The organism is Paenibacillus sp. SORGH_AS_0306 (assembly GCF_030819345.1).
GTDB classification, from domain to species: domain Bacteria; phylum Bacillota; class Bacilli; order Paenibacillales; family Paenibacillaceae; genus Saccharibacillus; species Saccharibacillus kyungheensis.
The window spans coordinates 3,455,515-3,513,185 of the sequence record NZ_JAUTBP010000001.1 but is presented as its reverse complement, the minus strand read 5'-3'; the positions used below and the strand labels follow the sequence as shown (position 1 = coordinate 3,513,185).

55 protein-coding genes, 1 pseudogene, 1 riboswitch and 1 other annotated feature (2 of these 58 only partly in view) are annotated in these 57,671 nt (G+C 38.7%); of the genes and pseudogenes, 36 read left to right on the top strand and 20 right to left on the bottom strand.

Annotated elements, in window-relative coordinates:
- Together QE450_RS15305 and QE450_RS15300 are read left to right on the top strand one after the other, a co-directional pair.
- Positions 1–955: the 3' portion of a M3 family oligoendopeptidase gene (locus QE450_RS15305; protein WP_307300348.1), read on the top strand. It extends 851 nt beyond the left edge of the window; 955 of the gene's 1,806 nt are visible here — the last part of the coding sequence; the start codon falls outside the window, past its left edge; its stop codon occupies positions 953–955.
- A 315-nt stretch (positions 956–1,270) separates the two neighbouring features.
- Positions 1,271–1,678 (top strand): O-methyltransferase, encoded by a 408-nt coding sequence (locus QE450_RS15300; RefSeq protein ID WP_204826851.1) that lies wholly within the window; start codon positions 1,271–1,273, stop codon positions 1,676–1,678.
- Positions 1,679–1,988: 310 nt separating this feature from the next.
- Here QE450_RS15300 and QE450_RS15295 read toward each other — a convergent pair whose 3' ends face one another.
- Positions 1,989–2,969, bottom strand: coding sequence for an aldose 1-epimerase (locus QE450_RS15295; RefSeq protein ID WP_307300345.1), 981 nt, complete (start codon positions 2,967–2,969; stop codon positions 1,989–1,991).
- 103 nt (positions 2,970–3,072) lie between these two features.
- Positions 3,073–3,347, top strand: a binding site (T-box leader).
- Between the two features lie 45 nt (positions 3,348–3,392).
- Between QE450_RS15295 and trpS the strand changes: the two are divergent.
- Positions 3,393–4,383: pseudogene (gene trpS, locus QE450_RS15290) on the top strand (tryptophan--tRNA ligase).
- A 23-nt stretch (positions 4,384–4,406) separates the two neighbouring features.
- Here trpS and QE450_RS15285 read toward each other — a convergent pair.
- A complete protein-coding gene (locus QE450_RS15285) occupies positions 4,407–4,592 on the bottom strand; it encodes a hypothetical protein (protein ID WP_204826848.1) in 186 nt (61 codons plus the stop codon).
- 300 nt (positions 4,593–4,892) lie between these two features.
- Between QE450_RS15285 and QE450_RS15280 the strand changes: the two genes are divergently transcribed.
- From QE450_RS15280 to QE450_RS15270, 3 genes are all read left to right on the top strand, one after another.
- Entirely contained in the window at positions 4,893–5,897 is a 1,005-nt protein-coding gene (locus QE450_RS15280) for a FecCD family ABC transporter permease (protein ID WP_307300343.1), read from the top strand.
- A gap of 2 nt (positions 5,898–5,899) precedes the next feature.
- Positions 5,900–6,925, top strand: a complete 1,026-nt coding sequence (locus tag QE450_RS15275; protein ID WP_307300340.1) for a FecCD family ABC transporter permease — start codon at positions 5,900–5,902, stop codon at positions 6,923–6,925.
- A 63-nt stretch (positions 6,926–6,988) separates the two neighbouring features.
- On the top strand, positions 6,989–7,939 hold the full coding sequence (locus QE450_RS15270; protein ID WP_373462047.1) for an ABC transporter substrate-binding protein: 951 nt from the start codon (positions 6,989–6,991) through the stop codon (positions 7,937–7,939).
- A gap of 128 nt (positions 7,940–8,067) precedes the next feature.
- Here the strand turns inward: QE450_RS15270 and QE450_RS15265 are convergent, their stop codons facing one another.
- The gene (locus tag QE450_RS15265) at positions 8,068–9,063 is read right to left on the bottom strand and encodes a metal-dependent hydrolase (protein ID WP_274171916.1); all 996 of its coding nucleotides are present in this window, start codon (positions 9,061–9,063) and stop codon (positions 8,068–8,070) included.
- A 484-nt stretch (positions 9,064–9,547) separates the two neighbouring features.
- Here QE450_RS15265 and cyoE point away from each other — a divergent pair, with 484 nt between their 5' ends.
- Positions 9,548–10,489 (top strand): heme o synthase, encoded by a 942-nt coding sequence (cyoE, locus tag QE450_RS15260; protein WP_273613527.1) that lies wholly within the window; start codon positions 9,548–9,550, stop codon positions 10,487–10,489.
- Between the two features lie 64 nt (positions 10,490–10,553).
- Here the strand turns inward: cyoE and QE450_RS15255 are convergent, their stop codons facing one another.
- Positions 10,554–10,889, bottom strand: a complete 336-nt coding sequence (locus QE450_RS15255) for a toprim domain-containing protein (protein ID WP_273613526.1) — start codon at positions 10,887–10,889, stop codon at positions 10,554–10,556.
- A gap of 181 nt (positions 10,890–11,070) precedes the next feature.
- On the opposite strand from QE450_RS15255, the gene QE450_RS15250 reads away from it, so the two are divergent.
- The 19 genes from QE450_RS15250 (at position 11,071) to QE450_RS15165 (ending at position 32,662) form a co-directional block, all read left to right on the top strand.
- Positions 11,071–11,529 (top strand): ATPase, encoded by a 459-nt coding sequence (locus QE450_RS15250; RefSeq protein ID WP_273613525.1) that lies wholly within the window; start codon positions 11,071–11,073, stop codon positions 11,527–11,529.
- Between the two features lie 30 nt (positions 11,530–11,559).
- Positions 11,560–12,714, top strand: a complete 1,155-nt coding sequence (locus QE450_RS15245) for a transglutaminase domain-containing protein (protein WP_301263379.1) — start codon at positions 11,560–11,562, stop codon at positions 12,712–12,714.
- Between the two features lie 132 nt (positions 12,715–12,846).
- A complete protein-coding gene (locus QE450_RS15240; protein ID WP_307300330.1) occupies positions 12,847–14,868 on the top strand; it encodes a peptidoglycan D,D-transpeptidase FtsI family protein in 2,022 nt (673 codons plus the stop codon).
- 167 nt (positions 14,869–15,035) lie between these two features.
- Positions 15,036–17,042 (top strand): peptidoglycan D,D-transpeptidase FtsI family protein, encoded by a 2,007-nt coding sequence (locus QE450_RS15235; protein WP_307300328.1) that lies wholly within the window; start codon positions 15,036–15,038, stop codon positions 17,040–17,042.
- 33 nt (positions 17,043–17,075) lie between these two features.
- Complete coding sequence (locus tag QE450_RS15230; protein ID WP_307300325.1) at positions 17,076–19,121, top strand: peptidoglycan D,D-transpeptidase FtsI family protein; 2,046 nt, start codon at positions 17,076–17,078, stop codon at positions 19,119–19,121.
- Between the two features lie 209 nt (positions 19,122–19,330).
- The gene (locus QE450_RS15225) at positions 19,331–20,362 is read left to right on the top strand and encodes a metal ABC transporter solute-binding protein, Zn/Mn family (RefSeq protein ID WP_307300322.1); all 1,032 of its coding nucleotides are present in this window, start codon (positions 19,331–19,333) and stop codon (positions 20,360–20,362) included.
- A 50-nt stretch (positions 20,363–20,412) separates the two neighbouring features.
- On the top strand, positions 20,413–21,216 hold the full coding sequence (locus QE450_RS15220) for a metal ABC transporter ATP-binding protein (RefSeq protein WP_307300318.1): 804 nt from the start codon (positions 20,413–20,415) through the stop codon (positions 21,214–21,216).
- A gap of 121 nt (positions 21,217–21,337) precedes the next feature.
- Positions 21,338–22,255, top strand: coding sequence for a metal ABC transporter permease (locus QE450_RS15215; protein ID WP_307300315.1), 918 nt, complete (start codon positions 21,338–21,340; stop codon positions 22,253–22,255).
- Entirely contained in the window at positions 22,248–23,138 is an 891-nt protein-coding gene (locus QE450_RS15210; protein WP_301263373.1) for a metal ABC transporter permease, read from the top strand. The genes QE450_RS15215 and QE450_RS15210 overlap by 8 nt, the downstream gene beginning before the upstream one ends.
- A gap of 287 nt (positions 23,139–23,425) precedes the next feature.
- The gene (locus QE450_RS15205) at positions 23,426–24,178 is read left to right on the top strand and encodes a Cof-type HAD-IIB family hydrolase (protein ID WP_273613516.1); all 753 of its coding nucleotides are present in this window, start codon (positions 23,426–23,428) and stop codon (positions 24,176–24,178) included.
- 76 nt (positions 24,179–24,254) lie between these two features.
- Positions 24,255–24,740 (top strand): DUF456 domain-containing protein, encoded by a 486-nt coding sequence (locus QE450_RS15200; RefSeq protein ID WP_273613515.1) that lies wholly within the window; start codon positions 24,255–24,257, stop codon positions 24,738–24,740.
- Between the two features lie 136 nt (positions 24,741–24,876).
- Positions 24,877–26,496 carry a putative polysaccharide biosynthesis protein gene (locus QE450_RS15195; protein WP_307300309.1) on the top strand — a complete coding sequence of 540 codons (1,620 nt, stop codon included), beginning with the start codon at positions 24,877–24,879 and terminating at the stop codon, positions 26,494–26,496.
- Between the two features lie 13 nt (positions 26,497–26,509).
- A complete protein-coding gene (locus tag QE450_RS15190) occupies positions 26,510–26,866 on the top strand; it encodes a thioredoxin family protein (protein WP_273613513.1) in 357 nt (118 codons plus the stop codon).
- 402 nt (positions 26,867–27,268) lie between these two features.
- Positions 27,269–27,943, top strand: coding sequence for a hypothetical protein (locus QE450_RS15185; protein ID WP_307300306.1), 675 nt, complete (start codon positions 27,269–27,271; stop codon positions 27,941–27,943).
- Between the two features lie 56 nt (positions 27,944–27,999).
- Positions 28,000–28,260, top strand: a complete 261-nt coding sequence (locus QE450_RS23575) for a DUF3139 domain-containing protein (protein ID WP_373461986.1) — start codon at positions 28,000–28,002, stop codon at positions 28,258–28,260.
- A 273-nt stretch (positions 28,261–28,533) separates the two neighbouring features.
- Positions 28,534–29,499 (top strand): COX15/CtaA family protein, encoded by a 966-nt coding sequence (locus QE450_RS15180; protein WP_307300304.1) that lies wholly within the window; start codon positions 28,534–28,536, stop codon positions 29,497–29,499.
- A 179-nt stretch (positions 29,500–29,678) separates the two neighbouring features.
- Positions 29,679–29,827: riboswitch (SAM riboswitch) on the top strand.
- Between the two features lie 183 nt (positions 29,828–30,010).
- Positions 30,011–31,027: a methionine ABC transporter ATP-binding protein gene (locus QE450_RS15175; RefSeq protein WP_301263370.1), complete on the top strand. Its 1,017-nt coding sequence runs from the start codon at positions 30,011–30,013 to the stop codon at positions 31,025–31,027.
- Positions 31,027–31,695, top strand: coding sequence for a methionine ABC transporter permease (locus QE450_RS15170; RefSeq protein WP_204826828.1), 669 nt, complete (start codon positions 31,027–31,029; stop codon positions 31,693–31,695). The genes QE450_RS15175 and QE450_RS15170 overlap by 1 nt, the downstream gene beginning before the upstream one ends.
- Before the next feature lie 133 nt (positions 31,696–31,828).
- Positions 31,829–32,662, top strand: coding sequence for a MetQ/NlpA family ABC transporter substrate-binding protein (locus tag QE450_RS15165; RefSeq protein WP_273613509.1), 834 nt, complete (start codon positions 31,829–31,831; stop codon positions 32,660–32,662).
- Between the two features lie 128 nt (positions 32,663–32,790).
- On the opposite strand, the gene QE450_RS15160 is transcribed toward QE450_RS15165, so the two are convergent.
- Both QE450_RS15160 and ybaK read right to left on the bottom strand, forming a co-directional pair.
- Positions 32,791–33,297, bottom strand: coding sequence for a hypothetical protein (locus tag QE450_RS15160; protein WP_307300295.1), 507 nt, complete (start codon positions 33,295–33,297; stop codon positions 32,791–32,793).
- Between the two features lie 159 nt (positions 33,298–33,456).
- Complete coding sequence (gene ybaK / locus QE450_RS15155; RefSeq protein WP_274171928.1) at positions 33,457–33,933, bottom strand: Cys-tRNA(Pro) deacylase; 477 nt, start codon at positions 33,931–33,933, stop codon at positions 33,457–33,459.
- Positions 33,934–34,167: 234 nt separating this feature from the next.
- On the opposite strand from ybaK, the gene QE450_RS15150 reads away from it, so the two are divergent.
- Complete coding sequence (locus tag QE450_RS15150; protein WP_274171929.1) at positions 34,168–34,938, top strand: SDR family oxidoreductase; 771 nt, start codon at positions 34,168–34,170, stop codon at positions 34,936–34,938.
- 120 nt (positions 34,939–35,058) lie between these two features.
- Here the strand turns inward: QE450_RS15150 and QE450_RS15145 are convergent, their stop codons facing one another.
- Complete coding sequence (locus QE450_RS15145) at positions 35,059–35,304, bottom strand: NifU family protein (RefSeq protein ID WP_273613505.1); 246 nt, start codon at positions 35,302–35,304, stop codon at positions 35,059–35,061.
- A gap of 176 nt (positions 35,305–35,480) precedes the next feature.
- Between QE450_RS15145 and QE450_RS15140 the strand changes: the two genes are divergently transcribed.
- On the top strand, positions 35,481–35,735 hold the full coding sequence (locus QE450_RS15140; RefSeq protein ID WP_273613504.1) for a YuzB family protein: 255 nt from the start codon (positions 35,481–35,483) through the stop codon (positions 35,733–35,735).
- A gap of 79 nt (positions 35,736–35,814) precedes the next feature.
- Here QE450_RS15140 and QE450_RS15135 read toward each other — a convergent pair whose 3' ends face one another.
- Both QE450_RS15135 and mqnE read right to left on the bottom strand, forming a co-directional pair.
- Positions 35,815–36,891 (bottom strand): NAD(P)/FAD-dependent oxidoreductase, encoded by a 1,077-nt coding sequence (locus QE450_RS15135; RefSeq protein WP_273613503.1) that lies wholly within the window; start codon positions 36,889–36,891, stop codon positions 35,815–35,817.
- 322 nt (positions 36,892–37,213) lie between these two features.
- On the bottom strand, positions 37,214–38,320 hold the full coding sequence (mqnE, locus tag QE450_RS15130) for an aminofutalosine synthase MqnE (RefSeq protein WP_273613502.1): 1,107 nt from the start codon (positions 38,318–38,320) through the stop codon (positions 37,214–37,216).
- Between the two features lie 456 nt (positions 38,321–38,776).
- On the opposite strand from mqnE, the gene QE450_RS15125 reads away from it, so the two are divergent.
- Positions 38,777–39,139, top strand: coding sequence for a HesB/IscA family protein (locus tag QE450_RS15125; RefSeq protein WP_204826821.1), 363 nt, complete (start codon positions 38,777–38,779; stop codon positions 39,137–39,139).
- 564 nt (positions 39,140–39,703) lie between these two features.
- On the opposite strand, the gene QE450_RS15120 is transcribed toward QE450_RS15125, so the two are convergent.
- Both QE450_RS15120 and QE450_RS15115 read right to left on the bottom strand, forming a co-directional pair.
- Entirely contained in the window at positions 39,704–40,081 is a 378-nt protein-coding gene (locus QE450_RS15120; protein ID WP_307300284.1) for a cupin domain-containing protein, read from the bottom strand.
- 75 nt (positions 40,082–40,156) lie between these two features.
- Positions 40,157–40,717: a TetR/AcrR family transcriptional regulator gene (locus QE450_RS15115; RefSeq protein ID WP_373461985.1), complete on the bottom strand. Its 561-nt coding sequence runs from the start codon at positions 40,715–40,717 to the stop codon at positions 40,157–40,159.
- A gap of 134 nt (positions 40,718–40,851) precedes the next feature.
- On the opposite strand from QE450_RS15115, the gene QE450_RS15110 reads away from it, so the two are divergent.
- The 3 genes from QE450_RS15110 (at position 40,852) to QE450_RS15100 (ending at position 43,573) form a co-directional block, all read left to right on the top strand.
- Entirely contained in the window at positions 40,852–42,099 is a 1,248-nt protein-coding gene (locus QE450_RS15110) for an acyl-CoA dehydrogenase family protein (RefSeq protein ID WP_307300282.1), read from the top strand.
- 22 nt (positions 42,100–42,121) lie between these two features.
- The gene (gene ssuE, locus QE450_RS15105; protein ID WP_307300279.1) at positions 42,122–42,673 is read left to right on the top strand and encodes an NADPH-dependent FMN reductase; all 552 of its coding nucleotides are present in this window, start codon (positions 42,122–42,124) and stop codon (positions 42,671–42,673) included.
- 126 nt (positions 42,674–42,799) lie between these two features.
- The gene (locus tag QE450_RS15100; protein ID WP_307300276.1) at positions 42,800–43,573 is read left to right on the top strand and encodes a hypothetical protein; all 774 of its coding nucleotides are present in this window, start codon (positions 42,800–42,802) and stop codon (positions 43,571–43,573) included.
- Between the two features lie 100 nt (positions 43,574–43,673).
- Here the strand turns inward: QE450_RS15100 and QE450_RS15095 are convergent, their stop codons facing one another.
- From QE450_RS15095 to QE450_RS15070, 6 genes are all read right to left on the bottom strand, one after another.
- Positions 43,674–44,462: a hypothetical protein gene (locus tag QE450_RS15095; RefSeq protein ID WP_307300273.1), complete on the bottom strand. Its 789-nt coding sequence runs from the start codon at positions 44,460–44,462 to the stop codon at positions 43,674–43,676.
- Positions 44,463–44,753: 291 nt separating this feature from the next.
- The gene (locus QE450_RS15090) at positions 44,754–45,350 is read right to left on the bottom strand and encodes a hypothetical protein (RefSeq protein ID WP_307300270.1); all 597 of its coding nucleotides are present in this window, start codon (positions 45,348–45,350) and stop codon (positions 44,754–44,756) included.
- A 199-nt stretch (positions 45,351–45,549) separates the two neighbouring features.
- Positions 45,550–45,777: a hypothetical protein gene (locus QE450_RS15085; protein WP_204826813.1), complete on the bottom strand. Its 228-nt coding sequence runs from the start codon at positions 45,775–45,777 to the stop codon at positions 45,550–45,552.
- 149 nt (positions 45,778–45,926) lie between these two features.
- Positions 45,927–46,565 (bottom strand): TraX family protein, encoded by a 639-nt coding sequence (locus QE450_RS15080; protein ID WP_301263355.1) that lies wholly within the window; start codon positions 46,563–46,565, stop codon positions 45,927–45,929.
- A 12-nt stretch (positions 46,566–46,577) separates the two neighbouring features.
- Positions 46,578–46,775, bottom strand: coding sequence for a hypothetical protein (locus QE450_RS15075; RefSeq protein WP_069326228.1), 198 nt, complete (start codon positions 46,773–46,775; stop codon positions 46,578–46,580).
- A gap of 163 nt (positions 46,776–46,938) precedes the next feature.
- Positions 46,939–47,937 (bottom strand): NAD(P)/FAD-dependent oxidoreductase, encoded by a 999-nt coding sequence (locus QE450_RS15070; RefSeq protein ID WP_069326229.1) that lies wholly within the window; start codon positions 47,935–47,937, stop codon positions 46,939–46,941.
- 564 nt (positions 47,938–48,501) lie between these two features.
- Between QE450_RS15070 and QE450_RS15065 the strand changes: the two genes are divergently transcribed.
- Both QE450_RS15065 and QE450_RS15060 read left to right on the top strand, forming a co-directional pair.
- Positions 48,502–49,695: an NAD(P)/FAD-dependent oxidoreductase gene (locus tag QE450_RS15065; RefSeq protein ID WP_273613492.1), complete on the top strand. Its 1,194-nt coding sequence runs from the start codon at positions 48,502–48,504 to the stop codon at positions 49,693–49,695.
- Position 49,696: 1 nt separating this feature from the next.
- Entirely contained in the window at positions 49,697–49,954 is a 258-nt protein-coding gene (locus QE450_RS15060) for a hypothetical protein (protein ID WP_274171940.1), read from the top strand.
- Between the two features lie 67 nt (positions 49,955–50,021).
- Here QE450_RS15060 and QE450_RS15055 read toward each other — a convergent pair whose 3' ends face one another.
- The 3 genes from QE450_RS15055 to hemQ form a co-directional block, all read right to left on the bottom strand.
- On the bottom strand, positions 50,022–52,043 hold the full coding sequence (locus tag QE450_RS15055) for a methyl-accepting chemotaxis protein (RefSeq protein WP_307300260.1): 2,022 nt from the start codon (positions 52,041–52,043) through the stop codon (positions 50,022–50,024).
- 288 nt (positions 52,044–52,331) lie between these two features.
- Positions 52,332–54,353, bottom strand: a complete 2,022-nt coding sequence (locus QE450_RS15050) for a methyl-accepting chemotaxis protein (protein WP_274171942.1) — start codon at positions 54,351–54,353, stop codon at positions 52,332–52,334.
- Positions 54,354–54,670: 317 nt separating this feature from the next.
- A complete protein-coding gene (gene hemQ / locus QE450_RS15045; protein WP_273613488.1) occupies positions 54,671–55,420 on the bottom strand; it encodes a hydrogen peroxide-dependent heme synthase in 750 nt (249 codons plus the stop codon).
- A gap of 320 nt (positions 55,421–55,740) precedes the next feature.
- On the opposite strand from hemQ, the gene QE450_RS15040 reads away from it, so the two are divergent.
- Both QE450_RS15040 and dnaI read left to right on the top strand, forming a co-directional pair.
- On the top strand, positions 55,741–57,303 hold the full coding sequence (locus QE450_RS15040; protein ID WP_307300253.1) for a replication initiation and membrane attachment family protein: 1,563 nt from the start codon (positions 55,741–55,743) through the stop codon (positions 57,301–57,303).
- Between the two features lie 29 nt (positions 57,304–57,332).
- Positions 57,333–57,671, top strand: the 5' end (the start) of a protein-coding gene (gene dnaI / locus QE450_RS15035) for a primosomal protein DnaI (RefSeq protein ID WP_273613486.1). The gene runs 624 nt beyond the window's last position; only the first 339 of its 963 coding nucleotides appear in the window; its start codon is at positions 57,333–57,335; the stop codon falls past the right edge of the window.

Here is a 57,671-nt window from a genome sequence, read left to right as displayed (position 1 = left end):
TCTAAAACGCAAAGCGCAAATTCTAGGCGTTGATCAATTGAGCTGGAATGATGTAGATGCACCAATCAGTACGGTAGATAGTCATGTCGATTATGATGATGCTGCCAAAATTATTGTTGATCAATTCCGCAAATTCAATCCTGAAATGGCTGATTTTGCAGAACATGCTTTTAATCAACGCTGGATCGAGGCTGAAGATCGTGCTGGCAAGCGTCCAGGCGGGTTCTGCACGTCTTTACCATTAAGTAAAGAAACACGTATCTTTATGACTTACAGTGGCACAGCATCCAATGTGTCGACGTTAGCGCATGAGCTAGGACATGGATATCATCAACATGTGATGAACGATCTGCCTGCATTTAGCCAGGGGTATGCAATGAATGTTGCCGAGACAGCTTCTACATTTGCTGAAATGATCGTAGCTGATTCTCTAGTGAAACAAGCTCAAAATGAAGAGGAAAAAGTGTCTTTGTTAGAAGATAAAATTCAACGTAGTATCGCATTCTTTATGAATATTCATTCACGTTTCTTATTTGAGACACGTTTTTACGAGCAACGTCGTAGTGGTACAGTAAGTACAGATGAACTTAATCGCTTGATGGAAGAAGCACAACGTGAAGCCTATTGTGATACATTGTCTTCATATCATCCACATTTCTGGGCATCCAAGCTTCATTTTTATATTACAGGGGTACCTTTCTACAATTATCCGTATACATTTGGATATATGTTCAGTACAGGCATCTATGCACTAGCTCAGCAAGAAGGAGCAAGCTTTGCTGCGAAATATGATGCACTATTGCAAGATACAGGGCGTATGAGCGTAGAAGAGTTAGCACAAAAACATTTAGGTGTAGATCTGACTCAACCGGACTTCTGGCAAAATGCGATGAATGTAAGTATTGCTGATGTCGAATTATTTATGAATATGACCGCTGAACAGGTCAACAAGTAATCTGCTAGACTAGCATAGATAATCAATAATAAGCATAAAATAAATAAAAAAAGATATTCACGTTGTGTTCTTGATCGAAAAGAATGCAGTGAATATCTTTTTTTATTTAAATCATATCAACCTAGTAAAATCCAATTATTCCGTTAAATAGTGAATAAAATCGTAGGTAAATATAGGAATAATAATCGATTTTTGTCGAATAGTAGTAAAAAGTACCTAATTGTTAAAAATAGTATTGATCAGACTTTAAATTGGCACTATAATGAGTCAGAAGTCCTACATTAACAAGTGTTTTAGAGAGAGGAAGGGGAAAAAATGCCTAAGAACGATCTAGTTTCTCTAGCGAGACAACTCGACATCGTGTTCAAGGAGCTTGAAAATGAATTGACCAATTTGGATTCGGGTACTGTATTTATTCAGATCCGTAACAACACTGTTGGTAAATTCGGTATTAAACACAACCCGATCGCAGGAAGAAATGGGGAGTGGAACGGGCCAGAAGAAGGATTAAGCAGTATTCAGATCAAATCGTTTCGACAAATGGCAATTGAATCGCTAAAATTCAAAAATCATTGGACGCATGGGGAAATCAGTTACGAATTTGCTATTCGTAAAGGAATGATTGCGGTCGATACTACGATTGAATCTAACTACAATATGGCTAACCACATGATTCGCTATCCAAGAGCTACATACAGCGAAGTACAATCAGAGTTGTCCTAATATCGACGAAGCAAGCTTACAGCAAGATATTCCGAGCTTTATTTAGATCATCATGTTTACTGCACTCATACCTTATATATGTTATAGAACTCTACAGAAGTACGACGTGAATCTGCACGTCACTATATATTCGATGAATCTTTATAAGAAGGAATAGCAATATAATAGCAACACGAAAAAAGATGACTCCGATAAGAGTCACCTAGGCGTGTAGATACTTATCTAGCGATAAGTAATCTGCACGTTTTTTCGTTATGTTCGTTATGATAGAGATTTTTAAAATTATTTATCTCATCACGGTAGCTTACTTTTATTTCAGTTGAGTGTACTTTTCAATCACATCAATCTGGAGACTAAATTCAACAGGCTGTTCAGGAGCAACATCAATCAAGCCTGTGAAGTCTTGCGAATGTGTAGAGTTGGCTGCATCTGGCAATGTAGTATAAGGCTCAATACATAGATACTGATCACTTTCGCCTTTGGTATACAGTACCCAATATTTGAAATAATCAGGATCAGCAGAATAACGAATACCATAACCATCATCACGAGTTAATTCTGCACTGACCGGTCGCTTATCACCGATTCGAAGTAAATTATCCCAGTTCCGATTTGCCATATTCATACCTGTATTTAATTCTTCCCATTCATCCAAAGGCACTACTTCGCCCGTAGGAATCTGTTCGGCATCTTGCAACAACTGGTCGCTAACCGGAATCTTTAATGTCCAACGCTGTGGTTCACCATCTAATAAGAACCACGTATGTAGACCGAATCCAAATGGAGCAGATGTATCACCCAAATTGGTTATTTTCATACGTTGCATGAGTGAAGTACCTTGCAATTGTAATGTCATCTCTAAACGAAGTGGAATCGGATATTGACGCATCCAGTTCGGATCGTCTGCTGTTAATAATTCAGTTGTAATCGTGCAACCTTCATCATTCTCATCAATATCGGATACACGCCATGCCTGGGTACGGTGCAACCCATGAATATGATTGTCGTTGGCTGTATTTTGATCAAATTGATACGTTGTTCCACTATATTCGAAATGTCCACGACGGATTCGTCCAGGTGGCATTAGCATAGGCATGCCAAAGTGATACGGTTTTTGCAAATAAAAATCAAGATCACTTTCTTCCGGGCGGCGCAAAATCTCACGATTTTCTTGCAAGTCGCGAATGCCGATTACATTGTTACCGAGTCTTGGCAGCAATGTAACTTCTAACTGCTGACTTTTCAAAATATACGTGTCATAACCGTTCCATGTTCCTTTGGTTACTTTCATGGCGCTGCTCCCTCTTTCTGCATCGAAATATACATCCATGATAACAGATTTTGAGCGAAATTGGGATTTGACAATGTCACATTTGCCAATTATGATGAGATCTAAGAATACGATGACAGAGAGTAGTACGCAAAAAGAGCTTCTTCAGAAAGCTGATGGATGATGCGAATCAGCGGAGAACTTTTGCCGAATGGACTCTGGAGTGCTGTGCTGAACCGGACATCTGAGATAACATGAGGATGGGTCTGTAGTAGGTAGGTCGGTGGTTCGCCGTTATCTGAACACATTCAAGATTAAAATAATGCTTATAGAGTATATCCATATACGACTATATTATTTTGATGAATAAGGGTGGCACCACGGTCACACGTCCCTTGCAGGATGTGGGCTTTTTTTGTTTTCTAAAATAAGGAGGAACAATACATGAAAACGGTATTATCAGGTATTCAACCAAGTGGTTTGTTAACTATTGGTAACTATATCGGTGCAATGAAAAACTTTGTCGCACTACAAGAAGACTATAATAGTTACTTTATGGTAGTGGATCTGCACGCAATTACAGTCGCTCAAGAACCAGCAGCATTACGCGAAGCTTCAGAATCAGTAGCAGCATTATACTTAGCAGCAGGGCTTGATCCGGTAAAAGCAAATATTTTCTTACAATCACATGTTCCTCAACACGCAGAACTGGGATGGATTATGACGACACTTGCAGCGATGGGCGAATTGGAACGGATGACTCAGTTCAAAGATAAATCCGAAGGTAAAGATTCGGTAGGTGCAGGATTATTTGTATACCCGGCATTAATGGCGGCAGATATTTTGTTATACAATGCCGATCTGGTTCCTGTAGGTGACGATCAGAAACAACATTTGGAATTAACACGCGATCTAGCAGGACGATTTAATCATCGTTTTGGAGACTATTTTACAGTGCCAGAACCGTTTATTCCAAAAGTAGGCGCACGTATTATGTCACTGGATGATGGTACGAAAAAAATGAGTAAAAGTAATCCGAATGTAGGTAGCTTTATCGCATTACTTGATCCACCTGATGTGATTCGCAAAAAGTTAAGTCGCGCTACTACAGATTCAGGACGAGAAGTGATGTATGATCCGCAAAACAAGCCGGAGATCAGTAATTTGATGAGTATTTATTCTCAATTTTCAGGGCTTAGTTTGGGATGAAATAACAGCTAAATATGAAGGACAAATGTACGGTGGATTTAAAAAAGAACTAGCAGAGGTTGTCGTTGCAGGTCTAGAACCGTTGCAACAACGTTATCGCGATATTCGTGAATCTGGAGAAATTCATCAAGTTCTCCGCCAGGGTGCTGAAAATGCACAAGCCGTAGCGGAGAAAACATTGATAGCTGTAAAAGAACGGATGGGCTTTTTACCTGCTCAACGTTAATTTACAATAAAGATAGCTATATGCTAGACAGTAGGTGTTCCTGCTTGACGTTGACGTTTGGCTTTGGTGACAAATCCCCAACCGATATTACCGATAGCCACGACACCTAGCAATATGGCTAACCATGCAGAATAAGAGATAGCGATTGCACAAAACATTAACAATACAATAGAAGAGACGGCAAACCACAGCGAAAGACCTTTACTCATGATGGATAGCCTCCTGAATGATATGGTCCGATCATGCGGACACATGCTTGAATAATAACTACTTTCTATTGTGCCTGAGCAGACTATAAGGGTCAAGTCTCATTCTGAAATGAAATTCAATATATTTGAATAGACAGATAAAGTAATACCTGTAAAAGCCTGTACTTTCGGTAGAAATATCGATATGCAGGCTTTTTTAAATTCTAATTGATTATTATTCTCAATTGTGTTGAAATAAGAAAGTGTTACCGCCTGAATAGAGATGATGGACAGGTATAGGAGGTTTTTACAGATACAACTATGAATAGAATAAAAAGTATACAAGTGAGTGGCTTGTTTCTAGTTGCACTGATTATTTTGGTGCTATCGATATTTATGGCTGTTTCTTATGGAGCCAAATCATTACCGATCGCGACTGTCTGGGATGCTGTATTTCATTACGATTCTACGGTGACGGCACATCAAATTGTATATGATATTCGATTACCACGTGTGTTGGGGGCTGTTTTTACAGGTATGGCATTTGCTGTTGCCGGTGCTTTGATGCAAGGGGTAACCCGTAATCCTATGGCAGACACAGGGATACTTGGTGTGAATGCTGGAGCGGCTTTTGTCGTAGCATTATGTTTTGCCTTTTTACCTCAATTAGCTTATTCGTATCTGATGTTGTTATCGTTTGTAGGCGCAGCACTCACTACCTTACTCATTGTAGTGTTAGCATCATTTACTCCAGGTGGTCTAAATTCTTTGAAATTAACGGTTGCCGGGGCTGTGATTGCAGCGATGTTGCATTCATTAAGTACAGGGATTGCACTTTATTTTGGCTTGAGTCAAGATCTGGCTTTCTGGTATGCAGGTGGTGTATCAGGTGTGACATGGGAACATCTTCATCTATTGATTCCTATTGTGGTCGTGATTATCATCTGGACTATTACTATGGGGCGTTCGATCAGTTTTCTAGCGCTAGGTGATGAGACAGCTGTGAATCTAGGCATTCGTACAAAATCGGTAAAAGTATTGGCAATGATAGCAGCGGTAATATTAGCTGGTGCTTCTGTAGCAGTTGCAGGTTCAATCAGTTTTGTAGGATTGGTCATTCCTCATATTGCCAGACGCTGGATCGGTGTTGATTACCGGGTAGTCATTCCGTTCTCTGCATTGTTAGGCGCTATTTTATTAGTATGGGCTGACTTTGCTTCACGAATGGTTAGTCCACCGCAAGAATTTGCGATTGGTGCTATGGTTGCGCTAGTTGGGGTGCCATTCTTTCTTTATTTAGCACGTAAAGAAGGAAGGGGATTATAACGATGGATATTCAACAGTTGCAGGATCGCAAACAACGCCGGGCACTCTGGATGATGATCATTATGGTCGTTGCAGCTATGATGATCGTATTGATCAGTCTTAATACAGGCTCGATCCGATTATCGCCACTACGTGTGATGTGGACATGGTTAGGGCAAGGTTCTAAGATTGAAAATCTTATTATGTTTCAGTATCGACTACCTCGCATAGTAATCACTATGTTAGCAGGAATAGGTCTGGGGATTGCCGGAGCTGTTCTACAAGGGATATCCCGTAATTCACTTGCTGATCCGGGTATATTAGGAATTAATGCTGGAGCAGGATTTGGATTGATCATTTTTGTTTCCTTTTTTCGAACGATGGAAGGTTCTATCGCTTTGCTGATTCCTTTATTTACCTTTGGCGGCGGTGTATTGATTGCTTTTATCATCTTTATGTTATCGTATGACAGACAGCGGGGATTGCTTCCTATTCGCTTGATTCTTGTAGGGATCGCTGTGGCAGCAGGGATCAGTGCGATTACTTTGTTGCTGTCTTTGAAATTAGATCCAGATACATATGCTTTTGCAGCAACATGGTTAGCTGGAAGTGTATGGGGGCGAGATTGGATTCATGTATGGTCTTTACTTCCATGGATCATCATTTTGGTTCCCTGGGTATATCTACGTTCCAGAACGCTAGATATGTTTGTACTGGGAGATGAGATTACGACAAGTCTAGGTAACTCCACCACGAAAAGCCGGTTGGTGTTGCTATTATTAGCTGTCGGATTAGCTTGTGCCAGTGTGTCTATGGTGGGTTCAATTGGATTTATCGGCTTAATTGCTCCGCATATTGCAAGACAATTAGTAGGCGCTCGCCATCAATATATGATACCTGTAGCCGCGATGATTGGAATGATTATTATGCTAAGTGCTGATACGATCGGACGCTCCATTTTCCAACCGAATTTTGTACCGGCAGGCGTAGTTGTAGCATTAATTGGTGGCCCTTATTTTATTTATATTTTATTTAAGAAAACAGTCTAATGAAAAAAATGATTTTAACCATTAATGACTGAATATACATCTTGGAGGAAATACCGTATGAATATCAAAAATAGTTTAGTAACCAGTGTCTTTATAGCCATTATGATCTTGTTATCAGCGTGTGGACAACCAGCGGCTTCAACAACGTCTTCATCTACTTCCGGATCTTCTTCCAGTATGGTCAAAGAAGAAAATGGGGTTATCGTACATGATGCCAAAGCCAAAATTGCTTCTATGTCGATCCATATTACAAATAATTTGCTGGCATTGGGTATCCAACCGGCTGGTTCTGTTATCGGTGGCGATGTTAAAGACTTTTTACCACATGTAGCAGATCGTCTCAAAGGAACAACCAAATTAGGAGTTGTGACTGATCCTGATATGGAAGCATTGCTTGCTCTGCAACCAGATGTTATCTATATCGATAAAGAATACTCCGGTAAAGATATTGCCAAATTTGAGCAAATTGCACCTACGATTGTGATCGATATGGATAAAGGAACATGGCAAGATCAGCTTAAAGAAATATCAACACATGTAGGGCTTGAAAAAGAAGCCGATACATTTATTGCACAATACGATACCAAAGCAGCGCAAGTCAGCACATTGATTCATACCAAATTAGGAGCAGACGCTAAGGTGATGGCGATTCGAATGACACCTAAAGAATTACGTGTGATGAGTACAGCGCGTCCGCTAGGGCCGATTATGTTTGAAGATTTGAAGCTGAAGATGGCAAATGGATTAGATCAACTTTCAAAAGACGAGCCATATGAAGTCATTTCCAAAGAAGTGTTGCCTGATTTTGATGCAGATGCGATCTTCGTGATTATTAGCAAAGGAAATGATGCACAAACGAATTTTGATGAATTGGAAAAAAATCCGTTATGGCTGAACCTTAAAGCTGTTAAAAATAAACACGTATATGTATTGGATGGACAAAAGTGGCTTGATTATTCTTCTTTAGGACAACAAATGGCTTTGGAAGATGCAGAGCAATTATTTAGTAAATAAATTGAAGCTATAATGAATAAACAATAAACAAAGAACCTCTAATCAGAGTCTAGTCATATTCAGCATTACTGCTGTATATCTAGATAGATTAGAGGTTCTTTTGCATTTGTATCATTTAGTTATAGAAGTTAGCCTACATGTAGACCTAAGCGATCATTCATTTTGTCAGGGCTTAACCAACCTACATAAGAATCAATCGCATTGTAATTGTGATCCATCACTACTACACCTACGAAAGGATATTGACGACGATGGCGATAACGAACATCTGCCCAACGAACAATATAACCGGTAGATGTCTCTTCTACTTCTGAGACCGTGTACGATGAAAAATAAAGCAATGCACGAATATCGCGATGTTTGCGAGAAGCTTCAATCGCAGGATGATCCATAGATTCAATATAGTCTGCCCAGATTAACCGATCTGGACTGTACCATCCCATTCGATAACTGCCATCTTTTTTAGCATGAACGACATGCCAGCGACGTAGTGAAATCGTTGGAATCAATACATAATGTCCATCAGGTTCAGGAGAACGACCGTTTTCGATATCCAGTTCTTCTACTTTTTTCGTCAGAACAAAATGAGTTACAGTACGCCATACATAATAGAGTGCAATCACTACATAAAGGGTAATAAATAATGGAGCAGGTGCGACTAGACCTGTAATCCACAATAATAAAGCAAGAATATGAGTACTGAAGATAAACGGATCAAAAATGTTAATAATATTCCATGATATCCACTTATCGCTAAACGGTCTGACCGCTTGTGTCCCATACGTATTAAATAAATCGGTAAACACATGCACCATCACAGCAATAGCTGTCCATAACAGCACATGCCATATGCCGGCTGGATGAATCAACAGCGATGTACCTACACCAATCAACAATATCCATAACGCCATAAAAGGAAGAGAGTGTGACATTCCTCTGTGATTGCGTATATAGGTTGCATTATCTTTAAATCTCAAAATCGTATCAAAATCCGGTGCTTGTGAACCTACAATCGTAGCTACCATTACAGCAATAGCCAATCTTGGATCAGAAGCGACCACAGGATCCACATAAGCAAGTCCAGCAAGTCCAAATCCCATAGCAAAATGGGTGGCAGTATCCATTACAATTTCTCTCCTTTAGCGCTTGGCAATAAAAGCGCGACATCTTCTGATGTAATAAAAAATGATTTTTGTGTAACAAAATATCTTACGATAAGCGCTTGGCAGTAAAAGCGCGACATCTTCTGATGTAATAAAAAAGCTCTATACTTTATTGATATCGGCAACATTAGCAAATGGATTATAGCTATTTTACATGATATACGTAATAATTGCCTGTTCAGATTATGATAAACCAATTGCAAAAAGATGAATCTTTTAACCATGACACAGTCTGTCAATAAATTGTCATAAACGGCGATATGACAACGATGAATCCAAAAGACTTTTTATAATAGGTATGATAAAGTGAATAGTACCTATGGTGTATTCGGCAGGGCATGTGACCCTATTTTAAAGAAAGATTGTATGCTTTGCAAAAATGATGTTAAAGGTACTACAAGATATTGCGCTTATAGAGTTAAGCGCTAGGGAGGAACTTATCAGCGTGGATAAACAAATCAGTTATCAGACTTCTTCGGATTCCACAACATCCTCTACCGAACCTTCGCCTTCAGATCAACCGGTGACTTGGAGAGATTTTGTGACGCTTGCCAAGCCAGGGATTTTGAGATCGAATCTGATTGCGACCTTCGGTGGATTTTGGCTCGCTTCTGGTTGGAATGTAGATTACATCCATTTGTTATGGACATTGCTAGGTACGATGTTGGTGATGGCCTCTTCATGTGTGTTTAACAATTATTTTGATCGTGAGCTGGATACCAAAATGATACGCACACAAGATCGTGTATTAGCAACACGTCGTATCTCACCTTATATTGTGCTCTGGTATGCGATCATATTAGGTATACTCGGATTGACGGTACTGACATTATTTTCAGGTCTGCTTGCAGCGGCATTTGGTGTGCTTGGGATGTTTGTTTATGTGATCATCTATACACTGTGGTTAAAACGCTCATCTACATGGAGTACATCACTTGGCGGGATATCAGGAGCAATGCCACCAGTTATTGGATATGTAGCAGTTACCAATCATGTGGATCTAGGCGCGTGGTTATTATTTGCTATGTTATTCTTATGGCAACCACCACACTTCTGGGCACTCGGTATTCGCCGTGTAGAAGAATATCGAGCAGCAGGTTATCCTCTTTTGCCAGTCGTTAAAGGAATCCAACGCACAAAGTATCAAATGCTTCCGTATATTGCTTTGTTAATTCCTATTCCTATTTTGATGTATATGTACAACTATACAGGTATTATTTTTATGATCGTATCACTGGTGTTATCTGTATTATGGTTCGGGATGGCAGTAGCCGGATTTAGAAAACAAGACAATGACAAGTGGGCGAAAACGGCGTTTATTTTTTCGATTAACTATTTGACGATTAGTTTTATTATGATGATTATCGATACCGTTCATAAAGGATAAGCTTCTACCTCTAGAATGATAAAAAAAGAACACCACAGGAGAGACAACTCTATGTGGTGTTCTTTTAATATATGATGGGGTAAATAATATACTCTTCCAAGCCTGCTTTTTCTAATTGAGCGACAAGATATTCATCAGGGGTGCCTTCAACACCAGCATAACCACGTCTTGTGTACATATGAATAGCATCGGGAAACGTATCACGCAATACACCACGAATTTTTTTGCCAGCAGGATCATTGTCCATAAATAAATATACTTCATCATGTCCGATTTGTTTGCGTAGCTTTTCTAATTTTAAGGCATTGAGTGTTCCAAATGTACATTCTATGTGTACTTCTTCTTTTAATAAGCGGCGTAAGCGACTGCGATCATTTTTGCCTTCGACAATAATATGCATCGTATCACATCCTTCCAATTATTGTAATATATCAAAAGATAGCTTACGAAATGAAGCGATCTAGAGCGTTTGCTGACATATCATCTATACATCTTGTATAATGAACAAAGGTTATAGAGTAGGGTATGTATTATTACACAAATGCATTCATCATGAAAAATGAAAGTTGGAGGTTGAAGCTATGGATTGGCAAGTGTGGAGCGAGTTTTTCAAACAAAATTGGCTAATCATTCTGGTTGCCTTAATTATACTATTTCTAGTAATTAATCTGGTCAAAACGGTAATCAAATGGTTGATCGTGATTATTATTGCTGTCGCCTTGTTCATATACAGTGGGATTTCTATGGATCAAATTAAAGATACGGTATCCGGTGTAACCGAGCAGACCCTTTCAGCCTTACAGCAAGAAGCAACAGAAGTGATGAAAAAAGAAGCCGCTGATGCCAAATTTGAAAAAAATCAAGATGGTACGTATACGATTCGCACCACCAATCTTGAAGTATTAGGAACACCTGGTAAAAACACAGTAAGTGTTACTTTCCGCGGGGTGTCTTTGGGTGAATGGGATGTGAAGGGAACGATGAAATCTTTTATAGAAGAAGCTAAATCGAACGCTGGCACATCAGGTAACCCTTCTTAAATAGCATGATCAAAATGTAGGGGGACCTGTATGACGATGAATGAATTGTCCACGTTTTTCGATAGCAGTCCAGTATCGGTTTTAATATATGTCATTATAGTATTCTCTATTATTCAAGGAATACGTCATGGTGCAGTACGTTCAGCAGGGCGATTGCTCTCATGGGCTGGACGTACATTGTTAACCGTGTTAGCACTTGTATTAGCTGCTCCTTTTGCGTTGTGGGCTTCTCCTTATGTGCAGTCCTGGGCGCAAAGCGTATCTTCTGTGACACCGGAAGGTCAATTGGAATGGTGGCGTGAAATGTATTACTCAGCGATTTATTTGATCTCTGAATTTTCGTTGTTACGTTTTATTGTGTTATTTGTTTTGAGTTATGTAGTAGCCAGTATCGCTTTTTCATTGCTAACCGTCTTGCTTTTACCGGAAAAATGGAGCCGTGGCTCTATGGGGGGAGAACCTAAGCGTTCTTCATGGCTGAATCGTTTAGCAGGTGGAGGTATAGGACTGCTTAACGGAGCAGTTCGGTCTATTATGGTTATTTTGATTTTATTTATCGTGGTCAGTCTTTATCCAAGTACAACTGTAACTTCATATGTAGAAGGTTCTGCGTTGTATCGGCAAAGTGTATCCACTGTGATTAAGCCGTTAACCGGTTCTTTTGTAGCTGATACATTACCTGTGTTCACCAGTGCAGTGGAGAAAGAGTTAACCGGTATTTTTCAACGCAAATATGATGTCGTTGATCGTAGCATTCCGTCTGATATTGAAGATGCGGCAGCAGCGATTGTAGCCAAAGGAACAAGCACAGAAAGCAAAGCTCGTTTGTTATATGAATGGGTAGGCTCACGGGTCACTTATGATTATAGTAAAGTCGAAAATTATGAGCAACGCGGAATCTGGCATGAACAAAATCCTGAAGAAACATTTGCTACTCGTAAAGGGGTATGTATCGATTATGCTCGGTTGTATGCTGTAATGGCACGTTCTCAGGGAATTGATGTAAGAGTGGTTACAGGTCTTGGTTATAATGGACAAGGTGGTTATGGTCCTCATGCGTGGAATCAAGTGTATTTACCGGATTCAGCACAATGGGTTCCTCTTGATCCAACATGGGCTTCCGCAGGCGATTGGTTTAATCCGCCCAAATTCGCAGAGACTCATATTGAGCAAAGTGTGTTGTAAAAGAGCGAAAATATTCAACAGCAGGTTGTCTATGGTATGATAAAAAAAGTTCAAATGTCGCCTCGTTTTATAGTTGATGTACAGAATGACAGGCATCATGTAGTGCCGTAAGAGAAAGGGAAATGTTACAACATGAATAAATCGGGTATGGACGATCCGTCAAAGCGCGAGTTGAAAAACCAACGTCAGTTTTCGATTCGGCTGAATGTGTTTTTCTTTGCGACTTTTATCATTTTTAGTGTCTTAATTGTTCGTCTGGCGGTATTGCAGTTCGTAGAAGGTCCAACGTTGAAAGAAAAAGAAGCAAGTATTTCGAGTAAAAGTACGCCTATTCCACCGATCCGTGGCAATATTATGGATGCATCTGGTGAAAAAATTGCTTATTCTACGTCGTCTCAGTCTTTATATTTTACTTTGGAAAAAAACTATTCTTTAGCAAAAAATAAAGACGAATTATATGGCATTGTGAGTAAGCTCAAAAAGGTATTCAATCAATACGGTAATAAAGATGAAACGATGACCGCAGATCAGATCATCGAAGCGATGGATATTACGTATCGCAAAAACTTCGGTTATACGCCGCGTCGGATCAAAAAAGATTTGACCAATGAAGAGATCGCTTATTTCCTTGAACATAAAGATCAATTCCCGGGAATTGAGATTGTAGAGGAAAGTGTTCGGCATTATGATACCGATCGTGTCGCTGTGCAGACAGTAGGTTACTTGTCTTCTTTTGCCGGTGTTCGTAATACGATGGATCATTATAAAAACAAAGCGAGATTAGAAGATCCTCAAGAAAAATATCTAGATACCGAATTCGTCGGTGTAGATGGTATAGAATATGCGTATCAAGATGATCTACGTGGTAAAAATGGTCTCAAAACAACGCCTGTGAATGCGATGAATATTGCAAGTGGTCGTACTGAACTGACTGCCCCTGAAAAAGGCAATAACGTATGGATGACCATTGATAAAAATGTACAAAAAACAACGCAACAAGCGATTACTGATCAATTGTCGTTCCTTCACTCTTATCGCAGTGGTTCCTCTTACGCACCTAATGCCCAAACAGGATATGCAGTAGCGATGGAAGTGGATACCGGAAATATTGTCGCTATGGCAAGTATGCCTGATTATGATTCCAATGTATGGGAAAGTATGACGGACGACAAATATAAAGATATTCAGCATTACTATGCTAACGGAGCGATTCGTGAAGTGTACCGCGAAGGACATGCTTCTTCAATGGTCTTAATGGGTTCGGTTATTAAGCCGTTAAGTGTTCTGGTAGGATTGAAAGAAGGATTATTCACACCTTATAGTGGTTATCAAGATATTGGATTTGCTCAGTTTGGTAAAGCAGGATACGAATCCAAAGTACGTAACTCTAGCAATCACGTCTACGGTTATTTGACTCCTTCTACTGCCATCGAACATTCATCGAATGCATTTATGGTCGATATGGTGGGTAAAAAGTTGTATACCAAATACGGTGGCGAATCTATTAATGTATGGGATAAATATATGAAAGAATTTGGTCTGGGCGTATCTACGAAAAGTGGACTTCCTTATGAAAGTGAGGGCTCAGGCGAATATATGAATCTTAAAGCTGCTGGTAGTGCGCAAGCAGCAATGGCATATGCTTCATTTGGACAACAAGGGAAGTATACGACTCTACAGTTAGCGCAATATGTAGCAACATTAGCGAATAAAGGCACACGTCTTAAACCTCAATTGGTAAGCAAAATTACCGATTCAGAAGGTAATATTGTACAGAAAACAAAAGCACAAGTGGTTAACCAAATCGATTTCCCGGATTCTTACTGGTCGACAATTAAGTCTGGAATGAAGAGTAAAGTATCTGGATTTGATGGTTTCCCTTATGATTATGCTCGTAAAACAGGTACATCGCAGCAATCAGTATATGGTCATTTAGTGGATAACGGTGTATTTATCGCTTATGCTCCACGAGATAATCCGAAGCTGGCAGTTGCTGTTGTAATTCCTGAAGGTGGATTTGGTGCACAAAGTGCGGCTCCAGTAGCTCGCAAAATCTTTGATGCCTATGATCAAGAATACGGATTAGATGGTATTCCGAAAAAAGTATCAGAAGCCAAAACAACCGATCAAGCAATAGATAGTAGTAATAATTAAATAGTAAATTAGCGTAATTGATCTAAATTGTAGCGTAGCGGGTTCCTTCTAAAGAGGAACTCGCTTTTTTGTTATCTTTTTGTAGTCTACATCTCGTTAACATATGTTAAAATGAAGAAAGAACAACATTATATGGAACGAAATACATAGGAGGTTCAACAACCCGAATGAAAAAGTGGAAAGATCAATCATCAGAGGACCTCGAAGTCAGTCATCGTAAGCAATTTTCGGTGCGTTTGAATATATTCTTTTTCTCTGTATTTGTTATTTTTAGTGTGCTTATTGTACGTTTGGCTATTTTACAATTCGTAGAAGGCCCAACATTGAAAGAAAAAGAAGCTTATGTTGCAAACGACATCACACCGATTGTACCTACGCGGGGTAATATTTATGATGCAACAGGAACCAAAGTTGCTTATTCTCTTTCGATGCAATCGTTATATTTTACACTGAGCAAAGATTATCGTTTGGATAAAAATAAGCCAGAGTTGTACCAAATTATTGGTGATCTCAAGCGTGTATTTAATAAATACGGTGATCCTGATCGAAAAATGACAGCTGCTGAAATCGAAAAAGAAATGGATATTAAATATATAAAAAACTACGGTTTTACTCCGCGCCGAATCAAAAAAGATTTGAGTAATAGTGAAATCGCTTATTTTCTTGAACACAAAGATCAATTCCAAGGGATAGAAGTAAGGGAAGAAAGTGTACGTGAGTATAGTAAAGATCAGTTAGCCGTACAGACAGTAGGTTATCTTAAAGCATTTTATGGTGTAAAAACTTCAATGAATAAATATAAAAATCGTGCTCGATTAACAGATGAAGAATCTCGTTATATAGATACTGAATTAGTAGGTGTAGATGGTCTTGAGTATACGTATCAAGATGAACTTCGCGGAACCAATGGTGTGAAAAAAACACCAATCAATGCACTCAATCGTGTAAATGGACGTGCTACTTTAACACCACCAGTTAAAGGTAATAATCTATGGATGACCATTGATAAAAACCTACAATTAGTTGCTCAGCAGGCGATCACAGATCAACTTGCGTATTTACATTCATATAGTAGTGGGAATGCGTATGCACCTAATGCCCAAACAGGATATGCAGTAGCAATGGAAGTGGAAACAGGGAATGTTGTCGCTATAGCGAGTATGCCAGATTATGATTCAAATATCTGGGGAAATGCCCCTAGCCAAGACCAGATCAATGAAATTCTATCTCGCTCTGCCAACGGGACAATTCGAGAAGTATACCGTGGCAAAGGAGCTTCATCGATGGTCTTGATGGGTTCTGTTATCAAACCGTTAAGTGTATTAATTGGAATGGAAGAAGGACTATTTACACCTTATGCTGGTTACTCAGATCGTGGATATGCAGAGTTTGGTAAAGCAGGTCATGAGACTCGTGTACGTAATGCATTAGGAGAGGTTCTTAATTATTTAACACCTACCACTGCTATCCAAAAATCTTCTAATGCTTTTATGGTCGATATGGTTGGTAAGCGTATGTACAACAAACATGGTGCGAAATCAGTCAACGTTTGGGACAAATATATGAAAGAATTTGGACTAGGTGTGACTACGGGAAGCGGACTTCCTTACGAAAATGAAGGTCGTGGAGAGTATATGAATATTGAAGCTGCTGGTAGTACACAAGCAGCGATGGCCTATGCTTCTTTTGGACAGCAAGGACGTTATACAACATTGCAATTAGCGCAATATGCTACAACACTTGCGAATCGTGGTAAACGTCTCAAACCTCAATTTGTAAGTAAAATTACAGATGCCGAGGGTAATGTAGTGAAAAAAATTCAACCAGAAGTATTAAATACCGTAAACTTCCCGGATGAATACTGGAATACCGTTATTCAAGGGATGCGAAGTAAAGTTCCTGTATTTGAAAATTATCGTTATGATGTGGCTCGTAAAACAGGTACATCGCAGCAATCGATTTATGGCAAATTAGTCGATAACGGAGTATTTATTGCTTTTGCTCCTCGTAACAATCCGAAGTTGGCGATTGCGGTTATGATTCCAGAAGGTGGATTTGGTTCTCGAAGTGCAGCTCCAGTCGCTAAAAAAATCTTCGATGCGTATGATCAATATTATGGATTAGATGGAGTACCTAAAGGTAAAGCTGTTACAGAAGAAACGACAACAGAATAAACAGATTAATACATTTACAAAAGGTGGATATCTATGAATTTTAATAAAAGTCCTGCTCATGAAAATGAGCAGGAAAAAAATCGGAAACAGTTTGCGATTCGGCTTAATATCTTTTTCTTTATAACGTTTATTGTATTTTCAATTATTGTGGTCAGATTAGCTATTATTCAATTTGTAGAAGGCCCTGAATTACGTAAAGTTGCTGAAGGAGATATTGTGAAAGAAGTTCCTCTTTTACCAACACGCGGAACCATTTATGATTCAAGTATGCAACCTATTGCGTACTCGGAACCAACACAATCATTATATTTAACATTAGACAAAGATTATAATCGGTCAGATCGTACACAAGAAGCGAAGCAGTTAGCTAGAAAGCTACAAAAAATATTTGATCAATATGGTGATCCTAACACCAAAGCATTAACAACAGTTGATATTTTTAAAGCTATGGATACTACATATGCCAAAGCAAATGGATATACTCCAAGACGTATCAAAACAGGATTATCCAATAAAGAAATTGCTTATTTTCTAGAACGTAGAAATGAATTTAAAGGGATCGAAATTGTAGAAGAAAACATTAGGCACTATGATACAGATACAGTGGCTGTCCAGACTGTAGGGTATTTGCGACCATTTGTCTCCTCAATGAGTAGAAATAAATACAAAAATATTCAGCGAAATTCAAGTGAAGATCCTGCCATGAAATATTCGGCTATAGAAAATGTAGGTTTTGATGGATTGGAACTGTTATATCAAGATGAACTCAGAGGAAAAAGTGGTTATCGCAGAGTGCCAATCAATCCCAAAAATATGGCTTCTGGACCGACAGAGCTGATTCCACCTGTTAAAGGGTCTGATCTGGTATTAACAATCAATAAAGAGATACAAGTAGCTACTGAAAAAGCGATTACAGAGCATACAGCCAAAATACGTTATTCAGGCACACGCGGAGTTAGTGCTCCTAATGCTGTAACGGGGTATGCAGTAGCCATGGAAATAGATACAGGTAAAGTAGTTACTATGGCAAGTATGCCTGATTATGATAGTAATATTTGGAGTAAAGATACACGTACTGAAAGTGAATGGAAAAATATAGAGCCTTACTATATGAATGGCGCTATTCGATCTGTCAATCGTCCAGGTGGTGGCGATCATCCTTCTTCGGTTGTTTTACTAGGGTCGACGATGAAGCCTTTATCTGTGTTAATTGGCTTAAATGAAAAATTGTTCACACTTGGAGATCGTTATAATGATCATGGTATTACCACATTAGGAAAAGAAGGATATGGCACTAAAGTACGTAATGCAAGTAGCCGAGCTTATGGACTATTAAGCCCTATTAGAGCTATATCTCATTCATCCAATACATTTATGGTGGATATGGTTGGTAAACGACTATATCAGAAATATGAAGGTAAACCAGGTGTAGAAGTATGGGATAAATATATGGAGCAATTTGGATTAGGTGTATCTACTGAAAGTGGACTTGCCGCAGAATATATAGGATACAAAGAATATATACATGAGATGGAATCTGGTAGTGCTCAATCTGCGCTAGCCTATGCTTCTTTTGGACAGCAAGGGAAATATACTACTTTACAGTTAGCTCAATATACAGCGATGTTGGCGAATCGTGGAGAACGGTTGAAACCACAATTTGTGAATGAGATTCGCAATGCAGATGGGAAAGTAACAAAAAAATTCAAAAAAGAAGTGCTTAACAAAGTAGATTTGCCTTCTCAGTATTGGGATGCGGTTCAATCAGGAATGCAAAGTGAAGTGGATGCGTTCAAAGGATTTCCTTATGATTATCGTCGCAAAACAGGAACTTCGCAACAACGGATGGCTACAGGTAAAACGATTGAAAATGCGGTCTTTATCGCTTATGCGCCTGCACAAAATCCGAAGTTAGCAGTGGCAGTTGTTGTTCCTGAAGGTGGTTATGGTGCTCAGGGGGCAGCTCCTATTGCACGTCAGATTTTTGAAGCGTATGACCAACAATATGGATTAGACGGTATTTCTAAAAAGAAACCGATTGTAGAAGCAAGTGGAGAAATAGATTCGCTAATTCGTTAAATAATAGGTCTTTACGATGAATCCAGCAAGGGGCAAAATAGCCTCTTGCTTTTTTTTGCGCTCTACTTTAAAATTTGCACAAGGGAAACATTATTTCTTTATATAAAAATATAGTCATATACGAAAAATAATTGCTTCAATGTAAGATTTGGCGTTTAGATTATTGGTAGATAGTTATGGAGTATTTTGAAATGATAGGAGGATCATATATGTCAGTTCATCGTTCCAAATCATCATGGGCGCAAGCATATTTAATTCATAAGCGCCATCGCAAATCAGGATTATCCTCTCCGCTATATCAACGCATTGTATATGGAATAAGCATCGCTGTAATTGTATTGATTCTCAGTGGATGTACCACGATTCAGGGAGCTGTTGATGATTCACCTTCTTTTGAAGAAGGAGGAAAATTACGAATTACAGCAACAACAGGAATGATTGCTGATGTGGCTCGTGAAGTAGGTGGAGAACATGTGATGGTAACAGGATTAATGGGTCCTGGTGTCGATCCTCATATGTACAAAGCTTCGCAAGGGGATATTCGTAAATTAGATGATGCCGATCTGGTGTTGTATAACGGATTGCATTTAGAAGGTAGCATGACCAAGATTATGGAGAAAATGAGTAAATCTCGTCATGTTGTTGCTGTAGCTGAAAATATCGATCCTACACAGCTACGATACAGTGAAGATGGAGCAACCGAATATGATCCACATATCTGGTTCGATGTAAGCCTGTGGATGAATGTCACACAGACGATAGAAGCCGCACTGATTGAAGCTGATCCTGCACATGAAGCAGATTACCGTCAGAATGCTACTCAATATTTAGCAGCATTGAATACTTTGCATCAAGAAGTACAGACCAAAATAGCCAGTATTCCAGAGTCGGGTCGAGTATTGATTACTGCTCATGATGCTTTTGGATATTACGGAGATGCTTACAATATCGAAGTAAAAGGATTACAAGGCATTAGTACAGCCGCAGAATACGGCTCTAAAGACGTAAGCGATCTACGTAATGAATTGGTAGAACGTGGGATCAAAGCGGTATTTGTAGAGTCTAGTGTGCCTTCTAGATCAATGGAAGCTATTATTGCAGGTGCTAGATCAATGGGGCATACCGTCCAAATTGGAGGAGAGTTATTCTCTGATGCGATGGGCGAGGCAGGTACAGAAGAAGGAACTTATATCGGAATGGTACGCCACAATACAGATACGATTGTAGAAGCGCTCAAATAATATAAATGATTTATATACTCAAACACTTTATTACACAAGGAGGTTTATGTATGACAAGTTCTGCTTTTACCAGTATTCGTGTAACAGACAATGATTCTCAATCGTTACCTCTTCAGGTCTCAGGGCTTACAGTAGCTTATCATAAAAAGCCGGTTGTAGAGGACGTATCATTTTCGTTAGCACCGGGACGGCTTATTGGTCTGATTGGTCCCAATGGAGCCGGCAAATCGACATTACTAAAAGCATCATTAGGATTAGTTCCTTCAATCGCAGGTGATGTCAAAGTATACGGCAAAACATATCAACAAAACCGTAAAAAAATCGGCTATGTGCCACAACGTGAATCGGTAGATTGGGATTTTCCTACAAATGCTTTGGATGTTGTATTGATGGGCACATATGGACGATTAGGTTGGTTCCGCCGTCCTAGCAAAACTGAACGCGAAACAGCAATGGAATGTCTGCGCAAAGTAGGAATGGCGGATTATGCACAACGGCAGATTAGCCAATTGTCTGGTGGACAACAACAACGTATTTTTTTAGCTAGAGCTTTAGCGCAACAAGCTCAATTGTATTTGATGGACGAGCCGTTTGCCGGAGTCGATGCTACAACAGAGAAAGCGATTATCTCATTGCTAGAACAACTCAAAGCAGAAGGTAAAACAGTTCTTGTTGTCCACCATGATCTATCGACAGTAGAATCCTATTTTGATGATGTATTGTTACTGAATCGTACATTGATTGGTGCAGGTGCAGTGAAAGATATATTTAATGCTGATATGCTACAGCAGACATATGGTGGCAAAATGGCAGTGTTACAAGGTAAAGAAGGCATTGTGCTTGCAGGTAAGTAACTGCATATTCAATCAAGTGCTGAATAAAGAATAGCTGACTTTACTAAAATGATGTAATTCATTTAAAAAATCAGATGGATAAAGAGAGTCTAACAATAAGCATCGGGGGTGAAGAGAACGTATGTTCAACACGATAGGAGCTTTGATACTTGATCCGAATGTACGCTGGATTATTGTAGGTTGTATGTTGTTAGGGTTAAGTAGTGGAGTGATTGGTTCCTTTATGGTTTTACGCAAACAAAGCTTGATCGGAGATGCGCTGGCTCATGCGGCATTGCCCGGTATTTGTATTGCTTTTATGTTAAGCGGTGTGAAATCGACAGGTGGCTTTTTTATCGGTGCATTAGTTGCTGGTGTCATTGCTACATTCGGTATTCGCTGGATCACACAATATTCACGTATCAAGCAGGATGCAGCAATGGGCATTATTTTATCTTTCTTTTTCGGAGTAGGAGTATTGTTACTAACTCATATTCAACATAGCGGAGATGGAGGACAAAGCGGACTAGACAAGTACTTATTCGGACAAGCAGCATCGATGATGCAAAGTGATGTGTATGTTCTTGCAGGAATCAGTATATTGATGATTGTGATCTGCATTGCGTTATTTAGACTATTTAAATTGATCAGTTTCGATCCCGGATTTGCACGAGGAATGGGATTGCCGGTCGCTTTTTTAGAACAATTATTATTGCTTTTGACCGTTATTATCGTAGTCGCAGGGATTCAAGCAGTGGGTGTAGTCTTGATGTCTGCCTTATTAATTACACCTGCGATTGCTGCACGCTTTTGGACAGATCGTCTGCATATTATGGTCATACTATCAGGTGTATTCGGAGCTCTTAGTGGTCTGATCGGAACGCTGTGGAGTGGCATGGTATCTCAATTGCCTACAGGTCCCGTGACTGTACTTGCTGCTACTGTATTTTTTGCAATCTCGGCACTATGTGCTCCGCGTCGTGGATGGTTAGCCAAGCTCTGGTCACGTAAGCAGACCAAAGACCAATGGCATCGTCAAGGAGGAATCAGCCATGAGTAGTGATTTTTGGATCATATTAACAGCTTGTCTGATGTCAGCGGCGTGTGGACTGCTAGGTTGTTTTCTTATTTTGCGTAAAATGGCATTGATCGGTGATGCGATTAGTCACGCAGTATTGCCCGGCATTGCGATCGCTTTTCTACTCAGTGGAACACGAGATTCGTTAGCGATGATGATCGGTGCGACTGCTCTTGGATTGCTTGCTGTATTTCTGATTCAATGGTTGCAAAATTCAGGCATACAATCCGATGCGTCGATCGGTATTATTTTTACAGCGCTATTCGCGATCGGTGTTATTATTATCAGTCTGAATGCTCGCAATATTGATCTAGATCTCGATTGTGTATTGTTCGGCGAAATTGCTTATGTACAATGGGATACATGGACAGCCAATGGGATAGATATGGGGCCACGTTCGGTCTGGATGTTAGGGTCAGCGTTATTGATTATTTTATTGTTGCTTGCTTTATTCTATAAACAATTCAAAATTTCAGCATTTGATCCTGCGATGGCTGTGGCTTGTGGGATTCCGGTGATGTTATTCCATTACTTATTAATGGGGATGGTGTCGATGACTTCTGTGGCTTCTTTTGAAAGTGTAGGAGCGATATTGGTTGTCGGTATGTTGATTATTCCTGCTTCTACCGCTTACTTGCTTACAGATCGTCTGGGCAGAATGTTGATGTATAGCGTACTTACAGGAGTCGTTAGCTCTATTATTGGTTATTATACAGCATATGTGCTGAATGCTTCGATTGCAGGAAGTATTGTTACGGTAGCAGGTATATTGTTCGGATTTGCGTTTGTATTTTCTCCTAAGCATGGCATATTGATTCGCCGCTTACGTCAACGACGTTCTAACGGAGTAGCTATCGCTGAATAAGAATTTCATAAGAACAATGTAGAACTATGCTTTCCAATAATTTTATGCATATAGAAAGTGAAGCAATATAATAGGTCTACACCTAAATGTAAACCATTTGCAAAACATCCTGTAATATTGCAGGGTGTTTTGATTATTTTTCACATGTAATTTACAAAAGCTTTTGTGACCGCTGTAATATCTATGTTAAAATGAGCCTGATATACCCTATGATAACTGACTGACTCCAGTAGATGGCATACACATCATCATAGAAATAGGAACGAAGAAAGGGACGGTACGACAAGATGACAACACGTAAATATAAGTTATTAGCTTTAGATATGGATGGAACATTATTGAATGATAATCACGAGATTACACTCGAAACGATTAAATGGATTAATAAAGCGATGGATGAAGGTATCCATGTATGTCTATCTACAGGACGCGCAGCGCATAGTGCTATGCCGTATGCTGAGCAATTAGGCTTAGATACTCCAATGGTAACAGTAAACGGCAGTGAGGTCTGGAAAGCACCTCATGAGCTACACCGACGTACACTGGTCGATCCTGACTTGATTCGCCAAATGTATGAACTGGCTATTGAAAAAGATGTATGGTTCTGGGCTTATACCGTAAATGGACTGCACAATCGGGATAACTGGTTAGAACCAGGGACAGACCTTACAAGTATCGAATGGCTCAAATTCGGCTACAATACGGAAAACGATGAACTTCGTTACCAGATTCTGATGGCGTTACAAGATATGGGCGGACTTGAGATTTCTAACTCTTCTCCACATAACTTGGAGATCAATCCACTGGGTATTAACAAAGCAGCTGGTATTAACGAAGTGTGCCAATTGCTGAATATTGATATGTCTGAAGTGGTTGCTGTAGGCGATAGCTTAAACGATCTAGCGGTTATTCAAGCGGTAGGTCTAGGCGTAGCGATGGGTAATGCACAAGAACCTGTAAAAGAATCAGCTGATCTAGTCGTAGGTTCTAACAATGATGATGGTATTGTCGAAGTCATTCGCGATTATATCCTTGTCTAAAAAAATTGTGCAACGCTTTACGCTTTCTTCGAGTATATATGTATAGAAAGATTACTGGGAGGAGTGAACCCTACCGATGGAAATTCTCGGTTGGAGCTTAGTCATTATTTTATTTATCGTCGGTATTGCAGGTGCTATCTATCCTGTATTGCCGGGCGCGTTAGCTATTTATTTTGGATTTTTCGTATACGGATGGTTTTTCTCATTCGCTGAATACAATGTCTGGTTCTGGATTATTCAGACCTTGATTGTGATTGTGCTATTTGTCGCCGATTACGTCGTCGGTGCGTACGGAACCAAAAAGTTCGGCGGAACCAAGCTTACCGTTATTTTATCGACGATCGGTTTGATTGTAGGGCCATTTGTGATTCCTGCTTTTGGTCTGATCTTAGGGCCATTGATCGGTGCGATTCTGGGTGAGTTGATTTCAGGGAAAGATTTTCAACAATCGCTCAAAGCTGCCTGGGGAACGATGCTTGGACTGTTTACGAGTATGATTGTGAAAATTATTTTGCAATTGGCGATGATTGCGATCTTTTTCCTTTGGATTTTTGTATTTTAAAAAATAACCCGCATTGCTTAGATGACTATAGGTTGTCTATAATAGAGGTTGTTGAAAAAGCCCAAGACCGGAAGGCATTTCAGCCTTCCGGTTTTTTGGTATGGTTGAGATCGGGCGTGAGAAAAGGGGAAACGTTTTGTCTAAAACAGAGTCATTTGTTAGAGGAACCGTCATTTTAGCTGCTGCTGCTTTAATTGCACGTGTGCTAGGTTTGGTACAACGTGTACCGTTAGAGCATATGTTAGGCGTAACAGGGAATGCATCGTTTACTGTAGCAAACAATTTGTATTTAATGTTATTAGCTGTAGCAACAGCAGGTATTCCAAGTACACTGAGTAAAATGGTATCTGAACGTTATGCACTAGGTAGACCTGCAGAAGCACAACGCATTTACTTTGCAGCGTTGTTATTTGCAGGTGTGATTGGTGTAATTATGACCGTAGGTTTGTATATTTTTGCACCATTTTTTGCGGTGTATAGCTCTAAAGTGCCTGAAGCGATTTTAGCTATTCGAGCTATCGCTCCATCTTTATTATTATTTCCGATGATTGCGATGATGCGCGGTTATTTTCAGGGACGTAACTTGATGATTGCAGGCGGTATCTCTCAAATTGTTGAGCAGATCGCACGTGTATTTACAGCTATTTTGTTAGCTTATATTATTTTGCAGTTAGGATATGGTGGTGTAGAAGCTTCTGCCGGTGCTTCTTTTGGTAGTGTGCTTGGTAGTATAGGTGCATTTGCCGTGATGTTATACTATGCGTTCAAAATGCGTAAACAAGATAAATTAGAAGGTATAGATGCTAAATCAGACAAAGATCATGCAGTCATTCCATTAACGCAAATTTATGGTGATATTTTTAAATTATCGATTCCTATCGTACTATCTTCATTAACGATTCCAGCCGTTTATTTTATCGATAGTATATTGGTCAAACCTTTATTGATTGGACAATTAGGAGATGCGATGGCTACAAATGTGCTGGCGATTTTGGGAGCTAGAGCGCAAAGTGTAGCAGGTATTCCACCGATCTTAGCTATCGCACTCAGTCAATCGCTTATTCCTATTATTTCAGCAGCGTTTGCTAGTCGCAAAATGGAACATTTGAAAAATCAAATTACATTAGCATTGCGAATTTCTGTACTTACAGGTGTTCCGATTGTTTTGATTTTCAGTACCGCAGCATATTCAGTCAATGGATTATTATTTAGTACGCAAGAAGGTGCAGGTATTATTGCTGCTTTGACACTGGGTACGATTTTCCAGATTACGATGATGACGACCAATTCTATGTTAATCGGGATCAACAAAGCGAATTTATCGATGGTACATGTCATGATCGGTATTGCGGTCAAATTAGTTGCTAGTTTTGCGTTAGCTCCGTTTATTGGAATCTACGGTATTATTGCAGGAACAGCTTTATGTTTTATCACTATTACATGGATGAATATTCGTTCATTGCGCCAAATCGTAACTTTCTCTGTATTAGGCAACCGTTGGGTCGGATTTATTGTGACTGTGGTGGTATTAGGTGGAATTGGTCTACTGCTGAATCAGGTCGGTATTCTATTAACAGCTTATATGAATGAACGGGTTGCATTTTTTATCGGTTGTTGTATGGTAGGAATAGCGATATTATTGGTATATCCCGTTATGCTTGTTCTGCTAAGAGTTGTTCGAGCGAATGAACTGGATTCTTATCCAAAAGTATTGCGTAAAGTTTTCCGTCCATTGATGCGTCTACAAAAGAATTAGGAGGAATAGCATAATGCAATTGATTAATAGTAAAGAAGATTTCACTACCGTTACTCACTCTTCGCAATTAACTGTCGCTGTGTTCAAAGCAGATTGGTGTGGAGATTGCCGATATATTGATCCATTTATGCCTGAAGTAGAAAGTCAGTATGCAGATCGTCTAACGCTTGTAGAGGTAGATGTAGAAGCAACAGGCGATGTGAGTCAAGAACAGAACATTCTGGGTATCCCTAGCTTTGTAGCTTATGCGAACGGCAAAGAATTAGTACGTTTCGTCAACAAAGCACGCAAATCTCGCGAAGAAATTGAGCAGTTTTTGGATCGCGCTGTTGCAGTCTATGAGACACTAGCTACATCAACAGCGGAATAAAAAATTAGATTTTAATTTAAGATGATTAGCTACTATTACTCAATATAAACAAATTTTTAAAAAAAGACTCGTAAAACGATTCGCTCTCAAAAGCTAATCTTTACGGGTCTTTTTATGTATTTTTTTTTATAGTAATAAAGACATATTGAATTAGAAAATTTACTTATTTATTTTAATTACTCATAATATTTTTATACTATGAAAATGAAACTATTTCTTTTGAATTTCGACTTTTTAATTCTCAAATGTAAAAAAAACGACAAATAATTTGCAACTATAATATTCACAGAAAATTATTTGGCTTTATTAAGACCTATGTACTTTTGCTAGCAAGGTAACTAGAATATGAATATCGAGTTGGCCAAATTTCGAAATACAATAGCAATTGGAGATATATACTAAATGAAATTATTTAAAGTAATGATAGGAATCATGTTATTTTTAGGTCTATATACAAGTTCTTTTGGAACAGTGAATGCAAATAGCTCTACAAGTGTTACTGATACTTACTCAACTAACAATACCCAAGTTTTTACTCCTTCAGTTACTCAAAATGTTTATAGCAATAACTCATTTGAAATAGCTGCAAATGCAGTATCTACATTGACCTATCGAGGTACATCTTTAGCTGTTCGTCCTGGCGATGTTTTAGTAACTAATAGTACTAGCTCAAATGGTTTGACAGGACATGCTGGAATCGTAGTTAATGATCAAGGTACAGTAGTTACTATTAACGGATATAACAATGATCTAGCAGCAGAAAATATGACACAATGGAATAGCAAAAATGTTAGAGTTATGCGATATAGTAATACTAATGCAGCTTCTAAAGCAGCTGCTTGGGCTAAAAATTATTACCATACTTATAAAGGTAAGGTTCATTATGGATTAGTGAATACTATTGGATCTTACGAAAAAGAAACTTACTGTTCAAAAATTATATGGGATAGCTATTATTTTGGATCTGATATTACTATTGATGGACATACCCCTTATTGGAACGGAATTTATGCTCCATATTACTTCCTTACTCAATCTGGATTTACACAAATTACAGCTTGGGGACAAAATTTTTAATTTCTGATGTTTAAGACAGCCCAGTATTTTATGGGCTGTCTTTTTTGTTAATTTAAGTGTGGAAGATAGGTATTATATCGAGAAAAGCTACTCTAATTACTAGCTTTTCAATTCTAATAGTTATTGCGGAAAGAGTTACTATTTATTTAGGGCTTTATGAGTATCCTTTAAATAAAGAAAAAGCTGAAGAACAAATCAAAAAATATTTAATAAATGAAAAAGGTTATACCAGCTCGGAAATTGAGGAAGTTGAAGGAATATATTCATTTACATCATCTAATTCACCTTATGGTGCTAATGTGGTTTTTAAAGACTAGCCTAAAACGATTTATGCCTATTTTATTTTTAATGATGGTCATATTGACCAAACAGGTTATAGTGGTAATACTCAGAAACATTATGAGAATTAAATTAATATATTATAAATTTATTTATAATAGTTCAGTGCTAGAGTAGTTATACCTACTCTATTAAGAGATATTGAACATATTTTGTCACAAAGGATACGGTAGTGATTACTAGCAATTCGTTATAATAAATAAAGACTATAAATAATGTCACTATATTATAACTAGCGGGTGATTCTCGTAATGGCAAAAAGGTTTAGAATAACAACTACGCATTTAAAATGGTTGAGTTTTATCACTTGTGTTGTTATGTTTTTAGCGACTATGGGTGGACTGGTAGTAACTAAGTCTGATTCAGGATTGGGCTGTGGAAACGAATGGCCATTATGTCATGGCAAATTTATTCCTTCTCATACGATTTCTTCTTTAATTGAGTATTCTCATCGTATTGTGAGTGGGTTAGCCGGAGTCACGGCTCTATTCTCATTTATTGGATTTATGCTTTTCAATAAACATCGTGAACTTAAAATTTATGCATTTTTTACATTGTTATTTGTACTAGTACAAGCAGCTATGGGTGCATTAGCTGTTAAGTTTTCACAATCTGCTCCAATCATGGCACTACATTTCGGATTTGCAATGATCGCTTTTGCTAGTTCGTCGATGATGGCGCTTGGTGCAAGGCGGATGGATCAGCAAAAAGGTGATTTGCCAATTCCAGATGAACCACCGGTGAGTAAAGGAATGCGTAATCTAACATGGTTCGCAACTATCTACACATACATGGTGGTGTATACAGGAGCCTTTGTCACACATACCGATTCTAGAGGTGGGTGTTCTGGCGTATTACTATGTAATGGTTCTATCTTACCTGAATTATCCGGTGGGGTAGCGGTAGCATTTTTCCATCGCGTAGCCGCTTATAGTCTGTTAATCGTTATTGCAGTGCTAGCACATTATGCCTACCGTCGTCATCCATATAATCCAGGTATTCGTAAGCTTGGAGTGACTGCGATCGTATTTATTATCATGCAGATTCTAAGTGGTATGTTGAATATTGTAACGATGAAAATACCAGAGTGGTATTTCTTCTCCAGCATGTTGCATACGTTGTTGATTCAGATTTTATTCGGTGTGTTATGTTATATGAGTGTGCGTGTATGGCAATTAAGTCGTGGTACACGTGGCAAATTAGGGCAAAATGTATAACCGTATGATCTATTTAGATAGCAATAAAAAGTGAATATACATCCAATAGATTGCGTCAGATGAACAATTGATGAAAAATTTCTAATTTCCTTAGGAAATATTCATTTTTGCTTTGACAAAGAGTGTGAAGTTCACTATACTGAGAAAAGATTTTCATTTTCATTCGAATTTTTCATATTTTCTTATCGAGAGTGGTGGAGGGACTGGCCCGATGAAACCCGGCAACCGATTTTGGAATAGCTATTACGTAGTTTTCCAAAATGTCATGGTGCTAATTCCTTCAAAATGGCGTGTGCAATTGGTACATAGCGATTTTGGCAGATGAGAAGGAAGTATCTCTAATAATAGAGAACCCTTTTCTGCGAAAGGGTTCTTTTTTTGTATAAAGAAGAGAGAAGTGAATACCGACATATATGATAGCGAGAATATATCCGACTTATTCGATGGTTTATATATGATTAATGTAATATGAATGCAGGAATGAAGAAGTACAAGGAAGGAGCACCTATCTGTGATTGAATTAAAAAGTATTACTAAAACGTATGGTAAAGGGAAAAATCTAAGCCCTGCGTTAAGCGGTATAGATTTGAAAATAGAAAAAGGCGAGATTTTCGGCGTTATCGGTCACTCCGGTGCAGGTAAAAGTACATTGATTCGATGTATTAATTTACTAGAACGTCCAACCTCTGGTGAAGTATGGATCGATGGTGTGGAAATGACCAAGCTGAACAAAGCGCGCTTACAAGCAAGACGACGCAAAATAGGTATGATTTTTCAACACTTCAATCTATTATCTTCAGCGACAGTGTATGAGAACATCGCTTTTCCTTTGCGCTTAGTCAAAACACCGGAACGCAACATTAAAGAAAAAGTGAAAGAATTGCTCGCTCTAGTTGGATTGGAACAACATGCCAATAAATATCCTGCTCAATTATCAGGTGGACAAAAGCAGCGTGTCGGTATTGCTCGGTCACTAGCTAGTGACCCTGATGTATTGCTTTGTGATGAAGCGACATCTGCTCTTGATCCTCAGACTACAAATTCGATTTTAAAATTGCTGGTCGATATCAATGAGCGCTTTAACTTAACAATCATCTTAATCACTCATGAAATGCATGTTATTCAGAGCATTTGTGATAAAGTAGCTGTTATTCATCGGGGCGGCATTGTAGAACAAGGGCCTGTAACAAATGTCTTTTTGAAGCCACAGCATGAAGTGACACGTGATTTTATTTTAAATGAGTCTAATAATGCTGAATTACTAATTACTTCATGGACAGCACCAAATGTTCCTAATTCATTGACTGTCAAAGTGTCTTTCTTGGGAGATAAAACGTATGAATCGATCCTTTCGCAAACGGTACGTCAAACTGGAGTCGATTTTGCTATTTTGCAAGGAACGATTTCAACGTTAAAAAATGTACCGTATGGACAGTTGATTGTTCGCTTTGAAGGAACAGAAGGAGACATTAAGCGTACACTCGATGGATTGACCGCTGAAGGTCTCGATGTGGAGGTGATCAACTGATGGGTGAATTAGATTTCTCACAAATTGATTGGAATGAATTCGGTACAGCGACCTTAGATACACTCAAAATGGTAGGCGCTTCTGGATTATTTACATTAATTCTAGGATTGCCATTAGGTATTTTGTTATTTATTACAGGGCGTTCTACTGTAGCATGGGTGCGTTATTTCTATGCAGTGATCGCGTTTATCGTTAATATTTTGCGTTCGGTTCCATTTATTATACTGATTGTGGCGATCTTACCATTAACGCAAATTCTAGTAGGAACAACGATTGGTGTACTTGGAACGATCCCACCATTAGTTATTGCTGCCGCACCGTTTTTTGCTAGATTGGTCGAAACAGCACTTCGTGAAGTCGATCGTGGTGTGATTGAAGCAGCGAATGCGATGGGAGCTTCGTTGTGGCAGATTATAACGCGCGTACTTGTACGTGAAGCAATGCCAGGGCTACTAGCAGGTTTAACGGTTACTGTGGTTGCACTAGTCTCTAATACAGCGATGGCAGGGATGATTGGCGCAGGAGGACTTGGAACACTTGCAATCAACTATGGTTATTATCGCTATGATACAGCGATCATGCTAGTGGCTGTAGTCATCATGGTTATTATTGTTCAAATTCTACAAATGCTTGGTGATCGTCTAGTGGTTCATTTTTCGAGAAGATAAACAGTAATACAAAAGAGATTGAGCATAGAGTAGTTATTCTGCTGAATATTTATACGATGATAGATAATCACAAATATTCAGCATTTGTATCATATACGTATACCAATCCAAAACTAATAAAGGGGTAGAGAAGATGAAAAAATGGACTTTGATTTTGCTAAGTATTATGTTGGTTGCTATCGTATCTGCTTGCGGTAACAAAGCAGCAGACAACACAGCAGCAACAGGAACAACAGAAGGCGGAGCAGAAACCGTAACATTGAAAGTAGGCGCAACAGCTGTACCTCACGCTGAAATCTTAAAACATATTCAACCTGCACTTGCTAAAGAAGGCGTAAATTTACAAGTTGTCGAATTTACAGATTATATTCAACCTAACGTTCAATTGAACGGCAAACAGTTAGATGCAAACTACTTCCAAACATTGCCTTACCTTGAAGAGCAAAACAAATCTCGTGGTATGACTTTAAAAGCTGTACAACCTGTGCACATCGAGCCTTTCGGTGCGTATTCTACAAAATATAAATCAATCGATGAATTGCCAGACGGTGCAAATATCGCAATCCCTAATGAAGTATCTAATGGAGCACGCGCTTTGATCTTGTTGGCTAACAATGGATTGATTGAATTGAAAGACAAAACAAACATCACTTCTTCTGTAAAAGATATTACAGCTAATCCAAAAAACTTTAAATTTACACCGATGGATGCGGCTTTTATCACTAGACAATTAGGTCAAGTCGATATGGGTATGATCAACATGAACTATGTATTAGAAGCTAAAATCGATCCTAAATCTGCATTGTTGACTGAAACAAGTAGCGCACCATATGCTAACTATTTAGTTACTCGTGAAGACAACCAAAATGATGCAGCTATCGAAAAATTGAAAAAAGCTTTAACTTCTGATGATGTTAAAAAATTCATCGAAGATACGTACAATGGTGCTGTAATCCCAGCATTTTAATTAAAATGTACAAATAAAAATAAGGTTATAGCCAAAGTTATGATTTGTGATCAAATACAAATGATAACGGGCTATAACCTTATTTTTTTATCTAGTATTTCGCTGATCGATGGATCGATCGTTTTACCTTAATCATTTACAACACTTGCCTGTACTTTTAATTTTCCTGTAGATCCATCGGTAGTTACCGCAAAGATGTTCCACAGCCCCCACGAAGCTTGTCTATATACATCATATAAAGGTAAATTCCATTGTTGTTGCTGACCAGGTACTAAACTAGATTTCATAAGATTTCTGGTATCATCAGGAAAGTTAATTTCGTAATCGATTGTTTGCTTGCCTGTATTTTTCAAGATCAATTTTATATCTACATGATTTTGATATGTAAAAGGAATATTAGCTTGACCTCCAGAGAGTATAAATGTCTGTTGTGGTAACCCTTTAACTTTTGAAGTAAAACGGGTCTGTTGATAGGTTACTAGGTTGTCTATCTGTGTGTGCGTTAGAGTAGAACGATTCACAGAATGGTGTAACACATGATGGCTAGTTGCGGTACCTGCAAATACAGAACTAGAAGTAGCTAATGATATAGATAAAACTAAAGGTACATATAATAACTTTTTGAGACTTCTCATTATTAAATTTTCCTTTCTGTTTTATTGAAGTGGATGATGTAATGATTATAACGTGTTATGTAACCTCCTTTTTTGATATACACCGATGTTATTTAGCTTTATGATGCCATTAAAATAGGAGGATAAATGATCAAACATTATATAAAATATGCAAACTATTTATTGATGAACCAATGGAGTAAAATTTGCTTGAGTTACATCTACAAGATCCTGTGGAGCGAGTTCTACTTGCATTCCAATTTTGCCTGCGCTGACAATCATCGTTTCTAAGATCATAGCTTCTTCATCAATAAAAGTAGGATACAATTTCTTCATTCCGATAGGAGAACAGCCCCCTCGAATATAACCTGTCCATTTCTGCAATTCATTCACAGGTAGCATATCCAATTTTTTTTCACCTGCTGCTTTAGCTGCTTTTTTTAGATCTAATTCTGCTCCTACTGGAATCACAAAAATAAACAAGTTATGTTTGTTTTGCGTGACCAATGTTTTAAATACCATTTCAGGTGGTTTATTAATTTTGGCGGCAACTGCATTACCATGAATTTTGCCGTCTTTATTATCGTATTCAATAATCTCGTATGCAATATTTTCTTTGTCTAAAATACGCATTGCATTTGTTTTGCTAGTACTCATTGAATGTACCTCCTTATCCAAAAAAAGCGTAATACATCTATTATAAACTATCTTTTCGTCATTCGTAGTCCTATATACGGTGTTGTTTGGTGATCCTTTTGACATCTATAGGTTAAGGTCTGTACACTAGATAAGAATAAGTATCATCCAAAAGCTACAATACAAACGTATTATATGATAGAAGCGCAATATAGTAGAAGATATGCGATAGCATTGTCTAGAGGAGGAACTTTTTTGGATCGGAAAATTGCCCTGATTACAGGCAGTGCCAAAGGATTAGGAAAAATGACGGCGCTTACGCTAGCGAGTCAAGGCTGTGATATTGCTTTAAATTATATGAATAGTCATGAAGAGGCTGTGCATCTACAATCTCGCATTGAAAATATGGGCGTACGCTGTATTGCTGTACAAGCAGATATCTCTATCGAAGAAGACATAGACCAGCTTGTAGACGAAGTAGAACAACAATTAGGCGGTATTGATATTCTTGTCAATAATGCAGGCCCTTTTATCCGGGAACGCCGTTTATTCGCTGATTATGAGCGGACAGAGATTATGTCGTTAATGCAAGGCAATCTTATTGGAGCGATGTTATTAGATCATCGTGTATTACCTCATATGCGTCAGCAGAAATGGGGACGGATTATTCATTTTGGGTTTGGACATGCTGCTGAATCCAGATCATGGCCTCAGCGTGCTGTCTATGCCGCCGCCAAAGTAGGATTAGTTTCTTTTACCAAAACGTTAGCTGTAGAAGAAGCTGAAAATGCGATTACGATTAATATGATCTGTCCCGGAGATATTCGTGGAGATAACAAAGAAAAGCGGATCGCCGATGTACTTCATCTAAGCGATGATGAAACACCAAGAGGTCGTCCTGGAAGTGGAGAAGATATTGCACGTGTGATCTCGTATCTATGCCATTCGGATTCTGATTTCATTACAGGCAATATTATGGATATTTCCGGTGGACTTGATCCGATTCGCCCTTATATCAAAGGGTAAACAGTTGCAATAGTAGCTAAAAAACAACCAAAAAAGCGTCCTGTTCCCCGAAGGAAACAAGACGCTTTTTGTTATGCCACGAAGGCAATCTATGATTACCTCTGTATAGAAAAGTCTGAATTAGAATACTTGGACAACCTCTTCCACACCTTCAACTTCTTCGAAAAGGGCGCGTTCGATACCCGCTTTAAGCGTGATTGTTGAACTTGGGCAACTACCACAAGCTCCCATCAACTTAAGCTTAACGATACCATCCTCAACGTCTACCAATTCAACGTCGCCGCCATCGCGTTGCAAGAATGGACGCAATTTGTCCAGAACTTCCAATACTTCATCGTACATTTCTACTTGTACACTTTCACTCATATTGTTCAACTCCTTTCGTAACTATATTATAGTATAAATACACCAAAATTTCAGCATTTACGCAATGATTTTTATACTCATTTCAAATTTCTTTATGAAAATGACAATATAAGCGTATATTTAGACACATTTTATAGTATGATGTTCAAGGTAACAACGATTGGAGGAATACAACCATGAGACCGATTATTGAGTTTTGCCAGAGCAATATGCATACAGGTACAGATCAGGTAATGAAGAAATTAGAAGCAGAACCTGACTATGATATTATAGAATACGGCTGTTTAGGTAACTGTGGCCAATGTTATGCCATGCCATATGCTCTAGTAAACGGAGAAATTGTCGCATCAGAAGATGCTGACACATTATATACATTAATTTTGGAAAAAATTAATGAAGCTGATGCTTGGGCTGATCTCGATTTAGATTGAGATCAGCTTTTTTCTATGCAATCAGCAACAACACCATGCTAAATATCACTATACAGTCGGGATGAAGTAAAAAGTCATCCTAGCCGAAATGATGTTTGGACATCCAGAGCACACCACTTTTTAGAAGGCGAGGCACTTTACCGGTAACAGAACTTTTGCCACCGAATCCAAATCCTGTACCGAATCCGGATTTTTTACCTAGAGCACCCAGTGTACCTTTTAATTTCAATGGATGTACTTTTGGTTGTTCACCTTTCCAACCTGCGACGATTACATTAGCAATCTGTTCTGCTTGAGCTTCAGCCGCCTGTGCACTAGCTGCGAAAGGAAGAGAAGCACAATCTCCACATACGAATACTTCAGGACGACCTGGAATCCGGTAAAATTCATCTAAAATTACACGTCCAGAGTTATCTTGGTTGACGTTCAATTCATCGATCAATGGAACAGGACGAATACCTGCTGTCCAGACTGTTACATCCGCAGTAATACGCTCGGATTCACCGTTGTAGACACAAGTCCCTTCAACACGACTAATATTGATATGATTGCGAACTTCTACATTATGCTCGCGGAACCATTCTTCTACATATTTAGATAGACGTGGAGGAGAGGAAGACAATAGACGCTCACCACGATCCAGAATACGCACATTTAGATCTTCACGACTTTCGCGAATCTCTGCTGCAATCTCTATTCCGCTTAATCCTCCACCTACGATATTCACAGTAGCTTGAGGTGGTAAATTATTAATTTTTAAGTACGTATCACGAGTAGCTGTGAACGATTGAATCGTACTGGTATATTCAGCAGCACCAGGGACACCGTGGAAATTATCGGTACAACCTAAAGCGATCACCATTTGATCATAAGTCAGCGGTTCGCCATCTTCAAATGAAATGACTTTATCTTCTAAATTAATCCCTGTTACATCACCATAACGAGTAGTGATTTTGGCATGTGTTGGGAATTTTACTCGTAATTCAAGATCAGAAGCAGTACCTGCTGCTAAAGCATAATATTCTGTTTTAAGCCCCTGGAAAGGCATACGGTCTACTAAAATAATTTGTGTGTCTGCTGGAATCTTGTGATCTAATAATTCGTGGGCTAGTGTAACTCCACCGTAACCTGCACCGAGTATAACTAAACTTTTCATGATATCTTCTCCTTCTGGTAGATAATAAATAGATGAGAATCGTACATGATCCCCGTAGTCATAATGATTTCAAAAATCATAAACATAGAGGCAAGTCATCCGGCGCAGAGAAGGCAAAGCGGTGAGCCGGGTGATGCCTTTTTTGCCCTAAAAGCCAAACATTGCCAGCTTCAAGGCGTATAAACGGGCTTTACTTCTAAGATACAGCGATAGGATATATAGAAAGTATCCACTGTATGATTAAGTAAAGCCCGGGGTATGAAAGTATCTGTATGATTAAGTAAAGCCCGGGGTATGATGAAATGTTGAATAGACGTAAAGACTATTCGTATACTTGAATTTCGTTGTAGAAAGTATCACGTTCTACAGGAATACGTCCTGCACCTTTGATAAGCCAGATCAACTCTTTACGAGTTAGACCTTCTGGAGTCAAAGCACCTGCTGCATGACTGATACGTTCTTTGATAATGGTACCGTGAGCATCAGAAGCACCGAAAGTCAAAGCCATTTGTGTTAACTGAGTACCAATGTTGATGAAATATGCTTTGATATGATCGATATTGTCAAGCATCAGACGGCTGATTGCGATTGTTTTCAAATCTTCATAAGCCGAGTTACGACGCATAATACTTGCATTTTTACTTTTCGGTTGCATAGACAATGGAATAAAGACCAGGAATCCATTCGTTTCGTCTTGCAACTCACGAATTTGTACCATATGACGAATACGATCTTCATAGCTTTCAATTGAACCGTATAACATCGTTGTGTGTGTACGCATACCCATATTGTGAGCAGTACGATGCACTTCTAGATAACGATCAACATTTGCTTTGTCGACACGCATTTTTTTGCGATATTCGTCAGATAAAATCTCTGCGCCACCACCGGTTAACGATTGCAAACCTGCTTCACGTAATTTGGTGAGGACTTGCTCAATATTCAATCCACTAATACGTGTAAAGAAATCAATTTCAGCCGCAGTGTATGCTTTCAGTACTACATCTGGAAAAGCTTCTTTGAGCGCTTGAAGAGAATCAACATAATATTGGAAAGGTACATTGTTGTTATGACCTCCAACAATATGGAATTCACGAACGCCAGGATGGTAATGTTGTTGAACATAATCAACCATTTCCTGACCACTTAGTGTATAAGAACCTTCTTCGCCTTCGTCTTTACGGAAGTTACAAAATGCGCAATGAGCTTCACATACATTGGTAAAATATAGACTCATATTTTCAATAAAATAAACCTTTTTACCATTTTTGCGTAAGTTCGCTTCATTTGCCATTTGTCCGATGGTTAGAATATCGTCACTCTCATATAGATATACCCCATCTTCAATAGATAAACGCTCACCAGTACGGACTTTGTGGAAAATTTCTGCCATACGAGTATCGGTTTGCGGTGTAATAATAGTAGACATGCTAGGTTCCTCCTGTTCTCCTTAAAACTTCTGTCTATCTTCTGTGATGTCCGAATCTTGTAAGACGCTCTTGTCATTGTCTTACACCAATAAGGAGTCAATGAATAATAGCAATTAAAAAAAGCACACCATATATGCTGTGAATCCTAACAATAAAAATGCCAAAATAACTTCATCTTTGAACGCATACTATATAATATACAACAAATTACATAACATAGTCACCTGATTTGAAGAATTAATGTGAAAAAAGTTACAACGGCACATAAGGTGTAACGATGTTTTGTTTTTGACAGAATTTCGACATTTCCTGTCATCCTTCACTTACCCATTATAAACCTCTCATGTAACGCGGGCAATACAATTACTTAAAAAATGAAAGATTATACGTAATGAATAAGCCTTGAGTGCAGTGGAACAGAAGAGTATAATGAAAAAGAAAAGGAGGGGATATCATTGATTACAATTAGTGACGCAGCAGCTTCGCGCATGAAAGGCATTATGGAAGATCAAGACATACCCGGTCTATTCGTACGCATCGGTGTTAACCCTGGCGGTTGCAGTGGATTCTCTTATGCCATGGGCTTTGATAGCGAAGAAACGGATAAAGATATATATATGACTATTCAAGATATGAAAGTCGTTGTGGATAAAGAAGATTTGAAATACTTGAACGGTTTGGAAGTGGATTTTGAAGAATCAGGCATGAGTGGTGGATTTACGATTCATAACCCCAATGCTGTAGCAACATGCGGTTGCGGATCAAGTTTCCGTACACGCGAAGAAGATGAAGTATTGGCTCAACCTTGTGAAGATTAAGTGAACACATGACATGAGTATAAGAAGACCTCGAAAGCGTACATTCACGTCATTTCGGGGTCTTTTTTTTGTATACAAGATCAAGACATACCTGTAATTAGAATTGAAAATACAGCGAAATTGTACAAAGGAGGATACGATCATGGCGAAAATAGATGAGCACGCATGGGCATTTATGGGCGGGGTGTATTTGGCAGCAGTAGGTATGTTTTTCTTAGCTTGGAAAGTAAGTGATCTTTTATTTTTTCAATAAAGGTTAGATTGAACGGGAAAAGGAATTTGAATAGAATATCGAAATAGATATAAAAAAGCGAACCCTAATTTTAATAGGCTTCGCTTTTTATATTTTAAATCTTAGATTTCCGTTTACGGTATTTCTGAACCATTAAAAAAATTAATCCGGCACTTGTAACATAGATACTGATCAGCACTAATGTTCTGCCATAAGGATGTTCAGCGAGGATCATACTATTACCAATGATGGATAGAAACGTTCCAATAAGGGCAATACTTCCGTCTTTACTCCACATATGCAACAGTTCCTTGGTGAGTAGATGATAAGTATTATGACAGTTGGTCTTCGATCGACTTGGTTAATGGAGATTCTACATCGCCGGTATGCTTGGTACTTACAGATTCGATCAAGACTAATCCGCATTCTTCTTCCGCGAGCGGATTATGCATCGTTCCTTTAGGGACAATATAGAATTCCCCTTTTTGCAAAGTGATGTCTTCAGCATCTTGGAGACGAATCACAATGCTGCCATAGACCACTAAAAATAACTCATCTTCATGATCGTGTTGATGCCAGACCAGTTCACCTTTTACTTTAGCGACTTTGACATATTGATCGTTTACCTGTCCAATGATTCGTGGTGACCAGTGCTCTGTAATTTTGGCTAATTCTTCTGCAATATTGGTAGGATTTAGTACGTTTAACATCATCAACACTCCATTCTGCAACTATGTATAGGATCAAATCTTATAGATATCGTATATTTTAACACGAATTCGATATTAATCTTTAACGTTTTGTAGTTTGAGAAAATCCCAGTTCATTAGCAATTTTAACTTGGTATGCAGTTCAGCTTGATCGATCGGCATTTTATTGTCGATCCACCAATGAAGTACACCTAAGACAGCTCCTACATAAGCCTCTACAGTAATCTCAATATCGATAGCACTCATATGTGTAGAATGAGCAGTTACATATTCTTTAATACCATTTCCCATATCACGGCGGATAATATTACGTAATGAATCTTTTTCTTCGGATAACAGTTGTGAAAATAAGTTTTTATGTTTTGTTGTAACCGCAAGTAGTTCTTGAAAGATTTCTGTAGGCGTATGCTGCGCTAATTTGAATTCTTGTTCTGCAATCTGTTGTAGCGTATGCGAAAGTAATTGGAATTTGTCATCAAAATGAGTATAAAACGTAGTCCGATGAACCATAGCTAGATCACAAATTTGTTTGACGGTTATCGTTTCAAAAGATTGTTTTTCGATCAACTCTAATAATGATTGCTGTAACAACTTATGTGTACGTTTTACTCTAAGATCTTCTTTCTTTTTATCCATACAAATTCTCCTATCTGTATTGTTATTCTACATATTTATGATTTTGATTCTTGCTGCGACTTATTATACATCATACTATTTAAACTACAAACATCAATTAAATATACATGTGTATAAAAAGAGGAGAGATAAATATGAGCAACTTAGATGTACGACATCAACTTACCAACGAGGAAGAACAATTATTACAACGTGCTACTGATTTATTTCCAGTGTTGAGAAAGTTCGGACAGCAAATTGATGAAGATCGACACATTCCGGAAGAACTTATTGAACAACTTGCTGCGGCAGGATTATTTAAATTAGGAACGCTTAAAAAGTATGGTGGATATGAAGTAAGTATCCGGGCTTTAGTCGAAATTATTTCTGAGGTGGCTAAAGGGAATGGTTCAGTAGGTTGGGTAGTACAGATTATTAATGGCAATAATTTTAATGCAACATTGTCTTTAAGCCCTCAAGTGTTAGATTTGATTTTTGAAGAAGAAGAGGAAGTGCGATTCTGTTCTGTTTTACAAGGACGTAAAGTTGATTTTCAAAAAGTAGATGGTGGGTATCTAGTGGAACAAGGTGTATGGGGATTTGCTTCCGGTTCTAAACATGCTACTCACGCTTTATTGAATCTAAGAGATAATCGGTCGGTGAAAGACAATGCGAGTATGTTATTAGCAGTGGTTCCGATGAGTGAAGTGACGATTATAGATGACTGGTATACGATGAGTCTGCGAGGTTCGTCTAGTAATAGCATACAAATTCATAATGTATTTATTCCTGATAAATATATCGTGGATCAAAGCGAAAATATGTATACAAATATGAATGTTCTATCCAATGAATCAGAACATATCAACCAATACAAACCGTATACTCTTATTATTTCGACATTAACTACAGGCATTAGCGCTATTCTTGGTTTGGCTAGAGGTGGTTTGGAGTATTTTGTTGAGACAGCCACTCGCAAAGGAATAACAATGACTACTCACAGCATACAAGCAGAAGTAGGGCATATTCAGTATAAAGTAGGGCTTGCAGCGATGAAGATTGAATCCGCTCACCTGCATATTAATCGTTCGATCGAAAGTCTTGAGTATCATATTCAGAAGAAACAGCCATTTACTGAAAAAGAATTTGCCCAAATTCAAACGGATATTGGTTATGCGGCTATGTTATGTACTGAAAGTGTCGATATGTTGATGGTCGAAAGTGGTGGTAGTGTCATCGCTGATTCTAACCCACTTTCTCAAATTTATCGCGATATTCGCGGTGGAGCGAATCATGCACTGACCACTGCATCGACTGGACTTGAATTGTATGGACGTATCTTATTAGGCTTACCCCCTCAAAATCTACTGACTCTTTCGTATCGACCGATCTTAACAGTCTAATTGAGAAAGGTGCAGATGCTATATGATGAACAAAATCACGATTATTTCAGGTAGCCCTAATAAGAAGTCTCGTGTGAACGGACTGGTCGATTATGCTGCAAAATTGTTGATAGATCACGGCTATGAAGTATCTATTATCCAAGTAGCTACATTGCCAGCAGAAGATGTGATGTATGCTCATTTTGGCAGTAAGGCTATTTTAGAAGCTAATGCACAAGTTGCAGAAGCTACAGGAATCATTATAGTCAGTCCTGTATACAAAACAACATTAACTGGACTGGTCAAAGCTTATATTGATCTGTTACCGCAAAAAGGGTTGGAGCATAAAATAGTGGCTACGTATTTGGTAGGTGGAACGATATCCAATTTGTTATCGATCGATTATGGAGTTAAGCCGATCTTGGCTTCAATGGGAGCCTATTGTTTTGCCAAAAATGTATTTGCCGTAGATCATCAGATTGAACGAATAGAGGAGAATGAAGATCAGATTCATTTTGTACTGAGTGAAGAAATGAAGCAACGTGTTGAACAATCTGTCAACGATATGATTAATTATAGAATGATGACCGTCTAGAATAACCAGAAACCTTAAAATCTTTTTAATAACTATTCACAAGGAGTTCATATGCCTCTTTTACAATAGCTTCACAGCCAGCACATCACTACAGGATGGCAGGCTACACACAAGGAGGCAATTGGAATGAAGAAATGGACACTTCTTTTAGGAACTACGATGGCGATCGCTATGTTATCTGGATGCAGTACAAATAGTGAGACTGCATTAACAGCACAGACAACGACCAGTACAGCAGACGCTTCTGCAACTGATTCTACTACACAAGCCACTGCTACACCGAGTAGAGGCACAGAACAAGCAACTGCTGATCTAATGGGCAAAATCAAATCTATCGATGGAAATAGTATCACTTTATACAAATCAACAATAGACCCTTCTCAGATGGGAAAAGGTAGAGGCGGTGGTATGAGTGCACCACCAGAAGGGCAACCAGGTGATGGAGGTGCTTCTCCAGCAGATGGTGGACAAGTTCCTCCAGCTACGCCTGATGGAGAGTCTGCTCAAGTACCTGCTAATGCAGGTTCACAAGCTCCAGCGGCATCTGGAACATCGGATACCACCAATGATAGCGCAATAGGGTCAACACCTGCTGAACAAGGCAGTAGAGGCGGAAATAATATGTTTTCAGAGGAGACAGTCACTATTACTGTATCTGATAATACAGTGATCTCTGCAATGACGATGGAAAATAATGAAATGACGACAACGACCAAAGCACTTTCCGATCTCAAAGCAGATGATGTTATCAATGTCTGGCTAAACACTGATGATTCTTCGTTAGCAGACCAGATTCAAATAGTTAACGGGATGGGTGGTGGAATAAGAGGCGGTCAGATGAAAGATGATACTGCTAGTCCGGCATCTTCAACAACAGATACCACAACTACAGCTAACTAATAATATAGCAAAAAAGAGTGAACAGGATTGTTCACTCTTTTTTTTGCTATATTCATATATCGTATTAGCCATCAATAACGATATGATAAATGATTATATTTTATGAAGAAGATTCTTCTGTCGCTACTGGAGCAGAAGCATCTGCTGGCGGAGTAGGCGGGGTACTGCCATCTACAGGTGGAGCTGGTGGTGTAGGAGGAGTACTTCCATCTTTAGGCGCAGGTGGCGTTGGTGGAGTGCCTCCATTTGCTGGTGGTTGTGGAGCTTCATGCACTTCGATTTTCGTTGCTTGTTTGCTTGTATCTGATGCAAGGATTACAGCAATATGATCACCAACGTTAAGGTCAGATAACGAAATAGTCGTTTCGACATGTCCTTTTTCTGGACTGTGTGAAGTTTTGATAATATCTGTGCCACTATACACATTGATCGTTACACTTGTACCTTCTGGCAACGGTCCTTGTGGTTTGCTATACGTATCTTTACTAACAGATGATTTTGTAGAAGATTTCGTATTTTTAGAACTGGATTTCGTATTTACTTTACGATCTGTTGCCGGTAGTGGTGGTTTTTCAGGCGCAGTGATCGTAATTTGATTACCACTGATCGATTTAATTTGACCGATAACATCTGCTTTTTCACCTTTCAATCCCGGGCCACCATCTTTACCAGGTGCAGGTGGAGTAGGGCCACCTATTGGAGGAGCTGGTGGAGTTGTTCCATCCGGTAATGCAGGTGCATCTGCAAGTACCGTGCGTTGCTGTGATTGTACAGATGTTGATTTCGACTGATCTGAAGAAGATGCTGCAAATGCGGATGGAGCTGCTACAGCACCTGCAATAAGCGCTGCTGAGAAAGCTACGTTAGATAATACTTTAAGTGTCTTCATGAATATACCTCCTTTAATTTGAAGGACTGTTCAATAGGCACGTCCTTAAACGGAAGTATAGATAGGGATTATGAACTCAATGTGAACTAAAAATGAATAGAACATTAAAACCTGAGTTTTACCATAAAATTGTCTAAACAACAGTAAATGCAAGAAAAAGGCAGCAAACCGCTAGCTTCAACGGTTCACTGCCTTATTGTTTCAACAAGAGATGCTTTACAGTTTGTGGGAAAACAATTTTAAAAAATATTTTTTAAATCATAAATTAGATGATCATTTGCTTGTTATAGTTCATTTTGTTGTGGTTGATTTTGCAGTAGATTTGGTAGTTGTTGCTTTTGGAGTAGTGGTAGCAGGCATAATTTCAATTTTGGTCGCTTTGGTTGTACCTGAAGCTAGTGTTACGAAAATAATATCACCTGCTTTGAGACTGGATAGTGTTTTTTTGGTTTCTGTTGCTTTGGTGCTACCTGCGGCGCGCGTTACACTGACGATACTTGTCGTACTGCTTACAGTGATACTGGTTGTCGTTGTACTGAAAGATTGAGTCGGTGGAGTCGTTCCTGTTCCTGCGGTTGGAGCAGAGCCAGTAGGCGGAGCAGCAGGCGCTGTACCACTAGGAGGCGCTTCGCCCGCTGCTGGAGCAGTCGTTCCTTCTTTACCAGCAGGAATATCTGGTTGTGTAGAAGATTTGTATAATGTAATTTTGCTACCGCTAATCGATTTGATTTTACCAATCAATACATTGTTCATAGCTTTGGCATCTTTAGCCACAGTTGTTGCCGACTTGGTCGTGGTAGCGGCCTGAGCTGTAGATAGAGTAGAGAGGGAACCTACTAACAAAGCTGCGGAAAGAGCGACACTGGAAAGTACTTTTAATGTTTTCATAAATTTATATTCCTCCTAAAGTTCGTAACACATTTATTGTGATATTTAGCCGAGGTGTTATACCTCTTCACGTAGTATAGATGCGTAATATGAACTTCAAATGAACATCATTTTAAAAACGCAAAAAAGCCAGTTACTCACTTCCTCTTCACAAAGAAAAAGTAGACAACTGGCTTTTACATATACGATCAAATATTAATCAATCTGTTTGAAACATAGTCGATTCACGAGAGTATAAGCTTTTGGTTCCAGATTGCAGATTCCGAACACGAACAGATTCATTCGTATATGCTTCTACATAACCACGTCCAATTTCACAATATACGCCAGCAGGATCTTCCTGCCATACTGTAATTAGACTGCCAGACAGTCCAGCGGTAAAAAAGTCCATATCTTCAGTAAGTGTGTGTTTTTTGTTCGATTTCATGGGGGTTCCCCTTCCTATATTTAAAACTGCCTATACCCGACAGATTACTTCCGGTAACGATTATACTCTAAGATGTACTCATAAGGCGATGGTTTTTTGTATAAAGACAGAAAAAAATCGGGAAGTGATAGATTCCCGATTTGTATTTGTTAAAATACCAAACGTATGATCGCAATAATAGCTAAATGCGCGGGATAAAAGGAACGCCATATCCAGCGTGGAGGTGAATACAGTTTTGTTTTTGGATACAATTGCAGATGAATAGCGATCAAAGCTGTTGCTAGAACGCTAAATACCTGAATATCTGAAAATCCTCCAAACAGTACAAACACAACAGTAAGCGCCAAATGAGCGAAAATTACCCAATAACCGGTCGTATAACGAAATACCAATACTAATAGAACGCCGTACATCCCATAATCCATATGTAGTTGATCTGCCAACCAGCCTACAGCAAGGATCAGAAGAAGTGAAACCGGAAAATATTTCAGTGATAGTTTATCAATTGCGATCATTAAAAGCAAGGAAATAAATAATGTACAGACTACATTTAAATTCGTAATATCAAAAGCATACATAAAAGGAAGTTGCGATAAAGCGGCAATAATTAGTAATCGAATCGTATATTTGCGTACATTGCGTGTACGTTGATAACCAAGTACAAGAAAATAACAATAAATAGGAAAAGCGATTCTACCAATAACACGCAAATACCGTTCATCTGGAAAGAAAGCATACCCCAAATGATCGGTTAGCATCGTAAGCATAGCTAACCATTGCACAGGCATACCTCCTTTTCGTTACTTCATCAGACTAAAATTAAATATCGTTTGTACGATCAGCGAAATAATAAGCAATCCAAATATAGAAAAGCCGATTCCTGCACCTTTACGACTTTCTTTAAAAAATTTGCGACTTAATGCAAACACAAGTCCTGCAATCGCTAACAATACAAGTACGATTATAATACGTAGAAAAATAAATACACCAACGCTCACTAGGGCACCTCCTGCAAATTTTAAATAATCTTATGTTTACTATACGACATATTGAGGGGTGTAATCCAAGTAAAAGATGAACATTTCGCAAAACCACAAAAAAATGCTCTTCTCTCCAGCGGATTCGTGATCCAGTGAAGAAAAGAGCATCGATAAAGCGAAACTACATTTTCATATTACTGCTGTGTCCTGGAGACAATTTCGCATCAGGATCAACATATACTTTAGCGTTGTTGATAGCCGTAGGCGCTTCACCAAAACCAACAGCGATCAATTTAAGCTTACCAGGGTAAGTAGTGATATCTCCAGCAGCAAAGATGCCTTCAACGTTCGTTTCCATACGAGAATCAACAACGATCGAATTGCTATTGATCTCAATACCCCATTCAGCGATAGGGCCAAGTGAAGAGATAAAGCCGAAGTTAACAATTACATCATCGACTTCGATTTCTTGTGTTTCTTTAGTTTTGACATGAGAAAGAGTGACACGCTCGATCGTATCTTCACCATGCAATTCTGTAATTTCTGTCGGTGTAATGATTTTGACGCCAGAAGCATTCAAGTTCTCTACACTATGTTCATGAGCACGGAATTTGTCACGACGATGGATCAAGTATACTTCAGCTGCGATCGGTTCGATCATAAGCGCCCAGTCTACTGCGGAGTCGCCTCCACCACTGATCAATACTTTTTTACCTGCAAAACGGCTCAAATCACTTACAAAGTAATGCAGATTTGTTTTTTCAAAATGGCTAGCATTCGGTAAATCTAGACGACGAGGTTCAAATGCGCCTACGCCTGCTGTGATAATAACAGCTTTACTTTCGTGTGTACCTTTATCAGTAGTGACGACAAAATGACGATCTGCTTTCTTTTCTACATTAAGTACTTTTTCTTCCAAACGAATATCAGAATCAAAATGATTCATTTGTTGTTGTAAGTTGTTCACTAGCTCTTGCGCTGTAATTTTCGGGAATCCTGCTACATCATAAATATATTTTTCAGGATAAAGGGCAGCTAATTGTCCGCCAAGTTGAGGCATACTTTCAATTAGTTTCACTGACGCTTGACGCATACCGCCATAAAAAGCAGCAAACATCCCGGCAGGCCCTCCACCAATAATAATAATATCGCTTAGTTCGTTGTTTGTTGTAGATGACACTTCACAAGCACCTCCGTAAATTAGTTCGATCTTACCCAATTATATATCATAAAGAGAATATTTTTAAAACGACAATTCTCAAAACAGCTCCTATCAATCTTATCGCAATTTGCAAAAGTAAACAAAAAATAAACAAACTCCATCTTTCTGATGCACAAAAATATATAAAAAGATAGATAAAAAATTAAATTTACTCTTGATATTTCAAAGAAAAATAGATATCATTTCAGTTGGGCTAATGATGTCATGTGACGAAAATAGAACATTTTTTTCAGAAAACGTAAATTTTTTTGAACATATTCGCTAGAAAGAGTACAATATAATGTGACATATCCTATTGCGCTTTTATGATGAATGTAATCATTTGTCTACTGTTGTGTATATTTTCACAATTTTGTGAAGGTATACGGAGCAATCATGGTTATATATGGGTATCAACTATTTTAACTGATTTTATCGTTTCAGTGCAAAGTCTATTGTTATTGATCATTGTAACGCTTTGACATAGGCGATGTACTTCAATGAAATACATTCTGAGTGAATCATTGGAAGGGGAAAATGAATATGAGTAGCATTCCTAAAATTGTTATTTTGGGCGCAGGTTATGCAGGTATTCTTGCTGCACAACGTTTGCAAAAAGAACTGAATTATAATGAGGCTGACGTAACTTTGGTTAACCGCCACGACTATCATTACTTTACAACACACTTGCATATGCCAGCAGCAGGTACAGACAAATTGGATAATGCGCGTGAGCAAATTTCCAAATTGGTTGATGAGTTCAAAATCGATGTAGTGAAATCGAATGTACAAGAAATCATCCCACAAGAGAAAAAAGTTATTTTGGAAGACGGAACTTTGTCTTATGATCACTTGATCATCTGCCTAGGTGGCGAACCAGAAACTTTCGGTATCCCGGGTATGCTTGAAAATGCGATGACGATTCGCAGTATCAACTCTGTACGTAAAATTCGTGATCACATTGAAGCACAATTTACAGCTTACAAAGTAGATAAAAAACCAGAGCGTTTGACTTTCGTAGTCGGTGGCGCAGGTTTCACAGGTATCGAGTTTGTTGGTGAATTGTCTGATCGTCTACAAGAATTGTGCAGAACTCATGGCATTAGCCGTTCTGAAGTTAAATTGTACAATGTAGAAGCAGCTCCAACAGCATTGCCAGGTTTCGATCCTGAATTGGTTGAGTATGCTATGAAAGTTCTACAAAACAAAGGCGTAACATTCAAAATTGGTGTTGCGATCAAAGAATGTCTAACTGACGGTGTTATCGTTGGTGAAAATTCTGAAAAAATCCATGCAAACACTGTCGTATGGACAGGTGGTATCCGTGGTAACCGTCTTGTTGAGCAAGCTGGATTCGAAGCCATGCGTGGACGCGTTAAAATTGATGAGTACTTGCGTGCACCAGGACACGAAAATGTATACATCATTGGCGATAGCTCATTGATGTTTAATGAAGAAGGTCGTCCTTACCCACCAACAGCGCAAATTTCGATGCAACAAGGTGTACTTTGTGCACAAAACATCGTAGCAGCTATTCGTGGACAACAACCTAAGAAATTTGTATTCAGCAACAAAGGTACTGTAGCATCCCTTGGTAAAGGCGAAGCAGTAGGTATCGTTGGCGATCGCAAATTGAAAGGTTTTGTAGCAGCTCAATTGAAAAAAGTAATCGATATTCGTTACCTATTTATTATTGGTGGCGTATCGCTTGTTATGAAAAAAGGAAAATTCTTATAAGATGCGTCACTGTAGCGTTCAGGTACGTGGACTTCTTACGCGTGAAGAGCTGGATCGGTATAATGGATTGATCGAAGTCGGTGGATTTTTGGAAGAGCAGGGTCGTTATGATCTTGCTTATCCGATCCAAAAAGAAATTGATATTTTGATCTTACCAGCGATAGAACGTTTGAAAGACAAAAGTCGTGCACGAGATCGTGATGATCAGGAATATCTAGCATCACTAGAGCGTGCTCAGGATTTGTCCGAAGAAGTCTAATTTGAAATGCTCATTCAAAAGCCAGGTCCCTTTTAAGGAACCTGGCTTTTTGTGTTTTACTATACGATTAGTTGTTATGATTCGTTGTAGCTGAAGGAGTAGAAGCATCTTCTTCGATTTTGAATTGTCCGATTTCTTTTAACAAATGATCGGCACTTTCAGATAAGTGTTTGGAAGAAGTAGAGATACTCGCAATCGATTGAGTCTGTTCGATAGTAGAAGAAGCAGCTTCTTCAGTAGCAGCAGCACTTTGTTCAGATACAGCGGCAAGCCCTGTAATGACATCAGATACTTGGTTAGCGCTTGATTTTAGAGAAGTCACTCCATCAGATACATGAGCGATCTGTGAAATAATACCGTCTACCGAAGAGCGAATTTGTTCAAAAGAATCTTTGGTCTCGTCTACAGATTGTTGCTGTTGAACAGTTGTATCACGGAATGAAGATAATTCAAGTGAACTTTGTTTGCCAGCTTCATTCAACTGAATAAGCAACGCATCAATATCAGAAGCAGAATGAGAAGCTTGTTCAGCTAGCTTACGAACTTCACTAGCAACAACAGCGAATCCTGCTCCATGTTCGCCGGCACGTGCAGCTTCAATAGCGGCATTAAGAGATAGTAGATTGGTTTGATTACTGATTTCGCGAATAACGTTTGTGATCTGTGCAATTTCATCTAGTTTTTTCAGCAAAATAGCGTTGGAAGCTTCTACTCGTTGCGTAGACTCTTGTCCTGCTTGAGCTAGCGATGTTTGTTGAGAGATCGCTTGTGTACCCCGCTGCATAGCATCATTGACTTCACTGATCATATGAGAAGCTTGATTAGCACTAGCCGCTACTTTTTCAAGTGATCCTGTCATATCCATAACCATTTCAGCACCGGATTGGATCGATTCGGCTTGATCGCCTGCACCACGAGCGATTTCTTCGATAACTGTAGAAATCTGTCCTGCGATATCTCCTGAATTGGTAGCATTACGATACATTTCAGTAGAAGCTTGATTGACACCTAAAGCAGAGTGAGAAACGGTCTGAATCAAGTTACGCAAAGCGGTGGACATCGTATTAAAAGCAATGCCTAACTGAGCAATTTCATCTTTCCCTTTAATAGCAACCACAACTGTCAAATCACCTTCAGCCAACTGTTGAGCACTTTTCTTAAGCAAGATGATTGGTTTGACGATACGAACGGCTACCCAGAAAGCTAACAAAGCGAATAATAAAGTAAGAGCGATAATAACAATAATGTATTGATTGCGTAATTGTGTGTATTCAGCAAAAGCTGCTTTTTTAGAAGTAGAAGAAGCAACAATCCAATTGATACCTGGAATTTTTTCATAATAGAGTAATTGAGGATCGCCTTTATAAGTGTATTCCATACTACCTGAATTTTGGCTAAGAAGTGTATTTGCTACATTGGTATAATCGGCTTGATCTTTAAGTGGTTTGTTAACAAAAGAAGCATCCGGATGAGACATTACATTTCCATTAGGATCGATCAAAAATGTAAAACCGTTATTTGTTTTGAGAGTATCGATATAGCTAGTAATCGTAGATAATAAAATATCTTCTGCTATAACACCGGCAAAGTTACCTTGAGGGTCTTTTAGAGGAGCACCAATAAAGATGGCTTTATATGTTTTGGTACCAGCATCTTCGTAAGGAGCACTGACAAATAGTTTGTTAGCTTTTTTAGTTTCTTCATACCAAGGTCTTGTGCGAGGATCATACCCTGGTGGAGCTTTCCAATCGCCACCATCTAAAAAAGTAGCGTCTTCTAAAGCATAATACATATCAAAAATACTTTTTGCATTACTTTCATCTTTAAAAACTTGTAGATGTTTTAATGTAATTTGATCTAGCGGAACAGTACTGTTGATTAGAGAAGCTAGTGTTTCTACCACTTTACTATTCGTGTTAACCCAACCGTTGATTTGTGTAACGCCTTGAGTCACTGTTTTTTTGACATCGGCATCGACCGATTGAGTAGCTTGTTTTTTAATAATGTACAGAGCAGACCATCCAACAGGAACAGCAATAAGAATAGCAGTAGCTATAACAAGCAAAATCAATTTTACTTTTAACGTCATGAGTACCCCTCTTTTCTATACGTATATAAAAATAACGAACAAGTATGAATGCGGTTTAATTGCTTGTTACTTATATCGTCATCTCAACTTTAATTAATTACCTTTTCCGACAAAATTTTTCTTTATATTTACCTTTTTTGTCACAAAAATAATTCTTTAGTCCTAAAAATAAATGATTCATTCAAGAAATAAATAAAATTAGAAATGAATTATGAAGATTCTGTAAAAAAATATATAACAAAAAAGCTATGCTCTTAATAAAAGAACATAGCTTTTTTAGATGTGAAATTATTGATTATGATTTGTAGTAGCAGGAGGTAGCGCAGAAGAAGAGTCTTCAATTTTGAATTGACCGATTTCTTGTAATAAATGGTTGGCACTTTCGGATAATTGTTTGGATGATGTTGAAATACTAGCGATTGCTTGAGTTTGCTCTACGGTTGAAGAAGCCGCTTGCTCTGTAGAAGCCGCGCTTTGCTCCGATACCGCCGCCAATCCAGTAATGACATCAGATACTTGATTAGCGTTAGATTTGAGTGTCGTTATTCCTTCAGACACATGACCGATACGTGAAATAATATCATCTACCGATTGACGAATATGTTCAAAAGAGTCTTTGGTTTCATTAACAGACTGTTGCTGTTGCACAGTCGTATCGCGGAATGAAGATAATTCGAGAGAACTTTGCTTGCCTGCTTCATTTAATTGAATAAGTAGTGCATCAATATCAGAAGCAGAATGAGAAGCTTGTTCAGCTAGCTTACGAACTTCACTGGCGACAACAGCGAATCCTGCTCCATGTTCACCAGCACGTGCGGCTTCGATCGCAGCATTAAGCGACAATAGATTGGTCTGGCTACTGATTTCACGAATAACATTTGTAATCTGAGCAATTTCATCTAATTTCTGAATCAAAATGGCATTCGAATCTTCTACACGACGAGTAGAGGCTTGACCGGCTTGCGACAGGGCTGTCTGTTGAATAATAGCTTCTGTACCCCGATTCATAGCTTCATTCACCTGAGTGATCATATGAGCAGCTTGATCTGCACTGCTGGATACTTTGTCTAGAGAGTCTGTCATTGTCATAACCATTTCAGCACCGGATTGGATTGATTCGGCTTGTTCTACAGCACCACGAGCAATCTCTTCAATAACCGTAGAAATCTGTCCTGCAATATCTCCTGAATTAGAAGCATTATGATACATCTCAGAAGAAGCGGTATTTACTCCATGCGCTGACTGTGACACGGTCTGAATTAAGTGACGAAGAGCAGCAGACATGGTATTAAAAGCAGTTGCCAGTTGAGCGACTTCATCTTTGCCTTTGACGGGAACATGAACAGTAAGATCACCTTCTGCTAATTGCTGCGCACTTTTTTTCAAAAAGACGATAGGTTTGACGATACGAACGGCTACCAAGAAAGCAAAAACAACAAATAATAACGTTAGGATAATAATAGCGATCGTATATTGATTGCGTAATTGGGTATATTCTGCAAAAGCCAATTGCTTAGAAGTAGAGGAAGCGACAATCCAATTTGTACCTGGAATTTTACTATAATAGAGTAGTTGTGGATCACCTTTATAAGTATATTCGGTACTGCCTGAATTTTGACTCAGTAGCGTATCTGCAATCGCGCTATAATCGGCTTGATCTTTGAGAGGTTTATTAATAAAATCTGCATTGGGGTGAGACATGACATTACCATGTTGATCTAACAAAAAGGTAAAGCCACCTTTGATTTTGATATTGTTGATATAATCGGTAATAGTTGATAATAAAATATCTTCAGATAGTACACCTGCAAAATTGCCCTGACTGTTTTTGAGCGGTACTGCAATCGAGACTGCATAACCATCTGTAGTTGCATCTAGATAAGGATCGCTAATAGATAACCCATTCACTTCTTTTGTTTTTTGATACCACGGACGTTGTCTAGCATCATAACCCGCATCAGGAACCCATTCAGTTCCATCCACAAATTTTCCATTTTCCAGTCCAACATAAATATCGGATATGCTTTTAGCATTAGAAGCATCTTGAAATACTTTTAGATGATTGACTGTAATTTGATCCAGTGGAACGGTGGCGTTGATAACAGAGCCGAGGGTTTCGATTACTTTACTGTTGGTATTAATCCAACCATCGACTTGTGTGACTGCTTGAGACACTGTATTTTGAAGTGTTGTATTGACTGACTTGGTTGCTTGATTTTTGATAATATACAGTGCTGACCATCCAATAGGGACAGCAATAAGAATAGCAGTCGCCATTACTAACAGAATCAATTTGACTTTCAACGTCATAAGTACCCCTCTTTTCTATATGATTATCAAAATCTGTTTATGCGACTTTGATCCCTTAATTGTTGATTATATCGTCAATAGTTCTGTATTTCTGTATATTTTTCGACAAAAATTATATGTAAATAAGAATTTTTTTATTTTTAGATAAGTCTTAAGGACTAATTAAAAATAATCACTTCTATAATGAATTCTCCCCAAATCTAAACAAATAAAAAACCTCTGCATAACGTAGTGTCTAAGACACCGCAGAGGTTTTGAGTGGATATGCTATTTACAATTTGTATCTCAATAGAAGATCAAAGAGAAGATCAAAAGTATTAAAGTTTGAGCATTTCTTCGAATTTAGCGGTGTCTAGCATACTGCCGACGTAAAATGAACCAAATTCTCCAAAACGAGCACTTGCTTCATCGAAGCGCATTTCGTATACTAATTTTTTAAATTGAAGTGCATCGTCTGCAAATAACGTTACGCCCCATTCCCAATCATCCAGTCCAACAGAGCCGGTAATGATTTGTTTGACTTTACCTGCATAACTGCGTCCAATCAATCCATGACTACGAATCATTTCACGACGCTCATCCATCGGAAGCATGTACCAGTTATCCCCTAGATTACGGGTTTTGTTCATCGGATAGAAACAGATATAACGAGAATCTGGTAAAGCTGGTTTTAGACGGGCAAGAATATGTGGATTTTCCATTGGATCGCCTTCTACATGACTAGCCATATAACTACTAAGTTCTACAATACTCACATATGAGTATGATTTTTTCGTAAAACTAGCGAATGTTGTTTTATTAAATTCATTTTCGATCGCATTCAAATCTTCTAACGTTTCACGTAAGTGCATCATCATAAAATCAGCTTTTTGTCCAACAACTGTATAAAGAACTGTACTACCACTACCGTCATTGCTAACAGCTTGCCAATCATGAATAAGAGCGTTCAATTCGTCGATCGCGCCGGCACGTTCTTCATCGTCTGCTGCTTTCCAAGCATGCCAATCAATTGTGCGAAAATCGTGTAGTGCATACCAGCCTTCAAGCGTAGCTACTGCTTCATTCATAAAATCACTCCTATATATTAGTGGAAACTATTGTTATTCATAAGTATACTTACACATCTTGATCTATTGTAACCGAAGGAGTCTACACAGAGCAATTGACTTCACAGTCTGTTCATGGTTGCTTCATCATAATGGTGTAGAAGAATAGAACAATCTATAAAATATATTCATTTCTAGCGTAATGGCGCAAAAGGATGATTGTCGTGGAGATCGAAGGTGTTTATGTTCCAAATTCACCTTTCTTTTCAGCATTGAAATTTCAAGATTTGTGTTAGAATAGAATTCCGCATGCACAGGAGCAAAAAGAGAGGGGGCGGATCATGCGCATTAAGAATCTACTTCATTTTACTGAAAATCACCGATATTGCGTGTACCGCGAATTTGGTATAGGTGCGCTGGATGAACGGATGCTTAGTCTGGTTTATCAACCGTTAACAGGGGCTTTTGCGATTAGTGTATATCGATTATTGTGTGAGCATGTCGAAGCACAGCAAGTAGGTTATTCCCCAATAGAACAACAGCGTCGTTTATTTTTAACGTTAGGGCTTGAACCGGGAGAACATGGACGTAAATTTTTGGTCGAGCAGACTTCGTTATTAGAAGCTGTTGGCTTATTGCAGACCAATCGCGTATATTTCCCTGATCAAGATGATTATATATATGAATATGAATTACAACAGCCGCTATCACCAAGTGAGTTTTTCCGAACACAACATTTGACATTGTTGCTACGAGACAAAATGGGTAAGTTTGCAGTGTTATCTTTGCGTGAGCGTTTTTTAGCCAAAGAACCCGATGGCTGGGGAGACAATACCGTTCAAAAAGAAAATATTTCACAACCGTTTTATGATATTTTTGAACTGAATACCCATGTGATTGATTATGAATTAGAGCAAGCGCTGACAGAAGTAAGTGCGCAACAGCGTAGCAGTCAGCCGAAGCTAAGTGAAGATGATCTGATTAATTATGCAGATATTATTCGTTATTTCCCGCGTGGATCACGTAACCGTATATATGTAGAAAAGTTGCGATTTTTACCAGAGCAGATGAATGTACTGAGCTATATTGCGTATAAATATCGTCTGGATATTCAAGATATTTGCCGGATGCTAGATGAAGATGGCGTATTTGATGCTAAAGGCGAACTGGCGGAAGAAGAAATTCAACGTCGTGCCAATCTGCAATTCCGTCAAGGGAAAAAGCGTCAGGAAGAACGACAGATTCATGAAGCCAAAGTGATCTCGCTTCGAGAAGAGAAAAAAGAAGAATCTCAAGATTTACCTGTAGAATATGCAGTTGAAATGGAGTATTATCTGGAAGTACCGCGTCAATTTACAAGCAAATGCGATATTCATCAATATAATACAATTCTACGCAATGAACCCTATACGCGCGTTCTGGAAATGTTTTATCCGGGTAGCGTGCCTAACAGTGTGAATGATATATTCGAACATGTCGATATTAATTATAAATTGTCTGAAGAAGTGGTTAATGTATTGATACATTACTTGTTAGCGATCAAAATGTCTCAACCGGGTGAGCGCTTGAGTAGTAAATTTGTCGATTGGGTAGTGACCAATATGCTGAATCAACAAGTGGATACGTATGAAAAAGCAGTTCGTTATGTCAGAGAGCAGAACAAGCTCGATCTCAAAATTAGCGATCAAGCGAAGCTACAAGCCAAAGGTGGCGCAAATGGCGGTAACAAACGTACCAATACACGAACGTATAACCGATCAGCTAATGCCAAGCCGGAGATTCCGATTGTCAAAAGCGCACGTGAAGGTAGTAGTATCGTATCTGATGAAGAAATTGCAGAAGCGATGCGATTAGCCGAACAAATGCAATCCGGACAAGATCGTGTCCAAAAGACCAATAGTTGAGCTAACGCAAAAGGAAGGGGCAAACTGCCATGGAATCCCTCGGTGATCTGTTACGGCAGATGAAAAGTCCGCGCTTTCGGGAAGAGTCACAAAAGATTGCCGGGCGTCTACTCAGTGATCCGCTTGTGCTGGAATTAAGAGCACAGCATCCAGAGCTTACCGATCAGGAACTCATGACGAACCTTAGTAAGCTATATCAATATGTAGGCGATCGTGGTCATTGTGATAACTGCCCGGGATTGGATAACTGTCCCAATGATTTTCAAGGGCATTACACGAAACTCAGTGTAGAACCTTCTGAAAGTGGAGCCAAGTTATACGACCGCAAAACACCTTGTCATAAACAATTAACAAGACAACATGAGCAA

Excerpts from the sequence above, each read along its gene's own strand:
- QE450_RS15300 (WP_204826851.1), top strand. The coding sequence starts at position 1,271 with ATGCCTAAGAACGATCTAGTTTCTCTAGCGAGACAACTCGACATCGTG.
- QE450_RS15295 (WP_307300345.1), bottom strand. The coding sequence starts at position 2,969 with ATGAAAGTAACCAAAGGAACATGGAACGGTTATGACACGTATATTTTG.
- QE450_RS15285 (WP_204826848.1), bottom strand. The coding sequence starts at position 4,592 with ATGAGTAAAGGTCTTTCGCTGTGGTTTGCCGTCTCTTCTATTGTATTG.
- QE450_RS15280 (WP_307300343.1), top strand. The coding sequence starts at position 4,893 with ATGAATAGAATAAAAAGTATACAAGTGAGTGGCTTGTTTCTAGTTGCA.
- QE450_RS15275 (WP_307300340.1), top strand. The coding sequence starts at position 5,900 with ATGGATATTCAACAGTTGCAGGATCGCAAACAACGCCGGGCACTCTGG.
- QE450_RS15265 (WP_274171916.1), bottom strand. The coding sequence starts at position 9,063 with ATGGATACTGCCACCCATTTTGCTATGGGATTTGGACTTGCTGGACTT.
- QE450_RS15255 (WP_273613526.1), bottom strand. The coding sequence starts at position 10,889 with ATGCATATTATTGTCGAAGGCAAAAATGATCGCAGTCGCTTACGCCGC.
- QE450_RS15250 (WP_273613525.1), top strand. The coding sequence starts at position 11,071 with ATGGATTGGCAAGTGTGGAGCGAGTTTTTCAAACAAAATTGGCTAATC.
- QE450_RS15245 (WP_301263379.1), top strand. The coding sequence starts at position 11,560 with ATGACGATGAATGAATTGTCCACGTTTTTCGATAGCAGTCCAGTATCG.
- QE450_RS15240 (WP_307300330.1), top strand. The coding sequence starts at position 12,847 with ATGAATAAATCGGGTATGGACGATCCGTCAAAGCGCGAGTTGAAAAAC.
- QE450_RS15235 (WP_307300328.1), top strand. The coding sequence starts at position 15,036 with ATGAAAAAGTGGAAAGATCAATCATCAGAGGACCTCGAAGTCAGTCAT.
- QE450_RS15230 (WP_307300325.1), top strand. The coding sequence starts at position 17,076 with ATGAATTTTAATAAAAGTCCTGCTCATGAAAATGAGCAGGAAAAAAAT.
- QE450_RS15225 (WP_307300322.1), top strand. The coding sequence starts at position 19,331 with ATGTCAGTTCATCGTTCCAAATCATCATGGGCGCAAGCATATTTAATT.
- QE450_RS15220 (WP_307300318.1), top strand. The coding sequence starts at position 20,413 with ATGACAAGTTCTGCTTTTACCAGTATTCGTGTAACAGACAATGATTCT.
- QE450_RS15215 (WP_307300315.1), top strand. The coding sequence starts at position 21,338 with ATGTTCAACACGATAGGAGCTTTGATACTTGATCCGAATGTACGCTGG.
- QE450_RS15210 (WP_301263373.1), top strand. The coding sequence starts at position 22,248 with ATGAGTAGTGATTTTTGGATCATATTAACAGCTTGTCTGATGTCAGCG.
- QE450_RS15205 (WP_273613516.1), top strand. The coding sequence starts at position 23,426 with ATGACAACACGTAAATATAAGTTATTAGCTTTAGATATGGATGGAACA.
- QE450_RS15200 (WP_273613515.1), top strand. The coding sequence starts at position 24,255 with ATGGAAATTCTCGGTTGGAGCTTAGTCATTATTTTATTTATCGTCGGT.
- QE450_RS15190 (WP_273613513.1), top strand. The coding sequence starts at position 26,510 with ATGCAATTGATTAATAGTAAAGAAGATTTCACTACCGTTACTCACTCT.
- QE450_RS15185 (WP_307300306.1), top strand. The coding sequence starts at position 27,269 with ATGAAATTATTTAAAGTAATGATAGGAATCATGTTATTTTTAGGTCTA.
- QE450_RS15180 (WP_307300304.1), top strand. The coding sequence starts at position 28,534 with ATGGCAAAAAGGTTTAGAATAACAACTACGCATTTAAAATGGTTGAGT.
- QE450_RS15170 (WP_204826828.1), top strand. The coding sequence starts at position 31,027 with ATGGGTGAATTAGATTTCTCACAAATTGATTGGAATGAATTCGGTACA.
- QE450_RS15165 (WP_273613509.1), top strand. The coding sequence starts at position 31,829 with ATGAAAAAATGGACTTTGATTTTGCTAAGTATTATGTTGGTTGCTATC.
- QE450_RS15160 (WP_307300295.1), bottom strand. The coding sequence starts at position 33,297 with ATGAGAAGTCTCAAAAAGTTATTATATGTACCTTTAGTTTTATCTATA.
- ybaK (WP_274171928.1), bottom strand. The coding sequence starts at position 33,933 with ATGAGTACTAGCAAAACAAATGCAATGCGTATTTTAGACAAAGAAAAT.
- QE450_RS15145 (WP_273613505.1), bottom strand. The coding sequence starts at position 35,304 with ATGAGTGAAAGTGTACAAGTAGAAATGTACGATGAAGTATTGGAAGTT.
- QE450_RS15140 (WP_273613504.1), top strand. The coding sequence starts at position 35,481 with ATGAGACCGATTATTGAGTTTTGCCAGAGCAATATGCATACAGGTACA.
- QE450_RS15135 (WP_273613503.1), bottom strand. The coding sequence starts at position 36,891 with ATGAAAAGTTTAGTTATACTCGGTGCAGGTTACGGTGGAGTTACACTA.
- mqnE (WP_273613502.1), bottom strand. The coding sequence starts at position 38,320 with ATGTCTACTATTATTACACCGCAAACCGATACTCGTATGGCAGAAATT.
- QE450_RS15120 (WP_307300284.1), bottom strand. The coding sequence starts at position 40,081 with ATGTTAAACGTACTAAATCCTACCAATATTGCAGAAGAATTAGCCAAA.
- QE450_RS15115 (WP_373461985.1), bottom strand. The coding sequence starts at position 40,717 with ATGGATAAAAAGAAAGAAGATCTTAGAGTAAAACGTACACATAAGTTG.
- QE450_RS15110 (WP_307300282.1), top strand. The coding sequence starts at position 40,852 with ATGAGCAACTTAGATGTACGACATCAACTTACCAACGAGGAAGAACAA.
- ssuE (WP_307300279.1), top strand. The coding sequence starts at position 42,122 with ATGATGAACAAAATCACGATTATTTCAGGTAGCCCTAATAAGAAGTCT.
- QE450_RS15100 (WP_307300276.1), top strand. The coding sequence starts at position 42,800 with ATGAAGAAATGGACACTTCTTTTAGGAACTACGATGGCGATCGCTATG.
- QE450_RS15095 (WP_307300273.1), bottom strand. The coding sequence starts at position 44,462 with ATGAAGACACTTAAAGTATTATCTAACGTAGCTTTCTCAGCAGCGCTT.
- QE450_RS15090 (WP_307300270.1), bottom strand. The coding sequence starts at position 45,350 with ATGAAAACATTAAAAGTACTTTCCAGTGTCGCTCTTTCCGCAGCTTTG.
- QE450_RS15085 (WP_204826813.1), bottom strand. The coding sequence starts at position 45,777 with ATGAAATCGAACAAAAAACACACACTTACTGAAGATATGGACTTTTTT.
- QE450_RS15080 (WP_301263355.1), bottom strand. The coding sequence starts at position 46,565 with ATGCCTGTGCAATGGTTAGCTATGCTTACGATGCTAACCGATCATTTG.
- QE450_RS15065 (WP_273613492.1), top strand. The coding sequence starts at position 48,502 with ATGAGTAGCATTCCTAAAATTGTTATTTTGGGCGCAGGTTATGCAGGT.
- QE450_RS15060 (WP_274171940.1), top strand. The coding sequence starts at position 49,697 with ATGCGTCACTGTAGCGTTCAGGTACGTGGACTTCTTACGCGTGAAGAG.
- QE450_RS15055 (WP_307300260.1), bottom strand. The coding sequence starts at position 52,043 with ATGACGTTAAAAGTAAAATTGATTTTGCTTGTTATAGCTACTGCTATT.
- QE450_RS15050 (WP_274171942.1), bottom strand. The coding sequence starts at position 54,353 with ATGACGTTGAAAGTCAAATTGATTCTGTTAGTAATGGCGACTGCTATT.
- hemQ (WP_273613488.1), bottom strand. The coding sequence starts at position 55,420 with ATGAATGAAGCAGTAGCTACGCTTGAAGGCTGGTATGCACTACACGAT.
- QE450_RS15040 (WP_307300253.1), top strand. The coding sequence starts at position 55,741 with ATGCGCATTAAGAATCTACTTCATTTTACTGAAAATCACCGATATTGC.